This is a genomic window from Bacillus cereus group sp. BfR-BA-01382 (assembly GCF_022663475.1).
GTDB classification, from domain to species: Bacteria; Bacillota; Bacilli; order Bacillales; family Bacillaceae_G; genus Bacillus_A; species Bacillus_A thuringiensis_S.
Window position 1 is genome coordinate 1 of sequence record NZ_JAKUFQ010000047.1, and the last position, 41,000, is coordinate 41,000.

A 41,000-nucleotide genomic window follows, 5' to 3' on the forward strand; every position below is an offset into this window, starting at 1 on the left:
GTTGATAGGTTCGAGGTGGAAGCATGGTGACATGTGGAGCTGACGAATACTAATAGATCGAGGACTTAACCATATAATATGTAGCAATGTTATCTAGTTTTGAAGGAATATATATTTAAAATTCCTTTTGACATTCTGAAAAGAATGTGTATAATGATAAAAGTCTGGTAATGATGGCAGAGAGGTCACACCCGTTCCCATACCGAACACGGAAGTTAAGCTCTCTAGCGCCGATGGTAGTTGGGACCTTGTCCCTGTGAGAGTAGGACGTTGCCAGGCTTGTATTGTTCCGCAGTAGCTCAGCGGTAGAGCTATCGGCTGTTAACCGATCGGTCGTAGGTTCGATTCCTACCTGCGGAGCCATTATGCTTCCATAGCTCAGCTGGTAGAGTACTTCCATGGTAAGGAAGAGGTCACCGGTTCAAGCCCGGTTGGAAGCTTGGAAAAGTTTTTAAATTTTTGGCCCGTTGGTCAAGTGGTTAAGACACCGCCCTTTCACGGCGGTAACACGGGTTCGAATCCCGTACGGGTCACCACTTTTGGAGGATTAGCTCAGCTGGGAGAGCACCTGCCTTACAAGCAGGGGGTCGGCGGTTCGATCCCGTCATCCTCCACCATATATGTTTAAATGTCGGAGGGGTAGCGAAGTGGCTAAACGCGGCGGACTGTAAATCCGCTCCTTCGGGTTCGGCAGTTCGAATCTGCCCCCCTCCACCATTTTCTTTAAAATAACCTGAAAGGGTTTATTTTTTTGAGAAGATAACCATACTAGTAAATATTAATGGGCTATAGCCAAGCGGTAAGGCAACGGACTTTGACTCCGTCATGCGCTGGTTCGAATCCAGCTAGCCCAGCCATTTACGAGCCATTAGCTCAGTTGGTAGAGCATCTGACTTTTAATCAGAGGGTCGAAGGTTCGAATCCTTCATGGCTCACCATTTTCGCGGAAGTAGTTCAGTGGTAGAATACAACCTTGCCAAGGTTGGGGTCGCGGGTTCGAATCCCGTCTTCCGCTTTATTACTAAGGGGCCTTAGCTCAGCTGGGAGAGCGCCTGCCTTGCACGCAGGAGGTCAGCGGTTCGATCCCGCTAGGCTCCATCTAAATAGAAAAAGCTTACATCATACGATGTAAGCTTTTTTGTGTTTAAAAAGACAACTTTTATATTTATCGTTTAAAATGAAGAAAACGTAAAAATAAGGGATGGGGGGATAATTGTGAAAGTTGTTATTGCATCTGATTCATATAAAGAAAGCCTAAAAGCTATAGAAGTATGTGGAGCTATTGAAAGAGGTTTTAGAGCGATTTTTCCTAATGCAGAGTATGTGAAAATACCAATTGGAGATGGAGGAGAAGGGACGGTTGAATCACTTGTTGATGCTACAGGGGGGAGAATTATATCAATTAGTGTGACAGGACCGCTTAGAGAAGGTGTACAAGCTTTTTATGGCATTTCTAAAGATAAAAAGACAGCGTTTATTGAAATGGCAGCAGCATCAGGATTACAGCACGTTCCAGTTGAAAAGCGCAACCCACTTATTACAACGACAAAAGGAACAGGAGAACTTATATTACATGCGCTAGATCAAGGAGTGGGGTACATAATTTTAGGACTTGGAGGAAGTGCTACAAATGATGGTGGGGCAGGTATGTTAGCAGCTTTAGGAGTAAGATTTATAAATGACAAGGGTGAAGTAATAGATCCATCTGGAGGCGCATTACATTCAATTGATGCTATTGATTTTTCACAACTGGACCCACGCTTAAAGGGAGTAAAGATAGAAGCGGCCTGTGATGTGGATAATCCATTAGTCGGAATGCAGGGGGCATCTTTCGTATTTGGGAGACAAAAGGGTGCGAATGTAGAGATGATGAAAGAGCTAGATGAGAATTTAAAACATTACGCGAATATCCTTAAACGATATGTATCTTTTGATGTATCTGAAATACCTGGTGCAGGGGCAGCAGGAGGAATGGGAGCGGCTGTTATTTCAGTGTTAAAGGGAGACTTGCGAAGGGGCATTGAAATTGTATTGAATTATACAAATTTCGATAAACATATAGAAGATGCAGATCTCATTATAACTGGTGAAGGTAGAATAGATGAACAAACTGCATATGGGAAGGCTCCTGTTGGTGTTGCGGGGCGTGCGAAACGTTTTTCTGTGCCTGTAATTGCTATTGGAGGGTCTGTATCATCTGATTATCCAGCTGTTTACGAGAAAGGAATAGATGCGGTATTTAGTATTACAACAAGACCGATGACACTAGAAGAAGCATATAGAGTAGCAGAAGAAAATATTGAAATGACAACGAAGAATATTGCAGCAGTATGGAAAATAGCGTCAGAAAAACACTTCTAAATGTAGGAGTGTTTTATTATTATTATTTGATAATAGTGATTGCGATTGTTTCATTAAGTTAACTTTATACATAGAATAGTCTTGAAATTTGATTTTCAACGTGAATATAAGTGAATAAATTGTATATCCATACAAAAAAATGTCGAGTTGAGTCAGACTATATAAAAGATTTAAAATATTTAGTGAAGGCATAAAAGGGGGATACTATCTATGAAAAAAGAAATTTCAGTTATTGGAGTTCCAATGGATTTAGGACAGATGCGTCGTGGAGTTGATATGGGACCGAGCGCGATCCGTTATGCAGGGGTAATTGAAAGAATTGAAGAAATTGGATATGACGTTAAAGATATGGGAGATATATGTATAGAGAGAGAAAAAGAGGTAGATGAAAATACAAAATTAAGAAACCTTACACAAGTTGCAACTGTATGTAATGAATTAGCAAGTAAGGTGGATCATATTATAGAAGAAGGTCGTTTTCCACTTGTATTAGGTGGTGACCATAGTATTGCTATCGGTACATTAGCTGGTGTAGCCAAACATTATAAAAACTTAGGTGTTATTTGGTATGATGCACACGGTGATTTAAATACAGAGGAAACTTCACCATCTGGAAATATTCACGGTATGTCACTTGCAGCAAGTTTAGGTTATGGACATTCTTCACTTGTAGATTTATACGGAGCATATCCAAAGGTGAAAAAAGAGAATGTTGTAATTATCGGTGCGCGTGCATTAGATGAAGGAGAAAAAGACTTCATTCGCAATGAAGGTATTAAAGTGTTCTCGATGCATGAAATTGATCGTATGGGGATGACGGCTGTTATGGAAGAAACAATCGCATATTTATCTCATACTGATGGTGTACACTTATCATTAGATTTAGATGGTCTTGATCCTCATGATGCACCAGGTGTTGGAACGCCTGTAATTGGTGGTCTATCTTATCGTGAAAGCCACTTGGCGATGGAAATGTTAGCGGAAGCTGATATTATCACATCTGCTGAATTTGTTGAGGTAAATACGATTTTAGATGAGAGAAATAGAACGGCAACAACAGCAGTTGCTTTAATGGGTTCTTTATTCGGTGAAAAACTAAAATAAATGTAAGAAAAGCAACTGAGAAGTTGCTTTTTTTATTTGAAAATAGGCGTATAATAATGATTTATATTATACTGTAAGATAAAAATGTTTGACATCTTACCAATTTGAGCTAAAGGGGGTTGTTTGTAATTGTCGTTTGTTTCATGTATGGTATAATTAACTAGTTGTTGGAAATACATACAGATAGAGCATAAAACAATATTTCAATATATGGATAGAATTGCTCGTAAGTAGGAGGAAGGGATAGCATGCCTTTTGAAGATACGACCATTTTGAAATATCTTAGTACGGCATTAGATATTGCCATTGTATGGTTTATTATATATAAGCTGATTCTCATAATCCGAGGGACGAAAGCTGTTCAACTTTTAAAAGGGATTACAGTTATCATTGTCGTTAAGATGATTAGTATTTTCCTTGAATTGCATACGTTATCTTGGCTAACTGAACAAGTATTAACATGGGGATTTTTAGCCGTTATTATTATCTTTCAGCCAGAATTGCGAAGAGCACTTGAGCAGCTAGGGCGCGGGAGTTTATTTTCGCGTGGTGGACCGCATGAGGATGATGAACCTGAAATGGTTGCAACAGCGATAGCAAAAGCAACCGAATATATGGGGAAACGTAGAATTGGTGCATTAATTACTTTGTCAAAAGAGACCGGTATGGGTGATTATGTGGAAACGGGTATTCCGCTGAATGCAAACGTATCATCTGAATTACTTATTAATATTTTCATTCCAAATACACCTCTTCATGACGGAGCGGTAATTATGCAAGGAAGTACAATTAAAGCAGCAGCATGCTATCTTCCATTATCAGAAAGTCCGTTTATTTCTAAAGAATTAGGAACTAGACATCGTGCTGCAATGGGAGTTAGTGAAGTTACTGATAGTATTACAGTAGTTGTGTCTGAAGAAACTGGTCAAATTTCTTTAACGAAAAATGGTAAGTTGCATCGTGATTTGAAGACAGAACAGCTGAAGGATATGTTATTAGCTGAATTTAGTGGGAACGAAAAAACGACTTCTTCGTCTTTATGGAATTGGAGGAGAAAGCGTCATGGATAAGTTAATGGAGAATCATTGGTTTTTAAAAGGGATCTCATTACTATTGGCGTGTATGCTTTTTATGTCAGCGACGTTAACTGAAAAAAATACGACATCAGGTATATTACCTTTTGCAAATGATACGAAAGAAACATTAACTAATTATGCGATTAACCTTAAGTATGATGAGGAGAAATATATTGTAAGTGGTATTCCAGCAGAGGGCGTTAAGGTGAAGTTAGAAGGCCCAAAAGCATCAGTTGCTACAGTAAAAGCAAAAAAACAATTTGACATACCAATTGATTTGCGAGATAGTCCAAAAGGAACTTATGAGATTTCTTTAAAAACGAACGGGCTTCCAGATGATGTGAAAGGAACAGTTCAGCCATCAACAATTAAAGTTACTCTTCATGAAAAGGCGAGAAAATATGTTCATGTAGATTTGAAATTATCAAATGAGGATCAGATGCCAGCGGGGGCTACTCTCGAAAAATCAAGCCTTAAACCGGATACTGTTGAGGTAGTTGGGACGAAAGAAGAAATTGAAAGCATTTCATCTGCCAAAGCGTATGTTGATTTAAAAGGTGTTAATAAAACTGTTACAAAAACGCCCGAAGTTACATTATACAATAAAGAAGGAAAACGTTTAAATGTAAGAACAAGTCCATCTAAGATTAGTGTAACGTTGAATGTGGCAACGCAAACTACAGCCAATAATACTGAAAAAACTGTTCCTGTAACGTATACGAAGAAGGGGAGTTTAGCAGAAGGGTTGGCAGTTACAAATATCAGTGTCGAGCCGAGAGAAGTAACGATAGCTGGTCCAAAAGATATTTTGGATAATATACAATCGCTAGAGGGGGTCGAAGTAGATTTTAGTCAATTGACAGAGTCTACAACATTCGATGCCTCTGTTTTATTACCCAAGGGTGTAACAAGTGCAAAACCGAATCAAGTGAAGGTTTCGGTGGGAGTACAAAAAACAAAACAAACGAAAACAAAAACGATTGATGGTATCCCAATCCAAAAAAATGGACTTTCTAAAGATGTTACGGCTCAGCTAATTTCGCCGCAAGATGAAAAGATAAGTGTTGATATTTCAGGAGAAGCAAGTATAGTAGATAAAATAACAGCTGCTCAAATAACAGCGGTAATTAATCTGCAAAATGTATCTTCAGGGACGAAAGATATTTCTATTCAAGTGAGTGGTCCTGGTAATATTTCAATAGAGCCAAAACAAAAAAGTGCTAAAGTTACTATTGTAAAGAAAGAAAAACCAGATAAAGAAGTACAGGGTAACGGTCAACAACCGGATTCAAACACCAATCAAGAAAATCAAAATGAGAAGCCAAAAAATCCTGAACCCGATCCAGAAAAGGAAACGGAACAGGAAAATAATCAAAACCAAAATCAAGATAAAGATAAAGAAACTAGTCAAGAACCAACAGTAGATAACCATAATCAAAAAGAGCAAGAAAAAGGAGCGAATCATAATGGGTAAATATTTTGGTACAGATGGAGTACGCGGAGTTGCAAATAAGGAGTTAACACCTGAATTAGCTTTCAAAATTGGGCGTTTTGGTGGTTATGTATTAACAAAAGATACAGATCGTCCAAAAGTAATTATCGGTCGTGATACACGTGTATCTGGCCATATGTTAGAAGGAGCTTTAGTAGCAGGTCTATTATCAACTGGAGCAGAAGTAATGCGCCTTGGCGTTATTTCTACACCGGGTGTTGCTTATTTAACAAAAGCACTAGACGCACAAGCGGGTGTTATGATTTCTGCATCTCATAATCCAGTACAAGATAACGGTATTAAATTCTTTGGTTCAGACGGCTTTAAATTAACAGATGAGCAAGAAGCTGAAATTGAAGCTTTATTAGACAAAGAAGTTGATGAACTACCACGTCCAACAGGTACTAACCTTGGACAAGTGAGCGATTACTTTGAAGGTGGACAAAAATATTTACAATACATTAAACAAACTGTTGAAGAAGACTTCTCTGGCCTACATATCGCTTTAGATTGTGCACATGGTGCCACATCTTCTTTAGCTCCATACTTATTTGCAGATTTAGAAGCTGATATTTCAACAATGGGGACTTCACCGAACGGTATGAATATTAACGAAGGTGTAGGATCTACACATCCAGAAGTATTGGCTGAATTAGTAAAAGAAAAAGGTGCTGACATCGGACTTGCTTTTGATGGCGATGGCGACCGTTTAATTGCTGTAGACGAAAAAGGAAACATCGTTGACGGTGATCAAATTATGTTTATTTGTGCGAAATACATGAAAGAAACTGGTCAATTAAAACATAATACAGTTGTTTCAACTGTTATGAGTAATTTAGGTTTCTACAAAGCACTTGAAGCAAACAATATTACAAGCGATAAAACAGCAGTTGGTGACCGCTACGTAATGGAAGAGATGAAACGCGGTGGTTACAACTTAGGTGGAGAACAATCAGGCCATATTATCTTACTTGATTACATTACAACTGGTGACGGAATGTTAAGTGCACTTCAACTTGTAAACATCATGAAAATGACGAAAAAACCATTATCTGAGCTTGCAGGAGAAATGACGAAATTCCCACAATTGCTAGTAAACGTTCGTGTAACAGATAAAAAATTAGCATTAGAAAATAAAAAAATTAAAGAAATTATTCGTGTTGTAGAGGAAGAAATGAACGGTGATGGCCGTATTCTTGTTCGTCCATCTGGAACAGAGCCACTTATTCGTGTAATGGCAGAAGCACCAACACAAGAAGTTTGTGATGCATTTGTACATCGCATTGTAGAAGTTGTGAAAGCTGAAGTTGGCGCTGAATAATTAGCTGAATTTATATGAAAAAGGAGCACAATAAGTGCTCCTTTTTCATATGTTTTATAGACGATGAAAAAAATTTCATTGACGGTTTATCCATGTTTGTTATAAGATGGTCTTGTTCTTTTTCTCAAAGGAAATATTATAAATTATAAAAGCGCCAGAACTACAAATAGTGTAGTTGACGAGGTGGGGTTTATCGAGATTTCGGCGGATGACTCCCGGTTGTTCATCACAACCGCAAACTTTTACTTAAATCATTAAGGTGACTTAGTGGACAAAGGTGAAAGTGTGATGAGAGAAGAGGAACGGATGAAAACTAGCTGTATAAGTATATACGGACTTAAACCCAATCGAGAGGAAGGTGAAAGCCGTTACAAGCTTACAGGGCTAGCAATATGTAATCCGTTTTTTAGTATAAATAAAAATGGTATCGGACTATGTCGTTACATGTTCGCAGAGCAGTGTAAGCATTTGTAACGGCGACTAAACATGTGTGGAATCGTAGGATTTATTGGAGAGCAAGATGCAAAGGAAATTTTATTAAAAGGTTTAGAAAAGCTAGAATATCGTGGATATGATTCAGCAGGTATTGCAGTACAAGCAGAGAACGGTGTTGTTGTATACAAAGAAAAAGGCCGTATCGCAAAACTTCGTGAAATCGTAGATGAGAACGTAGCAGCAAGCGTAGGTATCGGACATACACGCTGGGCTACACACGGTGTTCCAAGTAAAGTAAACGCGCATCCGCATCAAAGTACATCAAAACGCTTTACACTAGTTCATAACGGTGTAATTGAAAACTATGAATTAGTGAAAAAGGAATATTTACAAGATGTAACGTTCGTAAGTGAAACAGATACAGAGATTATCGTACAGCTTATGGAACAACAAGTGAGCACAGGATTAAGTGTAGAAGAAGCGTTCCGTAATACGCTATCTCTTTTACATGGCTCTTATGCAATCGGATTACTTGATGCTGAAAATCCAAACATGATTTATGTTGCTAAAAACAAAAGCCCGCTATTAGTAGGTGTTGGTGACAACTTTAATGTTGTGGCAAGCGACGCTATGGCGATGTTACAAGTTACAGATCAATTTATTGAGTTAATGGATAAAGAAATCGTAATCGTAACGAAAGAAAGTATTACAATTAAAAACTTACAAGGTGAAACGATTGAACGTGCACCTTTTACAGCGGAATTAGACGCAAGTGATATTGAAAAGGGAACATATCCTCACTTCATGCTTAAAGAAATCGATGAGCAACCACTTGTAATCCGTAATATAATTCAAAAGTATCAAGATGAAAATGGCGAAATTGAATTAAATCAAGACATCCGCAATGCGATTTTAGATAGCGATCGTATTTACATCATTGCATGTGGAACGAGTTATCATGCAGGTCTTGTTGGAAAACAATTTATCGAGAAGTTTGCAAAAATGCCAGTTGAAGTACATGTAGCAAGTGAATTCTCTTACAACATGCCATTATTAACAGAAAGACCATTCTTCATTTACATTTCACAAAGTGGTGAAACAGCTGATAGCCGTGCAGTACTTGTACAAACAAATGAAATGGGTCATAAAGCATTAACAATTACAAACGTGCCTGGTTCTACTCTTTCTCGTGAAGCTGATTATACACTTCCATTATACGCTGGACCAGAAATTGCAGTTGCATCAACGAAAGCTTACACAGCACAGCTTGCAGTACTTTCAATTTTAGCAGCTGATATTGCTAAAGCAAAAGGTGAAGTTCTTGATTTCGATTTAACACACGAACTAGGACTTGTAGCAAATGCAATGATAGAACTTTGTGATCAAAAAGAAGAAATGGACGCATTAGCAAAACAATTTTTAGCAACAACGCGTAACTGTTTCTTCATCGGACGTAGCGTAGACTTCTACGTAGGATTAGAAGGTGCGTTAAAACTAAAAGAAATCTCTTACATCCAAGCAGAAGGATTCGCTGGAGGAGAGTTAAAACACGGTACAATCGCTTTAATCGAAAATGGTACACCAGTTATCGCACTTGCTACACAAGAGCACGTAAACCTTGGAATTCGTGGTAACGTGAAAGAAGTAGTAGCACGCGGTGCTAACCCATGTATCATCTCAATGAAAGGCTTAGAAATGGAAGGTGACAGCTTCGTATTACCAGCTGTCCATGAAGCACTAGCACCGCTAGTAGCAGTTATTCCATTACAACTTATCTCATACTACGCAGCACTTCACCGCGAGTGTGACGTTGATAAGCCACGTAACTTAGCTAAATCTGTTACTGTTGAGTAGGAGATTGGTAGGTTAATAAATATAGTTATAGCTTTAAAATAAATTTACAAATTTGCACCCCTTTAGATATTTTATCTAAAGGGGTGTTTTTGTGCCGAAAAAGAACATCTAGAATTGGTAAGTGGATAGAACCCTATAGATTAATGTTTTACTTTTATTTATCTGAATTTTCCGTTATCATTTTAAGTATCTGTGAAAAATCTCCTTTATTACGACAAAAAGAGACGAGAGATTTATGGACATTTCAAGGGGGGATATTGATGAAAGTGAATAAAAAAACATATCTAAGTATAGAAGAGATTATTTCATTACCAACCTTATCAAGTACAAACATAAGTGATGATGGTAAAAACGTAGCGTTTGTTAAGAAGACGGCTAACTGGAAAGACAATACATATAGGAATCATGTATGGATATATGGAAAAGAAAAGGGACAGAGTTGTTTATTGATAAATGGAGATATAGAAAGTACATGCCCATTATGGTCTCCAAATTCTAGGGATATAGCATATCTTAGCCCCGTTGGTAATGGGAAAAATCAGATCTTTGTTAAGTCACTAGATGGTTATGAAGGGGTTCAAATTACTGATGAGAAAGAAGGAGTCAGTACATTCAAATGGGGTCCTACTGGCAAGGGTCTTTATTATGTTACGCAGTCAAAAGAATGTGTGGAGATAAAGAAGCGTAGGGATCTATATGGAGAGTTTCAACATATAGGTAAGGAACACCAGAATAATTGTTTATATTACATTGAAATAGAAAAGGTGATACAAAGTGATACATATGAACACGAGAAAAGAGTTGTTTATCAATTAACTGATGGTAAGGATTTTCATATCCATGAATTTGATATTTCAAATGATGGGAAGAAGATTGTGTTTATGGCGACACCAAGCTCAAATATGGCGGATTATATAAATGGAGATTTATACATACTCCATACTAAAGCTGGAGAGCTACAAAAGCTGAATGTGGATAAGTTGTTGGGCGGTAGCGTCTGCTTTTCTCCTGAAGGCAGTAAAATATGTTACACAGCAAGCATAAGAGAGAAGGATTACTATAGAAACCATATACAAGACAGTACGTTAGAGGTATATGATATAAATACAGGAGAGGTAATTCAACCTGTAACAGATTTTGATAGTACTGTTATGCCATTACAGTGGACAGCTAAAGGAATTTTAATTAGATGGCAGGATAAAACGAATTATCGTATTGGATTACTAGCTGAAGATGGTACTGTAGAAGCATTAAGCGAAAAAGTAGATGGCTTTATAATGGATGCTTCTATAACAAAGGATGGAAAACATATATCCTATAATAAGGCTATAACAAATGAAACCTTTGAAATCTATTTAGACGATAAAAAAATAACGGATGAAAATAACTTTTTCAAAGGGAAACTTAAAAGTAACAGGGAAATCATCTCATGGAAAAGTAGTGATGGTCTTGAAATAGAAGGTGTTTTATCAACGCCAGTAGAGTTTGACGTAAATAAAAAATCTCCTTTATTAGTAGTAATTCACGGCGGTCCGGCTTGGGCATCCTTTCCGATATTTTCAGACTGCTTCAATGAGAAATATCCGATTGAACAGTTTATCGAAAAAGGCTTTATCGTTTTAGAGCCAAACTACAGAGGAAGTTCTGGTTATGGTAATGAATTTTTAAAAGCAAACTATAGAAAACAGGGAATCGCTGACTATGATGATGTTATATCAGGGGTGGATAAACTAGTTGATCAAGGGATTGTAGATAATGATAAAGTAGGAGTTATGGGATGGAGTAACGGAGGATATATATCAGCTTTCTGTTCTACATTTAGTAGCAGGTTTAAAGCTATTTCAGTTGGAGGCGGAATCACGAACTGGAGTACTCATTATGTAAATACAGATATCCCTTATTTTATTAGAATGTATTTAGGAAATACCCCATGGAATGATCGAGAGATATATACGAAGACATCACCTATGACGTATATTAAATCAGCTTGTACGCCTACCTTAATTCAACATGGGGAAAAGGATGCAAGAATTCCAATTACAAATGCATATGATCTATATCAAGGATTAAAGGATATGGAAGTTGATACAGAATTAATTATATTTAAAGGAATGGCATATAGTCCTAATCAGCCGGGAATGAATGTAGCTATTATGAAGCAGAATTTGATGTGGTTTTCACACTATATTCTTGGAGAGAGTGTAGAGGGTTTTAGGACTTTATAATGGATGTTTGTAAAAGACATAAGGTTGAAACGCTCTTCATATTGAGATGATTTATTATAAAATATATACTTAAACTACTATCCGTACACATATCAGGGAGGATTAATATGACAGGAAATAAAAATGACTTACTAGTAGAAAAACGTGAAGAGTTATTGAAAGTATTGAAAGCTCGTTTTGAGAAAAACATGAACCGCCATGAAGGTCTTGAATGGGCTAAAGTTGAAGCGAAGCTGACTACTAATAATGAAAAATTGTGGTCACTTAATGAAATGGAAGTAACTGGCGGTGAGCCGGATGTTGTTGGTTATGATGAAGAAAAGGACGAGTATACTTTCTATGATTGTTCAAAGGAGAGTCCTAAAGGCCGCAGGAGTCTTTGTTATGATCTTGAAGCGTTAGAATCAAGAAAAAAACATAAACCAGAAAATAACGTTATTGATGTTGCAAATGCTATGGGCATTGAACTATTAACTGAAGAACAATATCGGGAATTGCAAAAACTTGGGGATTTCGACATGAAATCATCAAGCTGGGTACAAACACCTTCAGATATTCGAGAACTCGGTGGTGCTCTATTTTGCGATTATCGCTTCGGACATGTTTTCGTGTACCACAATGGAGCAGACTCTTACTATGCTGCCAGAGGTTTTCGTGGCTCGTTAAAAGTTTAAATTAGGATAAATAAGAAAAAGAGCCTATACTCAGGCTCTTTTTCTTATTTATATTTTAAAAGTAAACTGTTACTACGCAGTTTTACTTAATTTATATGTTCCGTGGTTGTTTTTATGGAAAAGTTTAGGGGAAATATAGCCATCTAATCCAATACGTCCAGCGTTCTGCCCTGCAACTAAAATGAATATAGTCAAAATAAGCAGGTTTGGGTTTACACTAACAGTTCCACTTAATAAAAATGAAAGATTCATTATGATTCCGAAAAATGCAGCTGTTTTTGTTAATCCGCCTAAAATTAAACCTAGACCTACTAAAATTTCTCCCCATTGAACTAAAAAGCTAAATAGGTCTGCGTTTGGAAGGACAAAATGTTGAAGAAAATCTGCCCACCAACTTTGTACTGCAGGGTGGTCACCTGATGCTTGAGCAATAGCACCCTTTAGAAAACCACTTGCGTCAAAAGATTGTCCGAAGACTTTGCCTATCCCAGCAGCGAGCTATGTATATCCTATGTAAAGACGTAAAAGTAATAATATGAAAGTAGCACGTTTATCAGTTCTTAAAAAATTGATAATCATTGAAATCCCTCCAATATTGTATTTACAAGTTTATTATATATTCAATGTGAAAAGATTCACAATGAAGAGAATGTGAACAAGGATAGGTTGTGAGTAATTGTTTTATTTTTTGTAACATTTTATCTGTTTTGGTAAACTAAGAATAGAGATATATGTAAAGGGGACAAAGACTTAATATGTGGATGAACTTGTAATGATTAGAAATTAGATAGATGAATTTTTCTCTCATAAGTGAGGGTTTATTTAGCTATCTGTAAATCATCCAAGGACTGCATATTTGGCTTGTACATCCCTTTTGTAAGGATAGATGCCTATTTTATGTATCTGTCTTTTTTTGTGGGAAATTTTATATCTCTTATATAAAGTATGCGCCCTTTAAACTTGGAGGAGTATATGATGAATCAATTAAAAAATAAAGTAGCAGTTGTTACAGGGGTAAGTCGTCTAGATGGTATTGGGGCAGCGATTTGTAAAGAATTAGCTGAAGCAGGATACAATATGTTTTTTACGTATTGGACAGCTTACGATAAAGAGATGCCTTGGGGCGTCGATAAAAATGAACAAATACAATTAAAAGAAGAGCTATTGCAAAACGGTGTTAGAGTATCGAGCATGGAGTTAGATTTAACTCGGAATGATGCACCGAAAGAGCTTATAAATAAAGTTACTGAACAATTAGGGTACCCTCATATATTAATTAATAATGCAGCATATTCTACGAATAATGATTTCTCTACGTTGACTGCTGAAGAACTAGATAAGCATTACATGGTAAATATCCGTGCGACTACATTGTTAAGTAGTCAATTTGCCCGGAGATTTGATAAGAAATCTGGTGGTAGAATTGTTAATATTACTTCGGGGCAATTTCAAGGTCCTATGGCAGGAGAACTAGCTTATGCGACAACGAAGGGAGCTATTGATGCTCTTACTAGTACATTGTCAGCAGAGGTAGCTCATTTAGGAATAACAGTGAATGCAATTAATCCAGGACCAACCGATACAGGATGGATGACTGAAGAGATAACACAAGGGTTAAAGCCGATGTTTCCTTTTGGCAGAATTGGTGAGCCAAAGGATGCAGCTAGACTCATTAAATTTTTAGTAAGTGAAGAAGCTGAGTGGATTACTGGGCAAGTTATTCATTCAGAAGGTGGATTTAAAAGATTAAAAAAAGAAGGCATCTCACCCTGGTGAGATGCCTTCTTTTTTTAATCTTTCTTCAATCTTCGTGCAACACCATTCCCTAAAGACTGTAATCCTTGAACGAGGATAATTAAAATAAAGACTGTTGCATACATTACTTCAGGTTCATAGCGTAAATGTCCGAAGCGGTATGCCAAGTCCCCTAGCCCTCCAGCACCTACGAGTCCAGCCATTGCTGTTGCGCCAATTAAGCCAATTGTTGCAATTGTTAATCCAAGTACAAGGGAGGGACGAGCTTCTTTCACCATGACGTGCCAAATGATTTTAATAGTAGAGATACCCATTGCTTGATAGGCCTCAATAACACCGCGATCTACTTCTAGTAAGGCTGTCTCCATTAAACGTGCGATATAAGGAGCTGTGAAGACGACAAGCGGTACGATCACACCTTGCACGCCAATGGATGTTCCCATTAGAAACTTTGTAAAAGGTAAGATGAAGAATAATAGAATGATAAATGGAAGAGAGCGAATTATATTAATAATTGTATTAAGAATAGGATAAATGATTTTATTTTCGTGCTGTCCACCAGGTCTTGTTAAAACAAGTGTTACACTAAGTGGCAGTGCAATAAGGATCGAGATGAGTAATGAAATAGATGTCATTTGAAAGGTTTGGATTGTGGCTTCCCATATGACTTTACTCCATTCATCCAAAAAGGACTTGTTTTCCATAGTCTGTTTTCCCTCCCTCTACGATGATACCTTTCTCTTGTAAGAATGCTAAAGCACGGTTTACTTCATTTTTTTCACCTTGCATATGAACGACAAGTTTCCCATATGCCTCATGTTTTAACTGTGTAATATTACCAGATAAAATATTTGGATATACTTGGAAACGTTTTGTGGCGACAGCTAGTGCTGGTTCTCCTGAAGAACTTCCTATAAAAGAAAGTGTTACAATTTCTCCAGTACTTTGTAGTTCTTTCTGTACCTCTTCTGGAATTTTCGCTGCAAATGCGCTATTTACAAATTTCTTCGTTGTTACATGTTGTGGGTTTGTGAAAATATCTTTCACAGTCCCGCTTTCGACTACAGATCCATGTTCCATAACGGCAACGCGGTCGCATATACGTTGGATGACATTCATTTCATGTGTAATGAGTAAAATCGTAATTCCAATTTCTTCGTTAATCTTTAATAACAAATCAAGAATAGAATCAGTTGTTTCTGGATCTAAAGCGCTCGTTGCTTCGTCACTTAATAACACTTCAGGCTCATGTGATAGTGCACGTGCAATTGCAACGCGCTGTTTTTGACCGCCAGAAAGTTCGCTTGGATAAGCATCTTTACGGTTAAAAAGATCCACGATGCGTAAATATTTTTCTACTCTTTTTTCAATTTCCGCTTTTGGAATGCCAGCAAGCCGTAACGGTAATGCAATATTTTCATAGACGGTAACAGTTTTAAGTAAATTGAATCCTTGAAAGATCATTCCGATTTTTTGTCTCGCTTTTGCTAGTTCTTTTGTTGATAATGTTGTTAGGTCTTGTTCGTTTACAATGATATTTCCTGTCGTTGGTTTTTCTAATAGATTTACACATCGAATCAATGTGCTTTTACCAGCGCCACTATACCCAATGATTCCAAATACATCGCCTTTTTCTACTTTAAGGGAAGTAGACTTAAGAGCCTCAACATTCCCTTTTGTTGTTGTAAATACTTTGGATATGTTTTTTAATTCAATCATTATCGTCAGCTCCTACCAAGATGGTAAAACTGAACCATCAAATTTTTTCTCGATAAACTCTTTTACTTCTTTAGATTGATAAGCTTTCTTTAATTTGTTTACAACGGCATCATCTTTATTTTCAGTACGAACAACGACCCAGTTCACATATGGTGAATCTTTTCCTTCGCGGAAAATAGAATCTTTCGCTGGACTTAATTTTGCACCTAATGCAAAGTTTGTATTAATTGCAGCTGCTTTCACTTCACTTAGTTGCGTTGGTAATTGAGAAGCTTCTAATTCAACAATCTTTAAATTTTTCGGGTTTTCAATTACATCTTTCGCAGTCGCTTTTTCTGTAGCCTTCGGATCAACTTTTAAAACCCCTGCTTTTTCAAATAATTTTAAAGCTCGCAGTTCATTCGTTGGGTCATTTGGTACAGCAATTGCATCGCCCTCTTTTAAGTCTTTTACATCTTTTATGTTTTTAGAATATATGCCCATAGGGAATGTTACTGTTGAAAATACTTCAGCTAATTTCATATTGCGTTCAGCTTTAAATACATCTAAATACGATTTTGTTTGGTAGCTATTTACATCAAGGCTTTTTTCATCTAAAGATACGTTCGGCGCTACATAATCATTAAATACTTTTATATCAATTTCGAGACCATCTTTTGCTGCAACTTCTTTTACCTTTTCAAAAATTTGTTCATGTGGTCCACCTGTTACACCGACAGTAATCTTTTTCTCGTCTAATGCTTTTACCTCTTTATCTGAACTCACGCTACATGCGCCTAATAATAATACTGCTCCGCTTACAATGCTTAATAATACCTTTTTCATCTATAAATCCCCCTTCATATACGTTCCAAAATAAAAAGCACCTCCCAAAAATAAGAGAGGTGCCGAATAGACGAAATAGATTCCTCTCTTATCTTCCAAAACGAAAACTCGTTTTGCAGGAATTAGCACCTTAGCTTATATGTTATAAGCTCGGTTGCCGGGCATCATCGGGCCAGTCCCTCCGCCACTCTTGATAAGAGTATGTGTATATAGTTTTGAATATGGTACTAATAGTAAATCGTACAAAAAGAATTGTCAATGATATTTTCAGAATATATTTTATTTTAAGGTAATCGAAACATTCCCTTTCTTATGGCCCATTTCTACATACGTATGGGCTTCTACAACTTCTTCTAATCGGTAAGTTCTATCAATAACAGGTTTTAGCTTTTCTGTTTCAGCTAGTTGTTTTAGTAGGTTCATATCTTCTTTACTGACCTTTGCCATCATTCCATTCACAGATACATATTTTCCATTAGGCATTAATGCATCTGTACAAAGAGACTTTTTATATTTTCCAACTGCATCAAATATAATATCGTAGTGCTCGCCCTGCTTAGTAAAATCTTCTTTCATATAATCAATTACGTTGTCTGCCCCTAAGGCTGTAACTAAATCGAAATTCGAACTACTACAAATAGCTGTGACAGTCGCCCCGAAGTATTTAGCAAGTTGTACGGCAGCTGTCCCTACTGAACCAGAGGCGCCGTATATAAGTACTCGTTGCCCTTTTTTTATCTGTCCTTTTCTAAGGAAGTGCAATGCTGAAGTTCCGCCAAAAGGAATAACGGCAGCTTCTTCATATGTCACATTGGTAGGTTTTAATGCTATTAATCCACTTTCATGCACGCATGTGTATTCGGCATAACCACCAAGGTTTAGTTCTGTTAATGCAAAAACTGGATCTCCTTTTTTAAATTGTGTTACATCTGTTCCAATGTCTTCGATTTCACCGGATAACTCTACGCCAAGTATAGGTTTCCTCGGTTTTCTGAAACCTAATATGATCCGCATAGGAATCCAAAATAAGAGGGGGCTATTAAAGCCACGTATTCTACAATCTCCAGTCGATACACTTGTTGCGTGAATTTTAACTAATACTTCATTTTTTTTAGGTTTAGGCTTTTCTACATTTTGAATCTGGAGAACATTAGGTGGTCCATACTTTGTGCAAATAATTGCTTTCATAATGACCTCCTGAAATGAGTTGTTATTATTTACATCATATTTAAACTTTTTCTCAAACATGTTGCTATATAGGAAAAAAATTAAAGAAGAATATTACGAATTATATAGATTTCATAGGAAAAGAGATGATATTATTTTTGGGAAGGAGGGGACGTTATGAAAAAACTTATTTTAATTTCAAGTTTAGTACTTGCAGTTGGTCTAGGAGTAGGGTGTAGTAATGAGGAAACAAAAAAGACTGATGAACCGAAAAAAGAAGCTGTGCAGAAAGAAAAGGAATTAACAGCGAAGGATGTTTTCAATAAAGCGAATGAAGCTTTTAAAAACGAAGAAAATGTAACGATGACATATGATGTGGGAATAAAGGCTGAAGGAACAGAGATGAATGTAATGAAGGCTAAAATGCAACTAGAGCCGAAGAAAAAAAACTCTCGTTCTGAAATGAATGTTTCTGGTACAGAGGTTATTGTTTATGATGTGGGTGGAAAAATTGCTGGTCAGGTGAAAAATCCTAATTCGGGTGAAGTTATGTCTGTACCAGAGGAACAATTAAATGCTAACGGAATGAATGCGACTCAAGGAATGGTAGATAATTTAGAGATTCCATCGGAAATTTTAAATAAAGTGAAGATGGAGAAAAGTGGAGATAATTATAAGCTGAAGTTTGCATTAAAAGGGAAAGAGACAGAGAGTATGCTAGCTAGTATGGATGAAAAGCAGAAACAAATGCTACAAGGCCAAAATGCAAAGATAGAAGAAATAGATGGGGAATATATTATTACAAAAGATTTTAAATATGAATCAGCAAAGATAGATATGGTTATGAGTAGCAATGGTGAAGATAAAGCGCACATTATTACGGATGCAAAGTTTACATCGTATGATAAATTTGATCCAATACAATTGCCAGCAGCAAAGTAATCACTGTCAAGAGAGGTACCTGAAAGAACGGGTATCTCTTTTTGTTGCTAATAAGGAGAGTGTCCTTTGAAAAAAAGAAAGATAGCAGTGGTCATTGCGGCATATACGGTTTTGCTTGCAAGTCTGTACATACGTATAAAAAACAAATTGATCATCCTATTATGAGTGATGTAGGTAAATTGCTTCCGACAAAAATAAAACGAGTTGAAAGTGCTACGGAAGAGCACTCGTTAATAAAATTAGTGCGAGATGCAAAAGTTTCAGGAGAGAAAATTTCCATTGCAGGTATGCAACATAGCCAAGGAGGACAGACATATTATCCGAATGGTACGATGCTCGATATGAAAGGATATAATAAAATATTAGAATTTGATCCAGAGAAGAAGCGGATTACAGTTCAAAGTGGTGTCACGTGGAATGATATTCAGAAGAAAATAAATCCATATGGCCTTGCGGTACAGGTCATGCAGTCTCAAAATATTTTTACTGTTGGTGGTTCATTAAGTGTAAATGTACACGGGCGTGATATTCGTCATGAGGCACTGATTGATACAATAGAGTCATTTAGATTGTTAATGGCAGATGGCACGGTACGTAATGTAAGTAGAGAAGAAAATGCAGCGTTATTTCCATATGTCATTGGTGGTTACGGTTTATTTGGAGTTATTTTAGATGTGACGCTGAAGTTAACAGATGATGAATTATATGAAATGCACACGAGAATGATAGATTATAAAGAATACGCATCTTATTTCAAAGAGAAAGTGAAAAGAGATGAGAATGTTCGTATGCACTTAGCACGTATTTCTGTTGCTCCAAATTCATTTTTAAAAGAGATGTATGTGACAGATTATACTTTGGCACAAAATCAAAATATGAGAGAAGAGTACAGTGAATTAAAGGAAGAAAATATTATAGCTGCACCGAAATTTTTACTTGGGTTATCACGTTATAGTGATTGGGGAAAGAATACATTTTGGAATATACAAAGAGGTTATTTTGAACGTACAGATGGAAAGTATGAGACGCGTAATAATGTTATGAGATCAGATAGTGCTTTTATGGAATATGAAAATCCAAATAGGACCGAAGTGTTACAAGAATACTTTGTGCCTATAGATGCTTTCACGGAGTATATAGATGATTTACGTAACGTATTAAATGAAGAAGAGTTTAATTTGCTCAACATTACGATTCGTTACGTGGAAAAGAATGAAAATGCAGTTTTGTCCTATGCGAAAGATGATATGTTTGCGCTGGTTCTTTTAATTAACCAGGGACGCTCAGATAGTGAGATAAAGAAAACAGAAGATGTCATTCGGAAGATGATTGATGTTACTTTAAAGCATAACGGTAGTTACTATTTGCCGTATTATTCTTATCCAACGAAAGAGCAGTTAAAAAGGGCATATCCTCGTATTGAAGAATTTCTCAAGAAAAAGAAGGAAGTAGATTCAGAAGAGAGATTTGTGAATTTATTTTATAGGGAGTATACGAAATGACATATAGAAGATTTGTAGCTTCGCAAAGTATCATCATGATGGCAGGAAGTATGGTATTTCCTTTTTATATATTATTGCTTCGAAACGTTGGAAATAGCTTCTCGCAATTTGGCTGGGCGTATGGCTTATTTGCTTTAACATCAGCACTTGTATATCCACTAGTGGGAAAGGTATCTGATCAAGTAGGTGATAAAAAATTATTAATAATATACGCTTGGTCCATGGCAATCTTAATGCTTTGTTTTCCGATTGCCACGGAAGTATGGCATGTGTATCTTCTTCAAATTGTAATGGGAGTTTTAGGTGCTGTGCAGCGTAATACTGAGAAGACTTCGTTAGCACGAAAGGTTGCGCAGGAAAAGGCTGGTTATGAGATTGGAAAATACCATGTGTGGACATCCATTGGCGGAGCAGTAGCGGTTATTGCCACGGGATATTTAGTAGATTTCTTTACGATTGGTACAATTTTTTATATTGCATCTATTCTATATGTAGTAAGCGGGATTGTATTAAGTAGTAAAAAAATATAACTATTCCTATTTTCACCTTAATACCCTTTATTTGTTATACTAAAAGGGAATACAAAAGAAAAGGGGACAGTGCCTTTGATGAAATTTGTAGTTTTAGCTATTCTTACTTTGTTTTTGATTCCATGGACAAGAAGTAGTAGTAAGCTTCGAGCAGTGGATAAGAAGGGAGATAAGAAGGTTGTAAAGGGTAAGAAATCATCTATTTTAGTTATTCCTGTTTTATTTTGGATAGGTATTGCAATCTATGAATACTTTTGGCTAATTGATGATCGAGTAGATTCGATTCTTACTCATTATTCTGTTGCAGTAGCAATTTTAATTGGGCTTGTTTTATTTTCACAAGATCAAATAGGTAAATTAGAAGGTACGTTAAAAGGACTTCTAATGTTTATTTTACTCGCAAGTTACGGTTACTTTGGTTATTTGCACGATATAGTAATCTCGCAAAAGAAATATGATTCTGTTGTTAAGGTAGAGAAAGATATTTCAGAGCCATTTACTGAAAATGACCAGCCGTTTACAGTGCCGCCAAAGACAGCGGAGAATAAGATGAAAAAAGTATTTGGTGATATTCCGAAAGTAGCTTATTTTGAGCTAGGAGAATTAACGCCACAAATGGTAAACGGCGAAGCTTTATATGTAGCGCCGATTGAAGTTTCAGGATTTTTTAAAGCGCGTAAAGCTGAGACAATTCCAGGGTATGTAACGATGTCAGGTACAAATCCTGATGCGGAAGCGAAACTGCACCTCGGTTATAAAATGAAATATGTGCCAAGCATGTTTTTTGGTAATAATTTAGAGCGTGTGGTAAGGCAAGCAGAACCAGATTTAATCTTTAAAGGAAAACCTAAATTTGAGGTTGATGATAAAGGGAAACCATATTATACAATGACGTATGGTGAATTTATTTCAGGAAGATCTGGATTTGAGGTAGAGGGTGTTGTCGTAGTAGACGCACAAACAGGTGAAGTGAAAAGGTATGATAAAGGAAAGGCACCTAAATTTGTTGATGGTGTATTAAATCATGAGACTGCATCTACGTTAAATACGTACTTTGGTAAATATATTCACGGATTTTGGAATACGAAATTCTCGCAAACTGATATGAAGATTCCGACTGAGTGGGGAACGAAAGAAGGCGTGACCCCGATCTTTGGTAAAGATGGAACACTATATTATTTTACAGACTTTACTTCTCCAAAAGAAGGAGTAGATTCAGCCCTAGGCTATTCATTAGTAGATGCACGCACAGGCAAGCTATATTACTATAATGGAAAAGAAGTGAAGGGGATTATGGATGGTTCAGCAGCTACAGAAGTAGTGGATAATTCCTTTAAGAGAGAGAAATGGCATGGGACAATGCCTGTCATTTATAACGTATACGGTAAACCAGCTTGGATTATTCCGGTTGTTGATGATGGAGGCCTAGTACGTGCACATACAGTTGTATATGCTGCTAATGCAAAAATATTTGCGACAGGTTCTTCGCAGAAAGAAGCGCTTGAGAATTATAAAAACGTAATGAACGGTAATGGTGATACCTTTAGACCAACCTCAACAGGAAAAGAAGCGCAAAAAGAAGGTATTGTACAACGTGTATATAAAGAGAAATCAGGTGAAAATACAATCGTGTACGTACTTTTAGAGAATGAACAAAAGGTATTTATGATACCGGTGAAGAAATTCCCGTATGCTATGTTTACAGAAGTAGGAGACCCAATTCAAATTACATATTTAGATACAGGAGAGACGATGGCCTCAGTATCTAAATTTACGAATAGCAATGTGAAAAAGTAAAGCGATAGAATTTCTATCGCTTTTTTTACATTATGAAAGAGGAAAATGCACTGTACTTGACGTATGTTTATGATGTAACTATAATTGTTACGATTCAGTGTGTATAGGAAAGGGTGAATTGAAAAATTGAATGAAGTTAATCACGAAATATATAAACCTGTAAAGGCAAACAGGTTATGGATGATTCTTGTATTAGGAACACTTACGGCGATTGGGCCATTATCTATTGATATGTATTTGCCTTCATTACCGAAGTTAACGGATGACTTGCAAACAGGTGCATCCCTAGCGCAGCTTACATTAACAGCTTGTCTGCTTGGGCTGTCAGTAGGACAATTATTTGTTGGCTCAATTAGTGACATTTACGGAAGACGCAAACCACTTATTATTGCTCTTATTATTTATGTTGCTTCTTCTTTACTTTGTGCTGTTGCGCCATCTATTTGGACATTAGTGTTATTGCGCTTCCTACAAGGAGCTTCAGGATCAGCCGGGATTGTTATATCACGTGCGATGGTACGTGATATGTACTCAGGTTCTGAAATGACGAAGTTTTTCTCATTGCTTATGTTAGTAAACGGAGCAGCACCTATTTTGGCACCGATTATTGGGGGGCAATTATTACAGTTTACAACGTGGCGCGGTGTTTTCATCGTTCTTGGAGCAATTAGCGTATTCATGTTAATCTCAGCTACTTTTGTATTGCGTGAAACATTACCTCCTGAAGAAAGAGAAACGGGTGGTTTGTCAGGGACTTTGGCGACGTACGGAAAATTGTTAAAGGACCGTCTGTTTATGGGATATGCATTGTCACAAGGATTAGTAACAGCGGCAATGTTTGCATACATTTCGGGCTCACCATTTGTGTTGCAGAACATATACGGAGCATCACCACAGCAATTTAGTTTATTCTTTGCGATTAACGGCATCGGTATTATTATTGCTAGTCAGGTAACGGGTCGTTTAGCGGGGAAAGTGAATGAGAAGACATTATTTGTTGCTGGTATTATTATCGCAGCTGTTGGTGGCCTATCTTTACTACTGACAATCGTACTAGGAATAGGTTTAATCGGTGTTTTATGTTCGTTATTCCTTGTTGTATCAAGTGTCGGGGTTGTATCAACAACTGGGTTCTCATTAGCGATGAGAAATCAGAAGCAAGCTGCAGGAACAGCGTCAGCTTTATTAGGCTTATTACAGTTCATTTCAGGAGCGCTTGTCGCTCCGCTAGTAGGTATTGGTGGGAGTAATACAGCGTTACCGATGGGTGTTGTTATTGCGCTTTGTGAAGTAGGAGCAGTATTATGTTATCTATTTATGGCCAGAAGAAGTGAGAAGCAGTTTGAACTGCAACAAAGGCAAAATTTAGAGGCTTAACAAAAAAGAACTGATTCAAAGGGAATGTTTGAATCAGTTCTTTTTTTCATTTCTTTGAAATACCTCATACATATTATTCATGATCGTATCATATAAAACAGCAAGTTTATCCCACACCCAGCGATTACTATCGACTTCTTTTTCCCCACAGTCGATAATATCGGTATGGTCAGTAATTTTATACGCTTTTTTAACGATAATAGGAGCAATCTTCGGTATACGTGGGATTTCCTTTAAGGTATCTGCAAAGTTTCCAATGTAGACATGACCGATGATTTCGATTGTTAATGATTTATCCGATATATTTAGCACGGTATGAAATTGATTTGTATGTTGTTGTTTTAAATATTGAGCTAACTTAAATGGAGCATGCTTCTTCTTTAATACGCGGCGAAGGCTCTCTGTATTTTCGATATGAAGTGATTTTTCGCGAATAAGGACACGAATATCTTCTCCCATAAAAGGCATTGTGTTGTACATAGATGATTCTCCTTAAAACCTTACATATGTTTGCGTTATGCATATGTAAGTCTAGCATGGTTTGTTCTTTATGTGTGCTTACAGTTTTGTAAGGTGATGTAGTAAAGCATTGCAAAAGTTATTTGTATAAAGTGACGATACTGTGACAAACATGTTGGTATATATATTACGATGTCGTCTTAAGTGTAAAAAGTAGGGCGTTCTCGGTATAATAACAAGTGGAGATAAAAGAAACTATAATGAGTAATAGCTGTAGATAAAAGGAGAAGAAGAGATGAAGAAGGTTTTGGGTATTGCTGTAATGGGAAGTATGATCCTTCTAGCAGGATGTAATGGAAATAAAGATACGAAAGAACCGAAAGAAAAGGTAGAGCAATCTACTGAACAAACAGAAGAGATGAAAGAATACCTTGCAGTACATGAAAAATACGATATAAAAATGAATAAAGAAATTAATAAAGCGCTGCAGTTATTTGAAGTGGCAAAAGAAAAGGGCGGTAAGGAAATAACGAATGCAACATATAAAGAAGACGTGCAAAAGGTAACAACGAGCATGTTAGAAGATATTGATCATATACGTAAAGAAATTCGTGTTCCGAAGTCGAAAGAGCAAGAACATGAGGTATATGTTGGTTTCTTGAATGAATCAGAACAAGCGATGAAAAAATTACAGAAGTTAGCTAAAGAAGAAGATTCATCGTTGATTCGTGATATAGAAATTAACTTTGCAACAGCATCGACATACTATAAACGTTTTCAAGCAGAAACGAAAAAATAACCTTGCCTGTGCAAGGTTATTTTTTCTTCTTGCCATCTCCGTCTTCATCCTCAGATACTAATATTTTCTGTTCTTCGTGAAATTCGGAAATAGTTTGCCCGGTAATATTATCGAAAGGAGTATAAAAAGAAGTAATACGTTTCTTTTTAATAAAGAGTTTATAGGAGCCGATGATGACAAGTATAACGATTGTTAAGGGTAATCCTATAGTAGCAAGAAGTAAGGGGTCCATCTTATAACTCCTTTAACATCATTTCTTTTTATGATAAGCCGAAAACTGTAATTTCGATAAATGAATTAAAAACTGATTTTTCTAAATTTATCCAATTCGATTGACTTTTCAATTTTTCAGAATTATAATTCGAAATATACAATTTGAACCAAATAATAATATAGCAATTTACTTATCCAGAGAGGTAGAGGGACTGGCCCTATGACACCTCAGCAGCGGGTTCTGTAATAGGAACACCGTGCTAATTCCAGCAAGCAAGTCTTGAAAGATAAGTGATGGGCCTTTGTTTGTTAAGCCTTGATCTTATTTTTTAAGATCAAGGCTTTTTGTATTCTAAAAAGAGAAAAGGGAGTAATGGAAAAAGTACATTCATAAAACAAAGTAAATTCATGTGTTTAGGGGGTTATTGAAGTGTATGTAATTAAAAAATTATCGGTTATGGTGTTCACACTATGGGTTATTACGACAGTGACATTTCTAATTATGCATATTATTCCAGGAGATCCATTTTCATCAGATGCAAAAATCTTTCCTGAAGAAGTGATCCAAAACATGAGAGCGAAGTATCACCTTGATGAACCGTTATGGAATCAATATGTTGCTTATTTAGACGGTGTAGTTCATTTTGATTTTGGTGAATCGGTTCAATCAACCGGGCAAGGTGTATCAGAAATTATAACAACTGGCTTTGGTCCATCAGCAATTATTGGTCTACAAGCACTTGTTATTTCATTGTTAGTAGGAATTGCGGCAGGGACATTTGCTGCTCTATATCATGGGAGAGTAATTGACTATAGTGTGAGTTTGCTCGCAATTTTAGGTATTTCTATTCCAAGTTTTATTTTAGCACCACTATTTATACAAGTATTCGCTATCCAATTTGAGTTTTTACCAGTAGCCTCTTGGGGAACATTCGAACATACGGTATTGCCATCCTTTGCATTAGCGTTAGGGCCAATCGCAGTTATTACAAGGTTTGTGCGTTCTAATATGATCGAAGTACTGCAGAGTGATTATATTAAGCTAGCAAGAGCAAAAGGTATACCAATTAAGAAGATTATTATAAGACACGCTCTTCGAAATGCGATTGTTCCAGTACTTACATTTGTTGGACCGTTAATGGCTGGACTCTTAACAGGGACTTTTGTTATTGAAAAAATCTTTTCAATTCCTGGCCTAGGAAAATATTTTGTAGATAGTATTTTTAACCGAGACTATCCGGTGATTATGGGAACAACGATTTTCTATAGTGCGTTATTAATTGCTTGTATTTTCATTACAGATATTATTCATCGCATTGTTGATCCGCGTATTCGTTCTATTACATAAGGAGGGGGGATATTTAAATGGGAGCTTATGAGATTAATGAACAGTTATTAACGAAAGAAGAGAAAAAAGAATTAACGATAAATAAAAATCAGCAAACAATTAGCAGAAAGAAAGAAGTGTTTCGTAAGTTTATATCGAATCCAATCGCAGTTTTAGGAACAGTGACGTTATTGCTAATTATTGTTTTCTCGCTTATTGGCGAAAGTTTAACTTTATTTACTGCGAGTGAACAAGTAAAAAAGGCAACAAATTTACCGCCGAGTAGTGAACATTGGTTTGGAACAGATGATCTAGGGAGAGATATTTGGGCACGTACTTGGGCTGGTGGGAAGATTTCACTAACAGTTGGATTAGTAGCAGCTGCCCTCGATATAGGGCTTGGTGTACTGATTGGTGGATTTAGTGGATATGTGAGAGGGCGTAATCGTCTTGGAACGTTAATAGATGAATGGATTATACGAGGGATTGAAGTGTTATATGGTATCCCATATTTATTAATTGTTATTTTACTATTGATCGTGATGAAACCAGGACTTTTTACAATTATAATCGCTCTTGCGTTAACAGGATGGATTGGCATGGCACGTCTCGTTAGAGCGCAGGTCTTGTCTTTAAAACAAAGAGAATTTGTTATTGCAGCAGAGCGATTAGGTACATCGCATATGAAGATTATATACGGACATATCATTCCGAACTTAACAGGCATTATTATCGTAAATTTATCATTTACAATTCCAGCAGCTATTTTCTCAGAATCATTTTTAAGCTTTATCGGACTAGGAGTGCAATCACCGGCAGCAAGCTGGGGGACGATGACGAATGATGCACTTGGGACATTATTGAGCGGAGAATGGTGGCAGCTATTCTTCCCAGCAATCATGATTGCACTCATTATGTTTGCATTTAATGCAATTGGTGATGGTTTGCAAGATGCAATTGATCCGAAGATTGTAAAACGGAATCGAAAGGAGAAAAAACATGGCACAGCTCTTATCTTTAGAAAACGTAACATTGACCGTTGAAAAAGAGAATAGTAAGCAAGCAATTGTGAAGCATGTTTCCTTTTCTATTAATGAAGGTGAAATCGTTGCACTTGTAGGAGAAAGTGGTTCAGGAAAAAGTGTTACAGCACAATCTATTGTCGGATTAAATCAAGAATCTATTCATATCGATGATGGGAATATAGCTTTCCAAGCAAATGAATTAACGAATTTACAAGAGTCAGAATGGAATCAAATTCGCGGAAAAGATATTTCCTTTATATTTCAAGATCCGCTTTCATCTTTAAACCCAACGATGAAGGTAGGCAAACAAATTACAGAAGTAGTTTTGCAACATGGGAAAAAATCGAAAAGAGAAGCAAAGGAAATTGCGATTAACTTGTTAACGGGTTTAGGGATACATGAAGCAGAGAAACGCTTTGAACAGTACCCACATCAATTAAGCGGAGGTATGAGGCAGCGTATTTGTTTAGCAATTGCGTTTGCTTGTCACCCAAAGCTTGTAATTGCAGACGAGCCGACAACAGCGTTAGATGTAACGATTCAGAAACAAATTATGGGGCTATTAAAAGAAAGAAAAGAAAAACAAAATACGAGTATTTTATTAATTACACATGATTTGGCACTTGTACGTGAAGTAGCTGATCGAGTAGTTGTTATGTACGGGGGACGTGTTGTTGAAAAAGGAACGATACAGGAGGTAATAGGTTCTCCTAAACATCCATATACGAAAAGTTTATTACAAGCAATTCCGAATATGGATGATTCCGAAAAGGTATTACGTGCTATAGAAGGAACGACACCTTCCATTGAAACATTAAATAGCTTTGGTTGTCCTTTTGTAAATCGTTGTCCAGTAGCGATAAAAGAATGTATTCATCGTTTTCCAGAGAGAACCACATATTCTAAGGAGCATAGTTCACATTGTTGGCAACATGTTCTAGAGCATAATAAAGCGAAATCAAAAGAGAAGGTGAATGCCTCATGACGACAGATTTAATTACTATAAAGCAAGTAACGAAAACGTATGGAAGTAAAAGTAAAGAAATCACAGCGTTAAAAGACATATCACTTTCTATTCCGAAAGGAACAACACTTGGCATTATTGGTGAAAGTGGTTCAGGAAAAACAACACTTGGAAAGCTCATAGCAGGGATTGAGAGTCCAACGTCTGGTGAAATTGATTATAACGGTCAAGTCGTTCACAAGCTGAAATCAGCTCATAGGCGAGATTTTTTACAGAAAGTACAGTTCATTTTTCAAGATTCCACAGCAGCATTAAATCCGCGCTGGAAAGTACGCGATAGCGTAACGGAGGGTTATATTTCATTCGGTTTAGGTGATAAAGGATTAAAGGATAAAGTAGCAGGTGATGCGCTAGAACGTGTGGGATTAGATAGACGATATATCGATCGCTATCCGCACGAATTTAGCGGAGGACAACGTCAACGAATTGCTATTGCAAGAGCGTTATTGTGTGAGCCAGAAGTATTGATTCTTGATGAACCAATTTCAGCATTAGATGTTTCATTGCAAATTCAAATTGTACATCTGCTGCAAAAGATTCAAAAGGAACAAGGCTATACATATTTATTTATCGCACATGATTTGCCGATGGTTCACTATTTATGTGAAAAAGTGGCTGTCTTATATAAAGGAGAACTTGTTGAATTTGGAAATACGGACGAAGTGTTCTGTAATCCACAACATTCTTATACAAAAACACTATTGGCATCAACACCAAAAATTTCAGGTTAAAGGAGAATGTAGGATGAAGAAGTTTTTACTGTTTGTCATTATGACTGTTTTAGCAATTACTTCTGTCGCTTGCGGTAAGAAAGAGACGCAAAAGGCGAGTGCTGGTAAGGGAGAAGGAGATCGATTAGTAACGAATATTGGTAGCGATCCATATACACTTGATTCCGCTATTGCGACAGATAGCACGTCAGGTTATGTAATTGGACATTTATTCTCAAGCTTATATACGCAAGATAGTGATGGGAAATATCAAAATGAATTAGCAGAGAAAGAAGAAGTAAATGCTGATGGAACTGAGTATACAATTCATTTAAAGAAAGATATTAAATGGTCAGATGGTTCTGCTATTACAGCAAATGATTTTGAATTTGCATGGAAGCGATTATTGAATCCGAAAACGGGTTCTATGAATGCAACAGAAATGTATTTTATTAAAGGGGCAGAGGCATACAATACTGGAAAAGGTGAAGAAGGACAAGTTGGTATTCAAGTCGTTGATCCTCAAACATTAAAGGTAACTCTTGAACATCCAGTTGCTTCTATTAAACAGAAATTAGCAAGCTCATTATTTATTCCATTAGCTAAAAAGTCGATTGATGATAATAATAAATTAAAAACAGATCCAAAAGAGTTAATTACGAACGGGCCATTCACATTAAAAGAATGGAAGCATAATCAGGCTATTACAGTACAAAAAAATAAAGAATACTATGATAAAAAGGTAACATTAAAAGAAATTGAGTTTCGTATTATTCCAGATTCTAAAACAGCGTACCAATTATATAAATCAAAAGAATTAGATTTACTAAGCGGTTTACCGCAAGAAATGATTGAAAAAGAAAAAGGAAATAAAGAATATAAACGTGTTGCAGGATTTTCATCTTATATTTATTCGTTTAACGTAGAAAAAGAGCCATTCACAAATGCGAAAGTACGTAAAGCATTCTCATTAGCAGTTGATCGTAAGTTTATTGTTGAAAAACTGTATAAAAACAATGCACAAGAAGCAAATGCATTCGTTCCAGAAGGAGCAAAAACACAAAGTGGGCGTGATTTCCGTAAAGAAAAAGGTGGTTACGTTAAATTTGATCCAGCAGAAGCGAAAAAATTATTAGAAGAAGGCATGAAAGAACAAGGCTGGTCTACATTACCTGAAGTAACATTAAAATTCACTACAGATACACAACATAAAAAAGTAGCAGAAGCAATGCAAGAAATGTTTAAGAAAAATCTTGGCGTAGATATTAAATTAGAAAATAAAGAGTGGAAGAGTTACATCGACACATATAAGCAAAGTGATTTCCAATTGGCTTATATGGGATGGGGCGGTTCTTTATTAGATCCAATTACTAAATTAGATTTATATGCAGGTGATGGTCCAAACAATTATGCAAAATGGCATAATAAAGAATTTGATGCTTTAGTGAAGGAAGCAGAAGTTGAACAAAATGAAGATAAGCGTTTTGACTTATTGCATAAAGCGGAAGATATTATGTTTACAGATTCACCATTAATTCCAATTATATTCCCGTCGGATTCCTATTTACAAAAACAAACGGTATCTGGACTTCAATATTATGTTGGATCTAAACCAGATTTAAGATATGCAAAAATAAAGAAGTAGGCAATCGCCTACTTCTTTATTTTATTTCTCTTTTATATTCTTTTTTCGTTCCATCAGAGAAGACAACTTCTAAATCGAATTTTTGGTAGTCTTTATCAAGTTTGAACACGTTCACTACTTGATCGATTACTTCTTGGTCAGGAGTATCTTTATCAAATTTTAATTCTTGTAGAAGTGGGCTTAATTTTGTAATAGCCTCGTCACCTGTAAACTTTGCATTTGTTTTATGGTCTTCAAGCTTTGCTTCCATTTTCTTATCAGCGGCTACATTCTTATAATCAGCTTCGTAGTCTTTCTTCGTATCTTGATAGTCTGCATCTAAACTAAATTCATTAAAGTTTAGTTTTAAATCTGCAGGAGCCTCATTTTTTGCTTCTTCAGTCGTCTTTTTATTAGAAGTTGTGTCTTCTTTTGCAGGGGCTTTACATCCTGTTAATGCAGGTACTAGCATAAGAGCTAATAAAACTGATAGTAGAATTCTCATTATAAATTCCTCCTTATGTAAATTCGTTCTATACAAGTTTTTCCCAAAAACATGTAATTATGTATGTGTTGAAAATAAATTATTATCCTGCAGTCACAAGGGCTCATCCGCAATTTAAATCAAAAATGATTTGTATGTATATGGTAAATTGAAGTTGTGAGGAGGTACTGAAATGCTTTCTAAAACGTATCAAACGATCGGTGAATTATTTCAAGCAACATATGCAGCAAATGGCTATTATACAATAATATTCGGAGGAGTTAGTTTAGAGAGAAATATTATTTCATTATTAGTTATTGTATTGGTTACACAATTAGTAGCAGTGACGACTTTAGCTATAAAAGGAATGGTAAAGGGAAGAGGAAGCTCTGTAGTTAAAGTTGTATAAAAGTAAAAGGTATCCTTCGTAGGATACCTTTTACTTTTGTTATTTTGCAACTTCTGTCCACTTATAGTTAAATTCACCGCCGAAGTCAGTCGTTACAAGTCCTTTAATGAAAGAGCGTTGTAAGTAAGAACGACCTTGTTGGTATAAAGGAGCGACAGCGCCGTCTTGTAATAGAATTTTTTCAGCTTGCTTCATTGCTTCAAAGCGTGCTTTTTCATCGCCAGCTAAATCTGTTTTCACTTTATGAATGAGCTCATCGTACTCTTTGTTAGAGTACTTATCGAAGTTATAAGCACTATCTGTTGTAAATAAATCTAAGAATGTAATTGGATCAGCGAAGTCAGGGCCCCAGCCGTCAATACCAATTTCATAGTCACCACTTAATAGTAGTTTCAACTGTTGTTTACGTGGTTGCGGTTTTAAATTCACTGTTAATCCATCTAAGTTCTTTTCTAACTCACCTTTTAAATATTCACCAGTCTTTTTAGCTAAAGCATTGTCACTTGTTAATAGTTCGATTGTTACTTTGTCAGTACCAAGTTCTTGTTTTGCTTTTTTCCAGTTTTCTTTCGCTGTTTTCACATCATCCTTGACTAGATTTCCATTTTCTTTACGGAAGTCATTGCCTTCTGGACTTTTTGCAAATTTCGCAGGAACCATTCCTTCAGCTGGAACAGCACCGTTATTTAAAATTGTTTCTACGTATGCTTTTTTATTCATTGCGCCGTTAATAGCAAGGCGTGCATGTTGATTTTTTAATGTTTCATTTTTCTGATTTAGTCGTAAGAATTGAATGCCGACTTCAGCGCGTTCCTTGAAGTTTGGATCGCTCTTATATTTATCAACAAACTCTGCAGTTAAAGCAACGCGATCAATTTGTCCTGAATCATATAAATTCACTTCTGTAGACTTATCTTTAACGACATTGAAGTTGATTTCTTCTAATTTTACCGTTTTAGCATCCCAATAGTTAGGGTTTTTCTTCAATTGGAAACTTTGTTCGTGTTTCCAGTTATCTAATGTGAAAGCACCGTTGTAAATTAAATGATTTGTTTCTAAACCGTATTTATCGCCCTGAGACTTTAAGTACTCTTCATTAATTGGCAAGAATGTTGAGAATGTCGTTAAGCTTAAGAAGTAAGGAACAGGACGGTCTAGTTGTACTTCTAACGTTTTGTCATCAACAGCTTTGACCCCTAGTTGATCAATTGGTAATTGTTTTTGGTTTATTTGTTTCGCATTCTGTACATCGAAGAATAAGAATGCGTATTCAGCTGCTGTATCAGGATTTACGGCACGTTGCCAAGCAAAGACGAAGTCCTTTGCTGTAACAGGAGTACCGTTTGACCATTTTGAATCACGCAGATGGAATGTATATTTTGTTTTATCGGGACTAATGTCAACCGACTCAGCAACACCAGGAATCGGTTTATTATCTTCTCCCATTGCATATAAACCTTCAAAAACATTGCGCATTACATTCATGGATTCCCCATCCGTTGCTTTTGCAACATCCATTGTTGGAATTTCTGAAGCGAATGATAAGTTAATTGCTTGTTTATCAGGTACTTTATCGTTTGCTTTCGCTCCGCCTGCATTATCTTTATTTCCCCCGCAAGCAGTTAGTAATAGACTTGCCCCTAAAACAGATGCAACAACAGGTACAACTTTTTTCTTCATTGTTCGTTCCTCCCTAAATGTGTTGTTCGTAACGTCATAATGTCCATGTCTTGAAGTAGCTATAGAAGGAGATGAAACCTATTATAAATATTTGTTTATAGGTAATCAGGTGTTCTATATGTATATACATGTTGAGCTATAATCTATCGTTATATGTTTCAACGTAGTAGACATTATATTTTGATGGTGAAATATTTTGTTTCTTTGATTATTTAGAATATTAACACTGGAAAGAACTATATGTCAATAATAAAAATAGAATGTTAATTTCTTAGAATAATATATTAAAAAAGTAGATTCTCTTGTGTGAGAGAACCTGCTTTTAATATATTTTGCTAAAAAAACAATTGGTGTGGGCTAATAATAAGTGGGGATGAAGAACCCTCACTTATTACGGTTTTACTTTATTTTTCAATTTTTGCCCACTTGAAATTTAATTGACCCGCAAAGTCTACTTGCACAATTCCTTTCACATAAGAACGTTCTAAATAAGATTCGCCTTTTTGGTAAAGAGGAGCGATAACAGAGTCTTTAAATAATATTTTCTCGGATGCTAGTAATGCTTCCCAGCGAGCTTTTTCATCACCAGCTAAAGTTGTTTTCACTTTTGCTATTGTTTCATCGAATTCCTTATTAGAGTAATGATCTAAGTTATAAGGGTTATTCGTTGTAAATAGCTCAAGGAATGTAATTGGATCCGCAAAGTCAGGGCTCCAGCCGTCAATTCCGATTTCGTAGTCACTTTTTAATAAAAGCGAAACTTGTTGCTTACGCGGTTGCGGTTTTATATTTACTGTTAATCCATCTAAATTCTTTTCTAGTTGCCCTTTTAAGAATTCACCAGTTTTCTTATCAAGGTCAGCATCACTCGTTAATAATTCTAATGTTATCTTTTCAGAACCAAGCTCTTGTTTAGCTTTTTTCCATAACTCTTGTGCAGATTTTGTATCAACTTTTGTTAAATCGCCGTTTGCAGTACGGAAGTCTTTTCCTTCAGGTCCTTTTGCAAAGTTTTTTGGAACGAGACCAAGTGTTGATGTAGAGCCATCATTTAATAACGTATTTACAAAGGATTTTCTATCAATTGTTTGATTAATTGCTTGGCGTGCAGAAACATTTTGAAGTACTTTGTTTTGTTGATTCATACGTAAAAATTGTACGCCTACGTTTGGACGTTCTTTAAAGTTAGCATCCTTTTTATATTTATCGACAAAGTCAGATGTTAGTTTTATACGATCTAATTGTTTTGACTCGAATAAATTTACTTCTGTTGATTTTTCTTTTACGACGTTAAAATTGATTTCTTCTAGTTTGACAGTATCTTTATCCCAATAGGTAGGGTTTTTCTTGAATTTAAAGCTTTGTTCGTGCTTCCAATCGCTTAGTGTAAAAGCTCCATTGTACAAGATTGTATGATCTTCTAAAGCGTACTTATCACCTTGTGCTTTAAAGAATTCCTCGTTAATTGGTAGAAATGTTGGGAACGCTGTTAAGCTAATAAAATACGGAACAGGACGCTCCAATTCTACCTCAAACGTATGGTCATCAACTGCTTTTACACCAAGTTGGTCGGCTGGAAGTTCTTTGTTGTTAATTTTTGTTGCATTTTTAATATCAAAGAATAGAAATGCATATTCAGAGGCTGTTGCTGGATCTACGGCTCTCTGCCAAGCGAACACAAAATCTTTCGCTGTAACAGGAGTGCCGTTTGACCATTTTGAATCTCGCAGGTGGAATGTGTATTTTGTTTTATCGCCACTTACTTCATGAGATTTTGCAACGCCAGGGAAAGGTTTGTTACCTTCACCAAGATTATACAAACCTTCAAATACGTTTCTCATTACTTGACCAGAATCAGTATCTGTAGCACGGGCCGTATCCATTGTTCGTATTTCAGTAGGTGAAGATAAATTTAAAACCTGTTTGCTAGGTGCCTCGTCTTTTGCATTTGCTCCGCTTGCTTCGTTTTTATAACTACCGCAACCAGTTAATAAAATACTTACTCCTACAACTGATGCAATACCGGGTACAAACTTCTTTTTCATTTGATTTTCCTCCTAAATAATTAAGTTTGGAGGATGATGAGGGAAATGAAAAATAAAAAATCCCTCTTTTCATATTGAGAAAGAGGGATTTTTACGTACAAGTTATGCACCCGTATATAAACGAAGTCCCTCATTCTATCTTTCAAGCATAAAGCTTGCAGGAAGTGGCACAGTATTCAAAATGAACCTGCTGCCGAGGTTTCAAAGGGCCAGTCCCTCCACCTCTCTTGATACAATGAGTAAACGAATAAATTTTATTAATTTTTGTGTTTCTTTGATAATTCAAAATCTTACACCTTGAACAATGAAGTGTCAACCAAATGGAATATAGTTTAAATTTTCAGTTATCTCAAATGAAAAAACCACTGCATATGGCAGTGGTTTTTCGCTTAGAAGTTAAAGTTATCTGGATCTGGACCAACGCGACGATCTTCATTTAAAGCTTGAATTGCTTTCATATCATCAGCACTTAATTCAAAGTCGAAGATGTTTGCATTTTCAATAATGCGATGTTCTTTAATTGATTTAGGGATTGTTACAACTTCGTTTTGTAAATCCCAGCGTAAAATAATTTGCGCAGTTGATTTATTATATTTTGTCGCAATTTCTTGTAACGTTGGATTATCTAGTAGTTGTCCTTGCATTAATGGTGACCAAGCTTCAAGCTGGATATTATGTTCTTTACAGAAAGCGTGTAACTCTTCTTGTGCTAAACGTGGGTGATATTCCACTTGGTTGACCATTGGCTTAATTTCAGCAATTTCAAATACGTCTTGTAAGTGGTGAATGTGGAAATTACTCACACCGATAGCGCGAACACGGCCATCTTTATAAAGCTTTTCTAATGCTTTCCATGATTCGGTATATTTCCCTTTTACAGGCCAATGTACTAAATATAAATCTAAATATTCTAGACCTAATTTCTCTAATGTAGTTTCAAATGCTTGAAGTGTTGTTTCATATCCTTGATCGCTATTCCATACTTTTGAGGTAATAAATAATTCTTCACGTGAAACACCGGATTCACGAATCGCTTGTCCAACGCCTTCTTCATTTTGATAGATTGCTGCAGTATCGATGCTGCGGTAGCCATTTTTAATTGCTGCTTTTACAGAATCAATTACTTCTGAACCATCTTCTACTTTAAAAACACCTAAACCAAACCAAGGCATTTTTACACCGTTATGTAATGTTGTATAGTCCTTTAAACTTGTTAAAGTCATATTATTTCCCCCTAGCTTTTTTGTTTGTTGCTTCTACTGCTTTTTGAATTGCCTCTGAAAAATTATATTCATATAAAGTTTTGAGACCCTCAGCTGTGGAACCACCTGGCGTTGTTACTTGTTCGCGGAGGTTAGCTGGATCTTGCGTTTGTTCGAGCATAGAAGCAGAGCCAGAAATCATTTGAATGACAAGATGTTTTGCGGTTTCTTCATCGACTCCATAACTTTTTGTTGCTTCAATCAAGCTTTCAGCAAAGTAATAAAGGAAGGCTGGTGCACTTCCAGTAACTGCAGTAAGCTGATGAACTTCTTCCTCAGTACAAAGTTGCGAAGTACCAATACCTCTTAAAAGCAGTTGCAGGGTTTCTTGATGCATCTCTTTTATTGATTGTCCCATTGTATATAAGGAGATAGACTTTCCAATTTCAGCAGCTGTATTAGGCATAATCCAAGCAACAGGCGTGCCTTTTGGGAGTCTAGCTTCTAAATAAGATGGTCCAATGCCAGCTGCTACTGTTACGACAAGTTGATTTGATATTAACGGAGATAGCTCAGCTAATAACTCTTCATGAGCAGAAGGTGGCATTGCTAAAACAACCGTATCGACAGATGTAACATGCTGCTTCCAATCTGTTGCAGTAGACACATTATATCGATGTTGTAACTGTTTTAGTTTTTCTGCGTTGCTTCGGTTAGAGACGATAATTTCTTCGATGTACTCTTTGCTTGTTTTAAGTAATCCGGAAAATATAGCTTCGGCCATACGACCGGCACCAATAAATAAAATTCGATGTTTAGTTAGCATATCCTTTATTCCTTTCTAGTAGAGATATGTTATAAAAACGATATCATCTTTAAGAGAATTTTGTAAAAAGAAAAGACTTACCGTAGATGGAATGGATAATGAGAAGGCGGAAATTCATGGTAAAGGAAAGGGCTATTACTTATACTGGTTTCTACGTCATACTAATATTAGCTGTTATTAATCTCTTTATATGTGTAGCTGGTTTGCTAGAGTGGAAGAGCAATTATAAGGGGCAAGAACATACAAATAATTATATCTAGAAAATAATTAGAATTGAAAAACCCCTGAAGCATATATGCTTCAGGGGTTTACTGATAGAATATAAGATTATGCTTTTGTCATACCAAGTAATACAGCACCGCCGATAATTAAAACACTGCCTAGTGCAATAAAGATCAATTGACGTTTTGTTTTCTTTTCACCTAAGAAGACAATTGCACCGAATGTTGAGATAACGATTCCAGTTTGAGATAATGGGAAGCTTGTTGCTACTCCGACACGTGGTAATGAAAGAAGTAAGAATAAGTTTCCCGTTCCCCATAGTAAACCGGATAAAGCATTACGAATTGCATATTTGTTAAATGGTTTATGTTTAGACGTCAGTACAACCGCACCAACAAACATACCAACTGCTTGTGGTAAAATAGCAGACCAACCATCGATATTATACCAACGAATAATAATTACATATACAAGATAGCCGAAAGTAGAAACAATTAAAGTAAGAAGTCCTTTTTTCAATTGTCCTGGTGGCTGAGCATTTTCTTTATCATCTAGTGATGTGAATACAACACCAACTACGATTAATAGGATTGCAATCGTTCCCAGAACAATTGTTGTCGTAGTAGTCCATTCACGGAAAGCGATAACCCCAAAGATAGAAGTTGCAACAAGTTGCATACCAGTAGAAATTGTTACGGTAGTTGAAACACCTAGTTTTTCAACTGTTTTTAATTGGTTTACTTGTCCTAAAGCCCAGAATAAACCTGAAATAAAACCAACAATTAAGACTGTCATTGTTAAAGCTGGTTGAGTAAATACATACATAATTGTTGCGAAGAATAGAGCACCGATTGTCATACCTACCGTTTGGCTATATGCACCACCGCCCATTTTTACGCTTACTAATAAGATGTTTCCCCATGCAATTGCAGGAAGAAGCGCTAATAAAATGTCCATTACAAGACTCCCTTCGGTTTCCTATACCAATATAATTACATATCGTTCTAACGATCGGTAATGCCCCACTAATAGAGTAGAAGATTACCGATCGCTAAAACAGGATGAAGAATTCACGATATAAATGCGTTTTCATTTCTTCATTTTTTGAAACACCTCCATATAATAACAGGAAATTGCCTATTTTAGAAAGTGAATTCAAATAAAATGTATATTTCAATAAGAGGTAAAATTCAGTTATTTCCCAACGACTTATTTATTTCCTAAGAAATAAATAAGCAGCTTCCAAAAAAGCTGCTTTAAAGGTTAGTAATTCTTTTGTTAATAAGCTGAATACATAGCAGAAATAGGAGTGACATACTAATAGTGATAACCACAAGTGTCCAGGCGAGTTGCATATTACTTGCGTCAATGGCCATGTAAATTGCAGTTGGGATTGTCTGTGTTTTACCAGGAATGTTCCCGGCAAACATGAGTGTAGCACCAAACTCACCGAGCGCGCGGACAAAGCTCAAAATCATCCCGCTTAGTAATGCAGGAAATGCGAGCGGAAGTGTAACGTGCAGAAAAACTTGATATTCACTTGCGCCAAGGTCACGAGCACTTTCTTCAATTTGTACATTTGCGATAGAAAATCCCGTTTTCGCTGATTGGTACATAAGCGGAAATGCAACAACTGTAGAAGCGATGATCGCAGCGGTAGATGTGAACATAATAGACTGCTGAAATAATGATTCAACCCACCTTCCGATCGGGCTGTTGTTTCCAAAGATGATAATGAGAAAGAAGCCGATAACAGTTGGTGGAAGTACCATTGGTAATAAAAATATGGTTTCTAATAGTACTTTATATCGCCATGAGGAGCGAGCTAGTGCTCGCCCGACAATCGTCCCTAAAATTGTAACGAGAATAGTGGCACACGCAGCTACTCTTAAAGATAGAAAGACAGGCGATATAATAGCATCAATGCTCATAGTAATTACGACAGGACTGTAAATCCATATTTCTTAAAGATAGATTGTGCATCTTTTGACTGCAAATACTCATAAAATGAAGTCGCCTCTTTCTTATGTTTAGATTCCTTTATAACACCTAAAGGATAGTGGATTGGCTCATGAGAAGTAGCTGCTGCTGTTTCACCAATCTTTACTTTATCTGAAATGAGAGCATCTGTTTTGTATACGATACCAGCATCGATATTCCCTGTTTCTACATATGTTAACACTTGGCGAACATCTTTTGTAAATACGACTTTATTTTGAACATCATTCCAAAGGTTTTCGTGTGTTAGAGAAGCCTTTGCATATTTTCCAGCAGGTACAGATTCAGGTGTACCAAGTGCAATTTTTTTGATTTTCTCATCTTTTAAATCTTGAAATTTTGTAAGAGAACTATCTTTAGGGATGACTAGAACTAGTTCATTTCCAAGAAGATTTTTCCCTTCTTTTTCATTAATGAATCCTTTCTTTACAAGGGTTTGGAATTTATCTTCTGCTGCAGAGAAGAATAAATCAGCAGGTGCACCTTGTTCAATTTGTTGTTGAAGTGCTCCAGAAGCACCGAAGTTAAAAGAAAGTTTGATATTTGGCTCTTTTTCTTTATATTGTTTTTCAATTTCTTTTAATGCATCTTGTAAGCTTGCAGCAGCTGAGATAGTCAGTTCAACTGTTTTATCTTCTTTAGCAGCTGACTTTGTATTCTTTTCCCCACTTGTACAAGCAGCACTAAATATAAGAAGGAAAGAAAGTATAAGTGCCCCAATAGAACGTAATGTAAATTTATTCATAAAAAAATCCCCTTTCGTTTTGATATAACTAATTATAACTAATTATAACTAA

35 protein-coding genes, 9 tRNA genes, 1 rRNA gene, 2 pseudogenes and 3 riboswitches are annotated in these 41,000 nt (G+C 36.3%); of the genes and pseudogenes, 32 read left to right on the top strand and 15 right to left on the bottom strand.

Features of this window, described 5'->3' with window-relative positions:
* The first annotated feature begins 163 nt into the window (after nucleotides 1–163).
* From rrf to MR160_RS18615, 19 genes are all read left to right on the top strand, one after another.
* A 5S ribosomal RNA gene (gene rrf / locus MR160_RS18525) occupies nucleotides 164–279 on the top strand.
* Nucleotides 280–288: 9 nt separating this feature from the next.
* A tRNA-Asn gene (locus MR160_RS18530) sits at nucleotides 289–363 on the top strand.
* Between the two features lie 4 nt (nucleotides 364–367).
* Nucleotides 368–440, top strand: a tRNA-Thr gene (locus tag MR160_RS18535).
* A 21-nt stretch (nucleotides 441–461) separates the two neighbouring features.
* Nucleotides 462–536: transfer RNA gene (locus MR160_RS18540), tRNA-Glu, on the top strand.
* A gap of 5 nt (nucleotides 537–541) precedes the next feature.
* A tRNA-Val gene (locus MR160_RS18545) sits at nucleotides 542–617 on the top strand.
* A gap of 16 nt (nucleotides 618–633) precedes the next feature.
* Nucleotides 634–717 (top strand) — tRNA-Tyr (locus MR160_RS18550).
* A gap of 65 nt (nucleotides 718–782) precedes the next feature.
* A tRNA-Gln gene (locus tag MR160_RS18555) sits at nucleotides 783–857 on the top strand.
* A 5-nt stretch (nucleotides 858–862) separates the two neighbouring features.
* Nucleotides 863–938, top strand: a tRNA-Lys gene (locus tag MR160_RS18560).
* Between the two features lie 5 nt (nucleotides 939–943).
* Nucleotides 944–1,015 (top strand) — tRNA-Gly (locus MR160_RS18565).
* A gap of 10 nt (nucleotides 1,016–1,025) precedes the next feature.
* Nucleotides 1,026–1,098 (top strand) — tRNA-Ala (locus MR160_RS18570).
* A gap of 117 nt (nucleotides 1,099–1,215) precedes the next feature.
* Nucleotides 1,216–2,361 carry a glycerate kinase gene (locus tag MR160_RS18575; RefSeq protein ID WP_000869593.1) on the top strand — a complete coding sequence of 382 codons (1,146 nt, stop codon included), beginning with the start codon at nucleotides 1,216–1,218 and terminating at the stop codon, nucleotides 2,359–2,361.
* Between the two features lie 210 nt (nucleotides 2,362–2,571).
* Nucleotides 2,572–3,465: an arginase gene (rocF, locus tag MR160_RS18580; RefSeq protein WP_000711565.1), complete on the top strand. Its 894-nt coding sequence runs from the start codon at nucleotides 2,572–2,574 to the stop codon at nucleotides 3,463–3,465.
* A 248-nt stretch (nucleotides 3,466–3,713) separates the two neighbouring features.
* Nucleotides 3,714–4,535, top strand: coding sequence for a diadenylate cyclase CdaA (gene cdaA / locus MR160_RS18585; protein ID WP_001115692.1), 822 nt, complete (start codon nucleotides 3,714–3,716; stop codon nucleotides 4,533–4,535).
* Nucleotides 4,528–6,015, top strand: coding sequence for a CdaR family protein (locus MR160_RS18590; protein WP_000359605.1), 1,488 nt, complete (start codon nucleotides 4,528–4,530; stop codon nucleotides 6,013–6,015). Before cdaA ends, MR160_RS18590 begins: the two co-directional genes overlap by 8 nt.
* Nucleotides 6,008–7,354 (top strand): phosphoglucosamine mutase, encoded by a 1,347-nt coding sequence (gene glmM / locus MR160_RS18595; RefSeq protein WP_242297848.1) that lies wholly within the window; start codon nucleotides 6,008–6,010, stop codon nucleotides 7,352–7,354. The genes MR160_RS18590 and glmM overlap by 8 nt, the downstream gene beginning before the upstream one ends.
* A 288-nt stretch (nucleotides 7,355–7,642) precedes the next feature.
* Nucleotides 7,643–7,828: a hypothetical protein gene (locus tag MR160_RS18600; RefSeq protein WP_001206405.1), complete on the top strand. Its 186-nt coding sequence runs from the start codon at nucleotides 7,643–7,645 to the stop codon at nucleotides 7,826–7,828.
* A gap of 12 nt (nucleotides 7,829–7,840) precedes the next feature.
* Entirely contained in the window at nucleotides 7,841–9,643 is a 1,803-nt protein-coding gene (gene glmS, locus MR160_RS18605; RefSeq protein ID WP_000334155.1) for a glutamine--fructose-6-phosphate transaminase (isomerizing), read from the top strand.
* Nucleotides 9,644–9,903: 260 nt separating this feature from the next.
* Nucleotides 9,904–11,868: a S9 family peptidase gene (locus MR160_RS18610; RefSeq protein ID WP_242297849.1), complete on the top strand. Its 1,965-nt coding sequence runs from the start codon at nucleotides 9,904–9,906 to the stop codon at nucleotides 11,866–11,868.
* A 107-nt stretch (nucleotides 11,869–11,975) separates the two neighbouring features.
* Nucleotides 11,976–12,542, top strand: coding sequence for a DUF4256 domain-containing protein (locus tag MR160_RS18615; RefSeq protein WP_000147385.1), 567 nt, complete (start codon nucleotides 11,976–11,978; stop codon nucleotides 12,540–12,542).
* A gap of 72 nt (nucleotides 12,543–12,614) precedes the next feature.
* On the opposite strand, the pseudogene MR160_RS18620 reads toward MR160_RS18615, so the two are convergent.
* A pseudogene (locus MR160_RS18620) lies at nucleotides 12,615–13,121 on the bottom strand (DoxX family membrane protein).
* Nucleotides 13,122–13,514: 393 nt separating this feature from the next.
* Between MR160_RS18620 and MR160_RS18625 the strand changes: the two are divergent.
* Nucleotides 13,515–14,318 carry an SDR family oxidoreductase gene (locus MR160_RS18625; protein WP_242297850.1) on the top strand — a complete coding sequence of 268 codons (804 nt, stop codon included), beginning with the start codon at nucleotides 13,515–13,517 and terminating at the stop codon, nucleotides 14,316–14,318.
* Between the two features lie 14 nt (nucleotides 14,319–14,332).
* Here MR160_RS18625 and MR160_RS18630 read toward each other — a convergent pair whose 3' ends face one another.
* The 4 genes from MR160_RS18630 to MR160_RS18645 all read right to left on the bottom strand — a co-directional run bounded on the left by MR160_RS18630 (nucleotide 14,333) and on the right by MR160_RS18645 (nucleotide 18,029).
* Nucleotides 14,333–15,001, bottom strand: coding sequence for a methionine ABC transporter permease (locus tag MR160_RS18630; protein ID WP_000428878.1), 669 nt, complete (start codon nucleotides 14,999–15,001; stop codon nucleotides 14,333–14,335).
* Nucleotides 14,976–16,016, bottom strand: coding sequence for a methionine ABC transporter ATP-binding protein (locus tag MR160_RS18635; protein WP_242297851.1), 1,041 nt, complete (start codon nucleotides 16,014–16,016; stop codon nucleotides 14,976–14,978). Before MR160_RS18635 ends, MR160_RS18630 begins: the two co-directional genes overlap by 26 nt.
* A gap of 12 nt (nucleotides 16,017–16,028) precedes the next feature.
* Nucleotides 16,029–16,841 (bottom strand): MetQ/NlpA family ABC transporter substrate-binding protein, encoded by an 813-nt coding sequence (locus MR160_RS18640; protein WP_000756989.1) that lies wholly within the window; start codon nucleotides 16,839–16,841, stop codon nucleotides 16,029–16,031.
* Nucleotides 16,842–16,926: 85 nt separating this feature from the next.
* Nucleotides 16,927–17,041, bottom strand: a riboswitch (SAM riboswitch).
* Nucleotides 17,042–17,120: 79 nt separating this feature from the next.
* Nucleotides 17,121–18,029, bottom strand: a complete 909-nt coding sequence (locus MR160_RS18645; protein ID WP_000643848.1) for an NAD(P)-dependent alcohol dehydrogenase — start codon at nucleotides 18,027–18,029, stop codon at nucleotides 17,121–17,123.
* Between the two features lie 156 nt (nucleotides 18,030–18,185).
* Here MR160_RS18645 and MR160_RS18650 point away from each other — a divergent pair, with 156 nt between their 5' ends.
* From MR160_RS18650 to MR160_RS18670, 5 genes and pseudogenes are all read left to right on the top strand, one after another.
* Entirely contained in the window at nucleotides 18,186–18,950 is a 765-nt protein-coding gene (locus tag MR160_RS18650; RefSeq protein WP_000733608.1) for a DUF6612 family protein, read from the top strand.
* Between the two features lie 66 nt (nucleotides 18,951–19,016).
* Nucleotides 19,017–20,452: pseudogene (locus MR160_RS18655) on the top strand (FAD-binding protein).
* The gene (locus MR160_RS18660; RefSeq protein ID WP_000222368.1) at nucleotides 20,449–20,982 is read left to right on the top strand and encodes an MFS transporter; all 534 of its coding nucleotides are present in this window, start codon (nucleotides 20,449–20,451) and stop codon (nucleotides 20,980–20,982) included. Before MR160_RS18655 ends, MR160_RS18660 begins: the two are co-directional and overlap by 4 nt.
* 78 nt (nucleotides 20,983–21,060) lie before the next feature.
* A complete protein-coding gene (locus MR160_RS18665) occupies nucleotides 21,061–22,779 on the top strand; it encodes a DUF3981 domain-containing protein (RefSeq protein ID WP_000674042.1) in 1,719 nt (572 codons plus the stop codon).
* 117 nt (nucleotides 22,780–22,896) lie between these two features.
* Nucleotides 22,897–24,156, top strand: coding sequence for a multidrug effflux MFS transporter (locus MR160_RS18670; protein ID WP_242297853.1), 1,260 nt, complete (start codon nucleotides 22,897–22,899; stop codon nucleotides 24,154–24,156).
* Nucleotides 24,157–24,189: 33 nt separating this feature from the next.
* Here the strand turns inward: MR160_RS18670 and MR160_RS18675 are convergent, their stop codons facing one another.
* Complete coding sequence (locus MR160_RS18675; RefSeq protein WP_000282869.1) at nucleotides 24,190–24,636, bottom strand: hypothetical protein; 447 nt, start codon at nucleotides 24,634–24,636, stop codon at nucleotides 24,190–24,192.
* A gap of 274 nt (nucleotides 24,637–24,910) precedes the next feature.
* Here MR160_RS18675 and MR160_RS18680 point away from each other — a divergent pair, with 274 nt between their 5' ends.
* Nucleotides 24,911–25,414, top strand: coding sequence for a hypothetical protein (locus MR160_RS18680; RefSeq protein ID WP_000756523.1), 504 nt, complete (start codon nucleotides 24,911–24,913; stop codon nucleotides 25,412–25,414).
* Between the two features lie 16 nt (nucleotides 25,415–25,430).
* On the opposite strand, the gene MR160_RS18685 is transcribed toward MR160_RS18680, so the two are convergent.
* Entirely contained in the window at nucleotides 25,431–25,646 is a 216-nt protein-coding gene (locus MR160_RS18685) for a DUF3951 domain-containing protein (RefSeq protein ID WP_000371395.1), read from the bottom strand.
* 169 nt (nucleotides 25,647–25,815) lie between these two features.
* Nucleotides 25,816–25,921, top strand: a riboswitch (SAM riboswitch).
* A 136-nt stretch (nucleotides 25,922–26,057) separates the two neighbouring features.
* On the opposite strand from MR160_RS18685, the gene MR160_RS18690 reads away from it, so the two are divergent.
* From MR160_RS18690 to MR160_RS18710, 5 genes are read left to right on the top strand one after another with little or no spacing between them, the layout of a single operon-like run.
* Complete coding sequence (locus MR160_RS18690) at nucleotides 26,058–26,975, top strand: ABC transporter permease (protein WP_000289326.1); 918 nt, start codon at nucleotides 26,058–26,060, stop codon at nucleotides 26,973–26,975.
* A 17-nt stretch (nucleotides 26,976–26,992) separates the two neighbouring features.
* Nucleotides 26,993–27,997, top strand: a complete 1,005-nt coding sequence (locus MR160_RS18695; protein ID WP_000501533.1) for an ABC transporter permease — start codon at nucleotides 26,993–26,995, stop codon at nucleotides 27,995–27,997.
* Nucleotides 27,954–28,964, top strand: coding sequence for an ABC transporter ATP-binding protein (locus MR160_RS18700; protein ID WP_000057892.1), 1,011 nt, complete (start codon nucleotides 27,954–27,956; stop codon nucleotides 28,962–28,964). Before MR160_RS18695 ends, MR160_RS18700 begins: the two co-directional genes overlap by 44 nt.
* Nucleotides 28,961–29,734, top strand: a complete 774-nt coding sequence (locus MR160_RS18705; RefSeq protein ID WP_000205646.1) for an ABC transporter ATP-binding protein — start codon at nucleotides 28,961–28,963, stop codon at nucleotides 29,732–29,734. Before MR160_RS18700 ends, MR160_RS18705 begins: the two co-directional genes overlap by 4 nt.
* A 13-nt stretch (nucleotides 29,735–29,747) precedes the next feature.
* A complete protein-coding gene (locus tag MR160_RS18710) occupies nucleotides 29,748–31,358 on the top strand; it encodes a peptide ABC transporter substrate-binding protein (protein ID WP_000714110.1) in 1,611 nt (536 codons plus the stop codon).
* Nucleotides 31,359–31,374: 16 nt separating this feature from the next.
* On the opposite strand, the gene MR160_RS18715 is transcribed toward MR160_RS18710, so the two are convergent.
* The gene (locus MR160_RS18715) at nucleotides 31,375–31,842 is read right to left on the bottom strand and encodes a YusW family protein (RefSeq protein WP_001221557.1); all 468 of its coding nucleotides are present in this window, start codon (nucleotides 31,840–31,842) and stop codon (nucleotides 31,375–31,377) included.
* 172 nt (nucleotides 31,843–32,014) lie between these two features.
* On the opposite strand from MR160_RS18715, the gene MR160_RS18720 reads away from it, so the two are divergent.
* Entirely contained in the window at nucleotides 32,015–32,230 is a 216-nt protein-coding gene (locus MR160_RS18720; protein WP_000949587.1) for a hypothetical protein, read from the top strand.
* Between the two features lie 39 nt (nucleotides 32,231–32,269).
* Here MR160_RS18720 and MR160_RS18725 read toward each other — a convergent pair whose 3' ends face one another.
* From MR160_RS18725 to modA, 7 genes are all read right to left on the bottom strand, one after another.
* On the bottom strand, nucleotides 32,270–33,910 hold the full coding sequence (locus tag MR160_RS18725; RefSeq protein ID WP_000731066.1) for a peptide ABC transporter substrate-binding protein: 1,641 nt from the start codon (nucleotides 33,908–33,910) through the stop codon (nucleotides 32,270–32,272).
* A gap of 404 nt (nucleotides 33,911–34,314) precedes the next feature.
* A complete protein-coding gene (locus MR160_RS18730) occupies nucleotides 34,315–35,955 on the bottom strand; it encodes a peptide ABC transporter substrate-binding protein (protein WP_242297852.1) in 1,641 nt (546 codons plus the stop codon).
* Nucleotides 35,956–36,087: 132 nt separating this feature from the next.
* Nucleotides 36,088–36,192, bottom strand: a riboswitch (SAM riboswitch).
* A 152-nt stretch (nucleotides 36,193–36,344) separates the two neighbouring features.
* Nucleotides 36,345–37,178 carry an aldo/keto reductase gene (locus MR160_RS18735; RefSeq protein WP_000176912.1) on the bottom strand — a complete coding sequence of 278 codons (834 nt, stop codon included), beginning with the start codon at nucleotides 37,176–37,178 and terminating at the stop codon, nucleotides 36,345–36,347.
* Between the two features lies 1 nt (nucleotide 37,179).
* The gene (gene proC, locus MR160_RS18740; protein WP_000956241.1) at nucleotides 37,180–37,983 is read right to left on the bottom strand and encodes a pyrroline-5-carboxylate reductase; all 804 of its coding nucleotides are present in this window, start codon (nucleotides 37,981–37,983) and stop codon (nucleotides 37,180–37,182) included.
* 327 nt (nucleotides 37,984–38,310) lie between these two features.
* A complete protein-coding gene (locus MR160_RS18745; RefSeq protein WP_000353549.1) occupies nucleotides 38,311–39,162 on the bottom strand; it encodes a GRP family sugar transporter in 852 nt (283 codons plus the stop codon).
* A 299-nt stretch (nucleotides 39,163–39,461) separates the two neighbouring features.
* Nucleotides 39,462–40,136 (bottom strand): molybdate ABC transporter permease subunit, encoded by a 675-nt coding sequence (modB, locus tag MR160_RS18750; protein WP_000020519.1) that lies wholly within the window; start codon nucleotides 40,134–40,136, stop codon nucleotides 39,462–39,464.
* A 5-nt stretch (nucleotides 40,137–40,141) separates the two neighbouring features.
* Nucleotides 40,142–40,948: a molybdate ABC transporter substrate-binding protein gene (gene modA / locus MR160_RS18755; protein ID WP_001032237.1), complete on the bottom strand. Its 807-nt coding sequence runs from the start codon at nucleotides 40,946–40,948 to the stop codon at nucleotides 40,142–40,144.
* Nucleotides 40,949–41,000: the final 52 nt, after the last annotated feature.

Bases quoted from the DNA above. Each gene is read 5' to 3' on its own strand.
- MR160_RS18630 (WP_000428878.1), bottom strand. From the start codon at position 15,001: ATGGAAAACAAGTCCTTTTTGGATGAATGGAGTAAAGTCATATGGGAA.
- MR160_RS18675 (WP_000282869.1), bottom strand. From the start codon at position 24,636: ATGTACAACACAATGCCTTTTATGGGAGAAGATATTCGTGTCCTTATT.
- MR160_RS18695 (WP_000501533.1), top strand. From the start codon at position 26,993: ATGGGAGCTTATGAGATTAATGAACAGTTATTAACGAAAGAAGAGAAA.
- modB (WP_000020519.1), bottom strand. From the start codon at position 40,136: ATGAGCATTGATGCTATTATATCGCCTGTCTTTCTATCTTTAAGAGTA.
- MR160_RS18710 (WP_000714110.1), top strand. From the start codon at position 29,748: ATGAAGAAGTTTTTACTGTTTGTCATTATGACTGTTTTAGCAATTACT.
- MR160_RS18610 (WP_242297849.1), top strand. From the start codon at position 9,904: ATGAAAGTGAATAAAAAAACATATCTAAGTATAGAAGAGATTATTTCA.
- modA (WP_001032237.1), bottom strand. From the start codon at position 40,948: ATGAATAAATTTACATTACGTTCTATTGGGGCACTTATACTTTCTTTC.
- MR160_RS18720 (WP_000949587.1), top strand. From the start codon at position 32,015: ATGCTTTCTAAAACGTATCAAACGATCGGTGAATTATTTCAAGCAACA.
- glmM (WP_242297848.1), top strand. From the start codon at position 6,008: ATGGGTAAATATTTTGGTACAGATGGAGTACGCGGAGTTGCAAATAAG.
- MR160_RS18590 (WP_000359605.1), top strand. From the start codon at position 4,528: ATGGATAAGTTAATGGAGAATCATTGGTTTTTAAAAGGGATCTCATTA.
- cdaA (WP_001115692.1), top strand. From the start codon at position 3,714: ATGCCTTTTGAAGATACGACCATTTTGAAATATCTTAGTACGGCATTA.
- MR160_RS18745 (WP_000353549.1), bottom strand. From the start codon at position 39,162: ATGGACATTTTATTAGCGCTTCTTCCTGCAATTGCATGGGGAAACATC.
- MR160_RS18665 (WP_000674042.1), top strand. From the start codon at position 21,061: ATGAAATTTGTAGTTTTAGCTATTCTTACTTTGTTTTTGATTCCATGG.
- MR160_RS18700 (WP_000057892.1), top strand. From the start codon at position 27,954: ATGGCACAGCTCTTATCTTTAGAAAACGTAACATTGACCGTTGAAAAA.
- MR160_RS18645 (WP_000643848.1), bottom strand. From the start codon at position 18,029: ATGAAAGCAATTATTTGCACAAAGTATGGACCACCTAATGTTCTCCAG.
- MR160_RS18730 (WP_242297852.1), bottom strand. From the start codon at position 35,955: ATGAAAAAGAAGTTTGTACCCGGTATTGCATCAGTTGTAGGAGTAAGT.
- MR160_RS18600 (WP_001206405.1), top strand. From the start codon at position 7,643: ATGAGAGAAGAGGAACGGATGAAAACTAGCTGTATAAGTATATACGGA.
- MR160_RS18715 (WP_001221557.1), bottom strand. From the start codon at position 31,842: ATGAGAATTCTACTATCAGTTTTATTAGCTCTTATGCTAGTACCTGCA.
- MR160_RS18625 (WP_242297850.1), top strand. From the start codon at position 13,515: ATGATGAATCAATTAAAAAATAAAGTAGCAGTTGTTACAGGGGTAAGT.
- rocF (WP_000711565.1), top strand. From the start codon at position 2,572: ATGAAAAAAGAAATTTCAGTTATTGGAGTTCCAATGGATTTAGGACAG.
- proC (WP_000956241.1), bottom strand. From the start codon at position 37,983: ATGCTAACTAAACATCGAATTTTATTTATTGGTGCCGGTCGTATGGCC.
- MR160_RS18660 (WP_000222368.1), top strand. From the start codon at position 20,449: ATGACATATAGAAGATTTGTAGCTTCGCAAAGTATCATCATGATGGCA.
- MR160_RS18735 (WP_000176912.1), bottom strand. From the start codon at position 37,178: ATGACTTTAACAAGTTTAAAGGACTATACAACATTACATAACGGTGTA.
- MR160_RS18650 (WP_000733608.1), top strand. From the start codon at position 18,186: ATGAAAAAACTTATTTTAATTTCAAGTTTAGTACTTGCAGTTGGTCTA.
- MR160_RS18635 (WP_242297851.1), bottom strand. From the start codon at position 16,016: ATGATTGAATTAAAAAACATATCCAAAGTATTTACAACAACAAAAGGG.
- MR160_RS18685 (WP_000371395.1), bottom strand. From the start codon at position 25,646: ATGGACCCCTTACTTCTTGCTACTATAGGATTACCCTTAACAATCGTT.
- MR160_RS18680 (WP_000756523.1), top strand. From the start codon at position 24,911: ATGAAGAAGGTTTTGGGTATTGCTGTAATGGGAAGTATGATCCTTCTA.
- MR160_RS18615 (WP_000147385.1), top strand. From the start codon at position 11,976: ATGACAGGAAATAAAAATGACTTACTAGTAGAAAAACGTGAAGAGTTA.
- MR160_RS18640 (WP_000756989.1), bottom strand. From the start codon at position 16,841: ATGAAAAAGGTATTATTAAGCATTGTAAGCGGAGCAGTATTATTATTA.
- glmS (WP_000334155.1), top strand. From the start codon at position 7,841: ATGTGTGGAATCGTAGGATTTATTGGAGAGCAAGATGCAAAGGAAATT.
- MR160_RS18705 (WP_000205646.1), top strand. From the start codon at position 28,961: ATGACGACAGATTTAATTACTATAAAGCAAGTAACGAAAACGTATGGA.
- MR160_RS18725 (WP_000731066.1), bottom strand. From the start codon at position 33,910: ATGAAGAAAAAAGTTGTACCTGTTGTTGCATCTGTTTTAGGGGCAAGT.